This window comes from Burkholderia sp. Bp8991, from assembly GCF_003853795.1.
Lineage (GTDB): Bacteria > Pseudomonadota > Gammaproteobacteria > Burkholderiales > Burkholderiaceae > Burkholderia.
On record NZ_QTQJ01000044.1, the window covers coordinates 1 to 53,015 of the forward strand.

50 protein-coding genes and 2 pseudogenes are annotated in these 53,015 nt (G+C 65.9%); 29 read left to right on the forward strand and 23 right to left on the reverse strand.

The genetic code is table 11. The annotated features are described in order from the left end of the window. From DIE02_RS32155 to DIE02_RS32165, 3 genes and pseudogenes are all read right to left on the reverse strand, one after another. A pseudogene (locus DIE02_RS32155) lies at nucleotides 1–454 on the reverse strand (hypothetical protein); the annotation flags it as partial. A gap of 18 nt (nucleotides 455–472) precedes the next feature. Then, nucleotides 473–3,241: a type VI secretion system Vgr family protein gene (locus DIE02_RS32160; RefSeq protein ID WP_124530185.1), complete on the reverse strand. Its 2,769-nt coding sequence runs from the start codon at nucleotides 3,239–3,241 to the stop codon at nucleotides 473–475. A 21-nt stretch (nucleotides 3,242–3,262) separates the two neighbouring features. Then, entirely contained in the window at nucleotides 3,263–3,799 is a 537-nt protein-coding gene (locus DIE02_RS32165) for a hypothetical protein (protein WP_124530186.1), read from the reverse strand. 291 nt (nucleotides 3,800–4,090) lie between these two features. Between DIE02_RS32165 and DIE02_RS32170 the strand changes: the two genes are divergently transcribed. From DIE02_RS32170 to DIE02_RS32215, 10 genes are all read left to right on the forward strand, one after another. Then, on the forward strand, nucleotides 4,091–5,341 hold the full coding sequence (locus tag DIE02_RS32170; protein WP_124489249.1) for an MFS transporter: 1,251 nt from the start codon (nucleotides 4,091–4,093) through the stop codon (nucleotides 5,339–5,341). A 131-nt stretch (nucleotides 5,342–5,472) separates the two neighbouring features. Beyond that, nucleotides 5,473–6,402 carry a LysR family transcriptional regulator gene (locus tag DIE02_RS32175; RefSeq protein WP_044848336.1) on the forward strand — a complete coding sequence of 310 codons (930 nt, stop codon included), beginning with the start codon at nucleotides 5,473–5,475 and terminating at the stop codon, nucleotides 6,400–6,402. A gap of 114 nt (nucleotides 6,403–6,516) precedes the next feature. Then, nucleotides 6,517–7,011, forward strand: coding sequence for a hydroxyquinol 1,2-dioxygenase (locus DIE02_RS32180; RefSeq protein ID WP_124489250.1), 495 nt, complete (start codon nucleotides 6,517–6,519; stop codon nucleotides 7,009–7,011). Between the two features lie 42 nt (nucleotides 7,012–7,053). Then, nucleotides 7,054–8,073, forward strand: coding sequence for a hydroxyquinol 1,2-dioxygenase (locus DIE02_RS32185; RefSeq protein ID WP_124489251.1), 1,020 nt, complete (start codon nucleotides 7,054–7,056; stop codon nucleotides 8,071–8,073). Nucleotides 8,074–8,113: 40 nt separating this feature from the next. Beyond that, on the forward strand, nucleotides 8,114–9,580 hold the full coding sequence (locus DIE02_RS32190; RefSeq protein ID WP_124489252.1) for an aldehyde dehydrogenase family protein: 1,467 nt from the start codon (nucleotides 8,114–8,116) through the stop codon (nucleotides 9,578–9,580). Nucleotides 9,581–9,587: 7 nt separating this feature from the next. Next, nucleotides 9,588–10,655, forward strand: coding sequence for a maleylacetate reductase (locus tag DIE02_RS32195; protein WP_124530187.1), 1,068 nt, complete (start codon nucleotides 9,588–9,590; stop codon nucleotides 10,653–10,655). A 29-nt stretch (nucleotides 10,656–10,684) separates the two neighbouring features. Beyond that, complete coding sequence (locus DIE02_RS32200; protein ID WP_124489254.1) at nucleotides 10,685–11,560, forward strand: intradiol ring-cleavage dioxygenase; 876 nt, start codon at nucleotides 10,685–10,687, stop codon at nucleotides 11,558–11,560. Between the two features lie 5 nt (nucleotides 11,561–11,565). Beyond that, entirely contained in the window at nucleotides 11,566–11,877 is a 312-nt protein-coding gene (locus DIE02_RS32205; protein ID WP_044848341.1) for a YciI family protein, read from the forward strand. Between the two features lie 3 nt (nucleotides 11,878–11,880). Next, nucleotides 11,881–12,216: a Rieske 2Fe-2S domain-containing protein gene (locus tag DIE02_RS32210; RefSeq protein WP_124489255.1), complete on the forward strand. Its 336-nt coding sequence runs from the start codon at nucleotides 11,881–11,883 to the stop codon at nucleotides 12,214–12,216. A 213-nt stretch (nucleotides 12,217–12,429) separates the two neighbouring features. Next, nucleotides 12,430–13,518, forward strand: a complete 1,089-nt coding sequence (locus DIE02_RS32215) for a porin (RefSeq protein ID WP_124489256.1) — start codon at nucleotides 12,430–12,432, stop codon at nucleotides 13,516–13,518. A gap of 45 nt (nucleotides 13,519–13,563) precedes the next feature. Here the strand turns inward: DIE02_RS32215 and DIE02_RS32220 are convergent, their stop codons facing one another. Next, nucleotides 13,564–14,223 (reverse strand): glutathione S-transferase family protein, encoded by a 660-nt coding sequence (locus tag DIE02_RS32220; protein WP_124489257.1) that lies wholly within the window; start codon nucleotides 14,221–14,223, stop codon nucleotides 13,564–13,566. A gap of 120 nt (nucleotides 14,224–14,343) precedes the next feature. Between DIE02_RS32220 and DIE02_RS32225 the strand changes: the two genes are divergently transcribed. Both DIE02_RS32225 and DIE02_RS32230 read left to right on the forward strand, forming a co-directional pair. Next, nucleotides 14,344–15,159, forward strand: a complete 816-nt coding sequence (locus tag DIE02_RS32225; RefSeq protein WP_124489258.1) for a helix-turn-helix domain-containing protein — start codon at nucleotides 14,344–14,346, stop codon at nucleotides 15,157–15,159. Between the two features lie 158 nt (nucleotides 15,160–15,317). Next, nucleotides 15,318–16,130: a hypothetical protein gene (locus tag DIE02_RS32230; RefSeq protein ID WP_124489259.1), complete on the forward strand. Its 813-nt coding sequence runs from the start codon at nucleotides 15,318–15,320 to the stop codon at nucleotides 16,128–16,130. A gap of 147 nt (nucleotides 16,131–16,277) precedes the next feature. On the opposite strand, the gene glmS is transcribed toward DIE02_RS32230, so the two are convergent. Beyond that, nucleotides 16,278–18,107: a glutamine--fructose-6-phosphate transaminase (isomerizing) gene (gene glmS, locus DIE02_RS32235; RefSeq protein WP_124489260.1), complete on the reverse strand. Its 1,830-nt coding sequence runs from the start codon at nucleotides 18,105–18,107 to the stop codon at nucleotides 16,278–16,280. Nucleotides 18,108–18,263: 156 nt separating this feature from the next. Here glmS and DIE02_RS32240 point away from each other — a divergent pair, with 156 nt between their 5' ends. Continuing rightward, entirely contained in the window at nucleotides 18,264–18,755 is a 492-nt protein-coding gene (locus DIE02_RS32240) for an Lrp/AsnC family transcriptional regulator (RefSeq protein ID WP_124489261.1), read from the forward strand. A 19-nt stretch (nucleotides 18,756–18,774) separates the two neighbouring features. On the opposite strand, the gene panB is transcribed toward DIE02_RS32240, so the two are convergent. Continuing rightward, nucleotides 18,775–19,626: a 3-methyl-2-oxobutanoate hydroxymethyltransferase gene (gene panB, locus DIE02_RS32245; RefSeq protein WP_124489262.1), complete on the reverse strand. Its 852-nt coding sequence runs from the start codon at nucleotides 19,624–19,626 to the stop codon at nucleotides 18,775–18,777. A 77-nt stretch (nucleotides 19,627–19,703) separates the two neighbouring features. On the opposite strand from panB, the gene DIE02_RS32250 reads away from it, so the two are divergent. Beyond that, a complete protein-coding gene (locus DIE02_RS32250) occupies nucleotides 19,704–20,522 on the forward strand; it encodes a helix-turn-helix domain-containing protein (RefSeq protein ID WP_124489263.1) in 819 nt (272 codons plus the stop codon). A gap of 28 nt (nucleotides 20,523–20,550) precedes the next feature. Here DIE02_RS32250 and DIE02_RS32255 read toward each other — a convergent pair whose 3' ends face one another. Together DIE02_RS32255 and DIE02_RS32260 are read right to left on the reverse strand one after the other, a co-directional pair. After that, on the reverse strand, nucleotides 20,551–21,084 hold the full coding sequence (locus DIE02_RS32255; protein WP_124489264.1) for a methylated-DNA--[protein]-cysteine S-methyltransferase: 534 nt from the start codon (nucleotides 21,082–21,084) through the stop codon (nucleotides 20,551–20,553). After that, on the reverse strand, nucleotides 21,081–22,553 hold the full coding sequence (locus tag DIE02_RS32260) for a DNA-3-methyladenine glycosylase 2 family protein (protein WP_124489265.1): 1,473 nt from the start codon (nucleotides 22,551–22,553) through the stop codon (nucleotides 21,081–21,083). The genes DIE02_RS32255 and DIE02_RS32260 overlap by 4 nt, the downstream gene beginning before the upstream one ends. A 341-nt stretch (nucleotides 22,554–22,894) precedes the next feature. Here DIE02_RS32260 and DIE02_RS32265 point away from each other — a divergent pair, with 341 nt between their 5' ends. Continuing rightward, nucleotides 22,895–24,187, forward strand: a complete 1,293-nt coding sequence (locus tag DIE02_RS32265) for an MFS transporter (RefSeq protein WP_124489266.1) — start codon at nucleotides 22,895–22,897, stop codon at nucleotides 24,185–24,187. A gap of 203 nt (nucleotides 24,188–24,390) precedes the next feature. Here the strand turns inward: DIE02_RS32265 and DIE02_RS32270 are convergent, their stop codons facing one another. Continuing rightward, nucleotides 24,391–25,494 carry a LacI family DNA-binding transcriptional regulator gene (locus DIE02_RS32270; RefSeq protein WP_124489267.1) on the reverse strand — a complete coding sequence of 368 codons (1,104 nt, stop codon included), beginning with the start codon at nucleotides 25,492–25,494 and terminating at the stop codon, nucleotides 24,391–24,393. 113 nt (nucleotides 25,495–25,607) lie between these two features. Here DIE02_RS32270 and DIE02_RS32275 point away from each other — a divergent pair, with 113 nt between their 5' ends. Next, the gene (locus tag DIE02_RS32275; RefSeq protein ID WP_044848354.1) at nucleotides 25,608–26,444 is read left to right on the forward strand and encodes an NAD(P)-dependent oxidoreductase; all 837 of its coding nucleotides are present in this window, start codon (nucleotides 25,608–25,610) and stop codon (nucleotides 26,442–26,444) included. A 19-nt stretch (nucleotides 26,445–26,463) separates the two neighbouring features. Here the strand turns inward: DIE02_RS32275 and DIE02_RS32280 are convergent, their stop codons facing one another. Together DIE02_RS32280 and DIE02_RS32285 are read right to left on the reverse strand one after the other, a co-directional pair. Then, complete coding sequence (locus DIE02_RS32280; protein ID WP_124489268.1) at nucleotides 26,464–26,784, reverse strand: DUF1330 domain-containing protein; 321 nt, start codon at nucleotides 26,782–26,784, stop codon at nucleotides 26,464–26,466. Nucleotides 26,785–26,974: 190 nt separating this feature from the next. After that, nucleotides 26,975–27,442 carry a MerR family transcriptional regulator gene (locus tag DIE02_RS32285; RefSeq protein WP_124489269.1) on the reverse strand — a complete coding sequence of 156 codons (468 nt, stop codon included), beginning with the start codon at nucleotides 27,440–27,442 and terminating at the stop codon, nucleotides 26,975–26,977. A 78-nt stretch (nucleotides 27,443–27,520) separates the two neighbouring features. Between DIE02_RS32285 and DIE02_RS32290 the strand changes: the two genes are divergently transcribed. Then, nucleotides 27,521–28,756 carry an NADH:flavin oxidoreductase/NADH oxidase family protein gene (locus DIE02_RS32290; RefSeq protein WP_124530188.1) on the forward strand — a complete coding sequence of 412 codons (1,236 nt, stop codon included), beginning with the start codon at nucleotides 27,521–27,523 and terminating at the stop codon, nucleotides 28,754–28,756. Between the two features lie 36 nt (nucleotides 28,757–28,792). On the opposite strand, the gene DIE02_RS32295 is transcribed toward DIE02_RS32290, so the two are convergent. From DIE02_RS32295 to DIE02_RS32305, 3 genes are all read right to left on the reverse strand, one after another. Then, the gene (locus DIE02_RS32295) at nucleotides 28,793–29,116 is read right to left on the reverse strand and encodes a DNA-binding protein (RefSeq protein ID WP_124489271.1); all 324 of its coding nucleotides are present in this window, start codon (nucleotides 29,114–29,116) and stop codon (nucleotides 28,793–28,795) included. Nucleotides 29,117–29,640: 524 nt separating this feature from the next. Further along, nucleotides 29,641–31,269, reverse strand: a complete 1,629-nt coding sequence (locus tag DIE02_RS32300; protein WP_124489272.1) for an NADP-dependent glyceraldehyde-3-phosphate dehydrogenase — start codon at nucleotides 31,267–31,269, stop codon at nucleotides 29,641–29,643. A gap of 463 nt (nucleotides 31,270–31,732) precedes the next feature. Beyond that, nucleotides 31,733–32,686 (reverse strand): LysR family transcriptional regulator, encoded by a 954-nt coding sequence (locus DIE02_RS32305; protein WP_044848360.1) that lies wholly within the window; start codon nucleotides 32,684–32,686, stop codon nucleotides 31,733–31,735. Nucleotides 32,687–32,913: 227 nt separating this feature from the next. Between DIE02_RS32305 and DIE02_RS32310 the strand changes: the two genes are divergently transcribed. Continuing rightward, on the forward strand, nucleotides 32,914–33,942 hold the full coding sequence (locus tag DIE02_RS32310) for a DUF1338 domain-containing protein (RefSeq protein WP_124489273.1): 1,029 nt from the start codon (nucleotides 32,914–32,916) through the stop codon (nucleotides 33,940–33,942). A 227-nt stretch (nucleotides 33,943–34,169) separates the two neighbouring features. On the opposite strand, the gene DIE02_RS32315 is transcribed toward DIE02_RS32310, so the two are convergent. The 3 genes from DIE02_RS32315 to DIE02_RS35725 are packed head-to-tail and all read right to left on the reverse strand — an operon-like array spanning nucleotide 34,170 to nucleotide 34,991. Next, complete coding sequence (locus DIE02_RS32315) at nucleotides 34,170–34,367, reverse strand: CsbD family protein (RefSeq protein ID WP_124489274.1); 198 nt, start codon at nucleotides 34,365–34,367, stop codon at nucleotides 34,170–34,172. Between the two features lie 55 nt (nucleotides 34,368–34,422). Beyond that, nucleotides 34,423–34,767: a BON domain-containing protein gene (locus DIE02_RS32320; RefSeq protein ID WP_124530189.1), complete on the reverse strand. Its 345-nt coding sequence runs from the start codon at nucleotides 34,765–34,767 to the stop codon at nucleotides 34,423–34,425. A gap of 59 nt (nucleotides 34,768–34,826) precedes the next feature. Next, nucleotides 34,827–34,991, reverse strand: a complete 165-nt coding sequence (locus DIE02_RS35725; protein WP_167357956.1) for a hypothetical protein — start codon at nucleotides 34,989–34,991, stop codon at nucleotides 34,827–34,829. Between the two features lie 394 nt (nucleotides 34,992–35,385). On the opposite strand from DIE02_RS35725, the gene DIE02_RS32325 reads away from it, so the two are divergent. The 4 genes from DIE02_RS32325 (at nucleotide 35,386) to DIE02_RS32345 (ending at nucleotide 40,230) form a co-directional block, all read left to right on the forward strand. Continuing rightward, nucleotides 35,386–36,921, forward strand: coding sequence for a helix-turn-helix transcriptional regulator (locus tag DIE02_RS32325; RefSeq protein ID WP_124524189.1), 1,536 nt, complete (start codon nucleotides 35,386–35,388; stop codon nucleotides 36,919–36,921). 156 nt (nucleotides 36,922–37,077) lie between these two features. Beyond that, nucleotides 37,078–37,269, forward strand: coding sequence for a CsbD family protein (locus DIE02_RS32330; RefSeq protein ID WP_124530190.1), 192 nt, complete (start codon nucleotides 37,078–37,080; stop codon nucleotides 37,267–37,269). 428 nt (nucleotides 37,270–37,697) lie between these two features. After that, a complete protein-coding gene (locus DIE02_RS32340; protein WP_124489278.1) occupies nucleotides 37,698–38,849 on the forward strand; it encodes a branched-chain amino acid ABC transporter substrate-binding protein in 1,152 nt (383 codons plus the stop codon). 208 nt (nucleotides 38,850–39,057) lie between these two features. Beyond that, entirely contained in the window at nucleotides 39,058–40,230 is a 1,173-nt protein-coding gene (locus DIE02_RS32345) for an FAD-binding oxidoreductase (protein WP_124489279.1), read from the forward strand. A 125-nt stretch (nucleotides 40,231–40,355) separates the two neighbouring features. Here the strand turns inward: DIE02_RS32345 and DIE02_RS32350 are convergent, their stop codons facing one another. The 4 genes and pseudogenes from DIE02_RS32350 to DIE02_RS32365 all read right to left on the reverse strand — a co-directional run bounded on the left by DIE02_RS32350 (nucleotide 40,356) and on the right by DIE02_RS32365 (nucleotide 43,948). Further along, nucleotides 40,356–40,928 (reverse strand): PAS and helix-turn-helix domain-containing protein, encoded by a 573-nt coding sequence (locus tag DIE02_RS32350; RefSeq protein WP_124489280.1) that lies wholly within the window; start codon nucleotides 40,926–40,928, stop codon nucleotides 40,356–40,358. Between the two features lie 388 nt (nucleotides 40,929–41,316). After that, nucleotides 41,317–41,541 (reverse strand): annotated as a pseudogene (locus DIE02_RS36510) (DUF5943 domain-containing protein); the annotation flags it as partial. A 32-nt stretch (nucleotides 41,542–41,573) separates the two neighbouring features. Further along, complete coding sequence (locus tag DIE02_RS32360; protein WP_124489282.1) at nucleotides 41,574–42,545, reverse strand: dipeptidase; 972 nt, start codon at nucleotides 42,543–42,545, stop codon at nucleotides 41,574–41,576. A gap of 56 nt (nucleotides 42,546–42,601) precedes the next feature. Further along, entirely contained in the window at nucleotides 42,602–43,948 is a 1,347-nt protein-coding gene (locus DIE02_RS32365; protein ID WP_124489283.1) for an MFS transporter, read from the reverse strand. A gap of 199 nt (nucleotides 43,949–44,147) precedes the next feature. Between DIE02_RS32365 and DIE02_RS32370 the strand changes: the two genes are divergently transcribed. The 7 genes from DIE02_RS32370 (at nucleotide 44,148) to DIE02_RS32405 (ending at nucleotide 50,445) form a co-directional block, all read left to right on the forward strand. Then, nucleotides 44,148–44,336 (forward strand): hypothetical protein, encoded by a 189-nt coding sequence (locus DIE02_RS32370; RefSeq protein ID WP_124489284.1) that lies wholly within the window; start codon nucleotides 44,148–44,150, stop codon nucleotides 44,334–44,336. A 691-nt stretch (nucleotides 44,337–45,027) separates the two neighbouring features. Further along, the gene (locus DIE02_RS32375; protein WP_124489285.1) at nucleotides 45,028–46,227 is read left to right on the forward strand and encodes a PLP-dependent aminotransferase family protein; all 1,200 of its coding nucleotides are present in this window, start codon (nucleotides 45,028–45,030) and stop codon (nucleotides 46,225–46,227) included. A 10-nt stretch (nucleotides 46,228–46,237) separates the two neighbouring features. Further along, nucleotides 46,238–46,426, forward strand: coding sequence for a hypothetical protein (locus DIE02_RS32380; RefSeq protein ID WP_124489286.1), 189 nt, complete (start codon nucleotides 46,238–46,240; stop codon nucleotides 46,424–46,426). A gap of 87 nt (nucleotides 46,427–46,513) precedes the next feature. Continuing rightward, nucleotides 46,514–47,122, forward strand: coding sequence for a pyridoxamine 5'-phosphate oxidase family protein (locus DIE02_RS32385; RefSeq protein WP_124489287.1), 609 nt, complete (start codon nucleotides 46,514–46,516; stop codon nucleotides 47,120–47,122). A 172-nt stretch (nucleotides 47,123–47,294) separates the two neighbouring features. Next, on the forward strand, nucleotides 47,295–48,575 hold the full coding sequence (locus DIE02_RS32390) for an epoxide hydrolase family protein (protein ID WP_124489288.1): 1,281 nt from the start codon (nucleotides 47,295–47,297) through the stop codon (nucleotides 48,573–48,575). 287 nt (nucleotides 48,576–48,862) lie between these two features. Further along, nucleotides 48,863–49,906, forward strand: coding sequence for an alpha/beta fold hydrolase (locus tag DIE02_RS32400; RefSeq protein WP_124489290.1), 1,044 nt, complete (start codon nucleotides 48,863–48,865; stop codon nucleotides 49,904–49,906). Then, nucleotides 49,906–50,445 (forward strand): cytochrome P460 family protein, encoded by a 540-nt coding sequence (locus DIE02_RS32405; RefSeq protein ID WP_124489291.1) that lies wholly within the window; start codon nucleotides 49,906–49,908, stop codon nucleotides 50,443–50,445. The genes DIE02_RS32400 and DIE02_RS32405 overlap by 1 nt, the downstream gene beginning before the upstream one ends. A 156-nt stretch (nucleotides 50,446–50,601) precedes the next feature. Here DIE02_RS32405 and DIE02_RS32410 read toward each other — a convergent pair whose 3' ends face one another. Together DIE02_RS32410 and DIE02_RS32415 are read right to left on the reverse strand one after the other, a co-directional pair. Then, the gene (locus DIE02_RS32410) at nucleotides 50,602–52,083 is read right to left on the reverse strand and encodes a virulence factor (RefSeq protein ID WP_260427353.1); all 1,482 of its coding nucleotides are present in this window, start codon (nucleotides 52,081–52,083) and stop codon (nucleotides 50,602–50,604) included. Beyond that, nucleotides 52,080–53,015 (reverse strand): hypothetical protein (locus tag DIE02_RS32415; protein WP_124530192.1); only part of this gene is annotated, 936 nt, incomplete at its 5' end. The genes DIE02_RS32415 and DIE02_RS32410, both read right to left, overlap by 4 nt.

Below are 53,015 nucleotides of genomic sequence, written 5' to 3' on the forward strand. Positions count from 1 at the left end.
CCCAGCGGAAATGAATGACGGGCGAGAACGACGGCTCGGGCTTGACGTAGTTATTGGGAAGCAGCTTCGGATTGAGAAACCCATCCGGCGTCACGCTTTCCGTGTACTTCGCGGGCGTCAATTGCCCCGCATCGATGCCGTGATACATCATCTGATCGTCCAGACGTCCGAGCCTGCGATTCAGGCCTTTGCACAGCCCGTCCTCCGACGCCTCGAACCATTCGCCTTCGGAATTCACCCCATGCACGAAGATCACGATACCGGGCAAGGGCAATTGCTTGATGCAGATGAGCGGCGTGTTCTTCGCGAACATCGTCACGCCTTCGCCCCGGCCGACGACAATCGGCGGCGGTGCCGGCCGCGACACAGCTACGTCGTCAGCATCGACTTTCGCCGCAGGTTGGTCGCGATGAGCAGTCGCCATCAGCGGTGGTTCAAGAAATGAATCAGTCATGCGGATTCCTTCGCGATCCTATGTATTGTTTTTGATGAACTGCACCGCCAGTCTCTCGAACTGGTCAGCATCGACAGCCGGAAGTTGGCCGGCCGCATCGCTCGACAAGTTCGACAGCGGTCCGGACGGCCTTTTGACCTCGCCCTCGAATCCCGCCGCCGCATTGCCGTCGGTGGATCGGACCAGCTTCGGTACTCGACCAAGCGTGTCCTGACCAAACTTCGGCATGTCCGCACTCATGCTCGCAGGCCCGTCCCACACATGCCCTGCCGACTTCACCGTGAATGTCCCCGGACATCCCAGTTCGATATCCCCGCCGCGCAGCTTGAGATACGCGCCACCGGACGTGACGAACACGACTTCATCGCTCGCCGTGCCGACGAGGTTTCCGCCACTGGCCGTCAACTGAAGGTTCTTCGCCGAATCGACTTGCGTATCGTCGTGCTGCGATTGAATCGTGACCTTCCCTCGATTCGCGATCGCCGACACGCCGTCGCCGTGCGCGAACATCGCGACGCCACGACCGGCATGCAGCTTGATGCGCTCGCCGCTGCTGACCTGAACGTGTTGCTGCGCGATCTGATCGATGTTCTCGCCCGCATACATGACGTGCGTTCTGGGCGTGACGTTGAGCGATCCCGACTGCGCGCCGAACGCGATCAACGCGGGCGCATCGCCTGTCGTACCGGGCCGCGCACCGTCAGGCGTCCAGTTGCGGAACGCATCGGCGACGTTGTCCTGACCGGCGGTATCGGCCGACTGTCCGCCATGCTCGCCGGCATAGTCGCCGAGCGATTTGAACAGCGCCGTGCATTCGTCGAGCAGTCGAATCAGTTCGTCTCGATCGAGCTGACCGCCGGTGGCCCGTGCGCGCGCATAGGTCGACAACAGGATGCCCTGTGCCGCGCGCAGAGCCGCGGCGGCGTCGGTGCGCAGCTCGGCACCTTCGCCGCGATCCTTCCCGTGTCCGTGTTCGCGCGGCTGCGTCAGATAGCCGAGATTCAGTTGGGTATGCGCATGTTCGCTCGCCAGCTGCGCCGAGATTTGCGACGGCGTATCGTCGAGACGAAGCTGGTTGTAGCGCCGGCCGTTGATTTCCTTGGTCTTGATGCCCGACAGGAAGCGGTTGCCGGGGAGCGCGCCCGTATGGGTGAACGTGACGGGCGGGTTCGCGCCGTTGCTCAGCACGCCGATGATGACGAGCCGGTCCGGGTCGCCGGACAGACATCCCAGCAGCACTTCCATGCCGACGCGCGGCAGGAAGAGCGCGCCGAAGTTGCCTCCGGCGAGGCTTGTTCCGACGCGAATCGGCGCACTGTCGCCGGCCCGGCCGTTCGTTCCGGCGCCTTGCGCGTGCGCATGATCGGCCGGATCGTGCCCGTGGATCAGCACGCGCACGCGGCCGGCCCCGTCGCAAAACACTTCCTCGCCCTGGGCGCCGACGATCGTGCCGGTCAGCAGGTGCACCGGCGGTACATCGACCTTCGGATCATAGGCGGGCTTCAGCGGCACGCCGCGTCGCACGCACGTGAAACGGTTTTCATAGCGCGTGTCGGTTTGCTCCGGCAGATCGACAGGTGCCGGCGCAGCCGTTTGCGCGAGGTTCCGGCTCGCCGCGAACAATGTGTGCGCGCGGCCCGCGAGCGGCTTCGGCAGGTTGTTCCAGATATCGTGCCGAACCGACGTGACGACGAACTGGCGACGATCGGCCGGCCGCATGTCCAGCTCCGGGTCGCCCGTCAGTGTGAACCAGTGGCCGACGGGCAGGTCGCGTACGCTGCTGATTCCGTCGTAACGCTCGGCTTCGAACTGATGCGCCAGTATCCGGTCGCGCGTGATGCGATCGTGATCGCGCCATGAGTCGCCGACGTGCGGGATGTCGATCGCGACGTCGGTCAGCAGGCGCGCAAGGTCGTTCCCGGCTTCGCCCTGGTCAAGGTCCGTGACAGCGGTGGAGTCATCTGCACGGGCTGGCTTGTAGTCCCAGGACGCGCGGCGGACCTGGCCGGGAGACACGCTCTGGCAGTGCGCAAAAAGCGTCACCGTGTCGCGTTGTTCGGTTCCGGCGTCGCGCGGGTGAAGCCGCAGCGTACCGGCCGGCGCTTCCTTCAGGCGATGCGGGTCGTCGCAGAACACGAGCGTATGAATCGGCCACGCGTCGTTCATGCCGCGCGCGCCTCCGGCCGGCTCGGCCTTCGCGAAGACCGTGATGCCTTCCCGACGCAGCAGACGCCGGATGAAACGAGCGTCCGACTCGTTGACCTGCCGCGTGAGTTCGCGCACCGGATAGCGATCGGGCTGCAAGCCGGACAGGTCGAAATCGAATGCGCGCGCGAGTGCGTGGCTGCGCAGTTTCCACTCGTTCATCAGCGTCGCGAGAATCTCCGTCACGCGGCGCGAACGGAATATGCGAGCGTTGGTGCGGCGGTCCATCAACGACAGCGCGTCACACACGTGCAATTGATAGACGGTCAGTTCGCCGTCGGATTGACCGGTTCGCACTTCGCGCACGATCGCATTGATCGCACGCGTACTGCCGCGGTCGGTCGTCAGCCGGACCGATACGGGCAGGCCGAGAAACAGCGTCGGCGACAGATGATCGTGGCTCGACACGCAGGTCAGCTCGCCGTCGATGCCGGACATCAGGCCTTCGCGGATATCGGCGTGATGGAGCGCAAGCAAGTGGCCGACCGCGCGCTGCGCCCGGCCGAAATGGAGATCGACGGGTCGCGAGTTCCCGTCGGTCAGACTGGACGCAAATTCCCGAAATGTTCTTGCTATCGACATCGCCATAATCTCATTGCTTTTTTATTGATTAGGATTTGTTTGAAATGTGGTCCTGTTTGAATTGAGGAAATCGGCTCGAAAATTCGCGTCGAGAATATCAAGCTTGTCGGTCTCGATAAATGTATTTTTGTTTTTGCCTGGCTGGATGATTGGTTTGAAACGGTATTTTTCTTTTTCGGCGATTCGGATGATTTTGAAGGTTCTCGTATTAATCGGTAAAAAGGGCGGGCGCAAGGTGGTTCTGTCAGATTGTGTGGTTGTCGTGCAGGTTTTTTTATTTAAATAAAATCGATTTACGGATTTCGAAGATAGGATCCGTCTGATATCGAAGAAAATGGCGGCGTATTGCGCTGACGAAAAACGTGTGGACGGATTGCTTCGTGCCTGCTCGGATCGCATCTGCCGGTTGCCGGTCTCGTCATTCGCCGCCACCTGATCAGCGCGCGGCCGGGCGGCGCGCCGAACCGCGTTCATCGGCCGCGCAAGCGGCGTCGCCTGCGGGCACCGCTGATGTCTATGAGGGATTCCCCCGTAACCGGGGAAGGAGCGCTGCTTCAACGCTGCCGCCGTTCGCACAGCGCTTCTCCATCGACCTTTCCCGCCTGCCGCGCCCGATTATTTGCGTTTCGCGAATGGCGCGTTCGCCGGTTGTTCCATACCCGATCCGCGTGCGCGCACCTATCGTTCGGGCGTCGGCTGATTGAATTCGACGCCTGCAACCGGAACGAAGCCGGACAGGCGGCCGCCACTTCCTCGCGACTCACGTCGCGTCGCACACCCAAGACAACGGACCTGGCCGATGCGCGGACGCCCCGGCGCGCGCAAGCGGACCAATCCACGGAGACAGACATGAAAGCAAACGAGTGGGATACCTCCTATGAGTGGAAGGCGGTGACGCTGCTGGCGCTCGGCTTCGGCCTGGTCGGCCTCGACCGCTGGCTCATCGCGCCGCTGTTCCCTTCGATCATGAAGGACCTGCACCTGAGCGCGCAGGACGTCGGCAACTGCATCGGCGTGCTCGGCCTGTCGTGGGGCATCTTCGCGGCGCTGATGGGCGGCATCTCCGACAAGGTCGGCCGCCGCAAGGTCCTGATACCCGCCATCATCGCGTTCTCGCTGCTGTCCGGCTTCTCGGGCCTCGCGGGCGGCTTGCTCGGCCTGATCGCGATCCGCGGGCTGATGGGCGTCGCCGAAGGCTCGTTCTGCCCGACCAGCTTCGCGGCCACCGCCGACGCGTCGCACCCGCGGCGGCGCGGCCTGAACCTCGGGCTGCAGCAAAGCGGCTTCGCGCTGTTCGGGCTGGCGCTGTCGCCGATCATCGCGACCCAACTGCTCAACGTCGTGTCGTGGCGCTGGGTGTTCGCGCTCGTGGCCATCCCCGGGCTGATCCTCGGCGCGATCATGTTCTTCGTGATCCGCGAACCGAAGCGCGCGAAGGAGGTCGTGTCGGAGCACGCGCCGGCATCGCTCGGCCATGTGCTCAAGAGCCGCAACATCCTCGTCGCGATGGCCGCGCTGTGTTGCGCGATGACCGGCGTGTTCGTGCTCGGCGCGCTGCTGCCGCTGTACCTGACGGATTACCTTGCGCTCGGCACGCAGAAGATGGGCCTCGTGGTGTCGGCGATCGGCTTCGGCGGCTTTCTCGGGCAGTTCGGGCTGCCGGGGCTGTCCGACGTGGTGGGCCGCCGCCTCGCGAGCATCGCGGGCTTCGCCGGCACGGCGGTGATGCTCTACATCTTCCGCGGCCTCGGCCCGCAACCGGTCGTGCTGTTCGTTGTCCTGTTCGTCGCGTCGTTCTTCACGCTCGGGCTGGTGTCGCTGCTGTCGGGCCCCGTCGCGACCGAAGCCGCGCCCGTCGGCCTCGTGTCGACGTCGATCGGCGTGGTGGTCGGTTGCGGCGAGATCTTCGGCGGCGGCATCGCGCCGGCGATGGGCGGCTACGTCGCCGCGCACTTCGGGATCCAGAACATTCTGTGGCTGCCGATGGGGGCGGTGCTGCTCGGCATCGTGGTCAGCATGCTGCTGCGGGAGACGGCCCCGGCCGTGTTGCAGCGCCGCGTGGGCGTGCAGCCGGAGCTGTCGGCGGGCAAGCAGCCGTAACGTGCGGCGCGGTCATGCGCGCAGCCGGCGGGATTGACACCCGTCAGGTGACAGTGTGACGCGTTCGGCGTGACCCACCCGGCCGGCAGGTGCGGTTAGACTGCCGGTTTGGCTTTCGGGAAAGGTGCGGCATGGACCGGTTTCTGAGCATCGAGGCGTTCGTCAGGGTCGCGGAGGCGAGCAGCTTCGCGGAAGCGGCGCGGCAGCTTGGGGTCACCAGTTCGGTCGTGACGAACCGCATCCAGCAGCTGGAAAAGTTCGTCAACGCGCCGCTGTTCCATCGCAGCACGCGCCACGTGCGGCTGTCCGAAGTGGGCGAGACCTTCTACCGCGAATGCGCGGAAGTCGTGGGGCGCGTCAACGAGCTGACCGACCAGATGCGCGAGCTGCGCGCGACGCCGACCGGGCGGCTGCGCATCCAGATGCTGCCCGGCTTCGCGCTCGATCACTTCGGCGTGCCGCTCGCCGAATTCAATCGCCGCTATCCGGGCATCCAGCTCGACATCATCGTCAATGACCGTGTCGTGGACCCTGTCGAAGAAGGGTTCGACATCGCGTTCCAGATCTTTCCGCCGATATCCGAGTCGCTGATCGAGCGGCGCCTGTTCGTGGTCCGACGCCTGTTCTGCGCGTCGCCGGCCTACCTCGATGCGCATGGTGCGCCACAACATCCGCGCGAATTGCTGCAGCACACCACGGCGCTGTATTCGGGTTATCCGTCACGTAACCGCTGGACGCTGACACGCGGCGACGAGGTCGTCGAAATGGAGCTGCCGGGCATGATCCGCTCGAACTCCGTGCACCTGCTGCGCGAGTACGCGCTGACGGGCGGCGGCGTCGTGTGCCTGCCCACGCTGGTCGCGAGCGACGCGCTTGTCGCGGGCCGGCTGGTGCCCATCCTCACCGACTTCCAGATCGCGCCGCTGAGCTTCGCCGCCGTTTATCCCGCAACGCAGCGACAGGCGTTGAAGGTGAAGGCGCTGGTCGAATTCCTCGTCGAATACATCGGCGACGAGTCGCCGTGGGATCGCCCGCTGCTGGAGCGCGGCTGGGTTCGTTGAGCGAAGCGATTATTCGCGAAACGCAAATGCCGTAGTCGCGCTCCGTTGCCTTGTTGACGGGCGTCGTCGCCCCTAAAGTTGAATCCAACAAGCGGTTCAACTCAGGAGACAGCAATGACCGACACGGCATTCCACACCGTCTTTGGCTCGCTCGACGGCTACCCGAAGGGCGAGATCGAAATCACCAGCGGCAGCGCAAAACACTACGCGTTCTCGAACGTCTTCGAGATCGCATCGAAGTCGGCGCCCTACGAAAAGGTCGTCGCCGGCAAGAACCTCGAATACGTGATCGAAGTGCTGCGCACCGAAGGCCAGTCGCCGTGGTTCGCGTGCGCGCACGACGAGTTCGCGATCCAGATGGACGGCGAAGTCCGCATCGACTTCATCAAGCTCGACAACCCGCCCGCCACCGGCCGCGGCACCGTGAACGCCGGCACGCAGCCGGCGGGCCGCGAGATGGGCTACGTCGTGCTGCGCAAGGGCCACCAGGCACTGCTGCCGGCCGGCTGCGCGTATCGCTTCACCGCCAGCAAGCCGGGCGTCGCGCTCGTGCAGACCGTGCTCGGCGAGCTGTCCGTCGAGAAGTGGGCCGACATCTGCCTGCACTGATCGATTCGATCGCGAAGATTCAACTATTCCAGGAGACACGTTATGGCCACCCTCGAGACCCTCGATCTTTCCGCAGGCTTCGGCGCCGATCTGGTGCAGGCCACGCAAGCCGATGCCGTCACCGGTTACCGCCGCTTCCACCTCGGTGAATTCGCGTTCCAGCGCGACGAGTATTTCGTGAAAATCAGCTGGCCGGCGAAAGGCCAGACCCGCACGCACGCGATCCCCGCGGACGCATTCCTGCGCGCGATGATGCGCGACGTCGCGTGGGGCTTCTTCTACGGCTGGGTGAATTTCGATCACGTGTTCGGCACGCGCAATCACTACGGCAAGGTCGACGTCTATGCGGGCACGTTCAACGGAATCCTGAAGGAAGCCGGCGTCGACTACACCGAGACGTTCGAAACGCCGACGATCATGGCGACCTTCAAGGCGATGCTGCACGACTGGACCAACGAAGGCTTCGATCCATTCGCGGCGCCGGAGGAAACCGGCACGGCGTTCGGGCGCAAGCACGGCGAGAACGGCTCCGCGATCGAACGCACGCGCATCGCGACGCGCCGCATGCCGGGCCTCGAAGGCGACTCGCCGCTGCGCGACGATCTGCCGGTCAACCGCGCGTTTCTCGACGTCGCTCAGGACGAGCCGGAAGTGCACGTGAAACCGGGCTTCGAAGGCGAGCTGCACGCGTTCAACCTGTTCAAGTATCTGTCGCGTTCGGACGTGACGTGGAATCCGTCGGTGACCTCCGTGTGCGGGCGCAGCCTGTTCTGCCCGACCACCGAGGAATTCATCCTGCCGGTATTCCACGGCAACGACCGCGTCGAATGGTTCCTGCAACTGTCCGACGAAATCGTGTGGGACATCGGCGACAAGAACACCGGCGCACCGCGCGCGCGCGTCACGATGCGGGCCGGCGACATCTGCGCGATGCCCGCCGACATCCGGCACCAGGGCTACTCGACGAAGCGTTCGATGCTGCTGGTCTGGGAAAACGCGACGCCGAACCTTCCGCAGCGATACGAGAGCGGCGAGCTGGCGCCGTATCCGATCGAGTTCTGAGCCGCGCCGGCTCGCACAAGCACACCATCGAGGACGATTCATGCAAACCCAACTCTTCATCGACGGCCGTTTCGTCGACGCCGTCGAGCGCGGCACGATCGACGTGCTCAATCCGCACGACGGCTCGCTGATCGCGAAGATCGCCGCCGCCACCGCGGCGGACGTAGACCTCGCGGTCGAAGCCGCGACCCGCGCATTCCCGAAGTGGTCGGCGATGCCGGCGGCCGAGCGCGGCCGGCTGCTGCTGCGCCTCGCCGACGCGATCGAAGCCAACGCGGAGGAACTCGCGCAGCTCGAATCGCTGGACACCGGCCACCCGATCCGCGATTCGCGCGCGCTCGACGTGCCGCGCACGGCCGGCTGCTTCCGCTACTTCGGCGGCATGGCCGACAAGCTGCAGGGCTCGGTGATTCCGGTCGAAACCGGTTTCCTGAACTACGTGCAGCGCGCGCCGATCGGCGTCGTCGGCCAGATCGTGCCGTGGAATTTCCCGCTGATGTTCACGAGCTGGAAGATGGGCCCGGCGCTGGCGGCAGGCAACACCGTCGTGCTCAAGCCGTCGGAGATCACACCGCTGTCGACGCTGCGCATCGTCGAACTGATGGCCGAAGTCGGGTTTCCCGAAGGCGTCGTCAATATCGTTCCCGGCTACGGTCATACGGCCGGCCAGCGTCTCGCCGAACACCCCGGTGTCGGGAAGATCGCGTTCACCGGTTCGACGGCGACGGGCCGCCGGATCGTCGAGGCCTCGCAGGGCAACCTGAAGCGCGTGCAGCTGGAACTCGGCGGCAAGGGCGCGAACATCGTGTTCGACGACGCGAACCTCGACGCCGCCATCAACGGCGCCGCGTGGGCGATCTTCCACAACCAGGGGCAGGCGTGCATCGCCGGTTCGCGGCTCGTGCTGCATGAGCGCATCGCCGACGAATTCCTCGAGCGCTTCGTGTCGCTGGCGTCGTCGATCCGCGTCGGCAACCCGCTGGACCCCGACACCGAGATGGGCCCGCTGACGTCGAAGCAGCACCTCGACCGCGTGCTGTCGTTCGTCGACGTCGCGCGCGAGCAAGGCGGCCGCGTGCTCGCGGGCGGCAGCGTGCCGCAGGACGCGGCACTTGCGAACGGCTACTACGTGCGCCCGACCGTCATCGAGGCGAAGAGCGCCGCCGACCGCGTCGCGCAGGAGGAAGTGTTCGGCCCGTTCGTCACCGTGCTGCGCTTCGGCAGCGACGAGGAAGCGCTGGCGATCGCCAACGCGACCGAATACGGGCTCGGCAGCGGCCTCTGGACCAACGATCTCTCCCGCGCGCACAGGATGGCGTCGCGGATCGACGCGGGCATGTGCTGGATCAACTGCTACAAGCGCGTCAATCCGGGCAGCCCGTTCGGCGGCATCGGCAAGTCGGGCTACGGCCGCGAGATGGGTTTCGAGGCGATGCACGACTACACGGAAGCGCGCTCGGTGTGGGTCAACGTCGACGGCAAGGTGCCGCCGCACTTCAAGCGCTGAGGCCGAGATGGAGCGCTTCGTCTATCAGGGAACGCCGTCCCGCGTCGTGTTCGAATGGGGCGCGCTCGAACGGCTGCCGGACGAGTTGTCCGCGCTCGGCGCGCAGCGCGCGCTGATTCTGTCGACGCCCGAGCAGCAGCCGCTCGCCGAACGCGTCCGGGACGTGCTCGGCGAGCGTGCGGCCGGCGTGTGCGCGCAGGCCGTGATGCACGTGCCGGTCGAGGTGGCGCGGGCCGCGCGCGAGATGGCCGCCGAGCTGGGCGCGGACTGCTGCATCGCGATCGGCGGCGGCTCGACGATCGGGCTCGGCAAGGCGATTGCGCTCGAGTCGTCGCTGCCGATCCTCGCCGTGCCGACGACTTACGCGGGCTCGGAGATGACGCCGATTTTCGGGCTCACGGAAGGCCGGCTCAAGCGCACCGGACGCGACGCGCGCGTGCTGCCGCGTACGGTGCTGTATGACCCGTCCCTGACGCTGTCGCTGCCGCGGGGGATTTCCGCGGCGTCGGGCGTCAATGCGATGGCGCATGCGGTCGAGGCGCTCTATGCGGAAGATGCGAACCCGGTGATCAGCCTGATGGCCGAGGAGTCGATTCGTGCGCTCGGCGAAGCGCTGCCCGCGATCGTGCGCGCGCCCGACGACCGCGAGATGCGCAGCCGCGCGTTGTATGGCGCATGGCTCGCCGGCACGTGCCTGGGTGCGGTCGGTATGGCGCTGCATCACAAGCTCTGTCATACGCTCGGCGGCACCTTCAACCTGCCGCACGCACAGACGCACGCCGCGATGCTGCCGCATACCGCGCACTACAACCATGCGGCGGCGCCCGACGCGCTGCGCCGCGTCGCGCGGGCGCTGGGCGGCACCGACGCGGCCGACGCCGGCCCGCTGCTGTTCCGGTTGAACCGGCAACTGGGCTTGTCGGCGGCGCTGGCCGACATCGGAATGCCGGAAGCGGGCCTCGACGAAGCCGCCGACCTCGCGTGCCGGAACCCGTACGCGAATCCGCGGCCGATCGAGCGCGCGCCGATCCGCGAGTTGCTTCAGCATGCGTGGGAAGGGCGCGAGCCGCAGTGAGCGGCCGGCTGCATACAAAGGAGACGAACGTGACGAATGATCATCATGATGACGGCGACACGCGGTTGACCGAGCAGGTCGTCGCCAGCTTCGACGGTACGCCGAACCCGCGCTTGCGCGTGCTGATGCAGAGCCTCGTGCGGCACCTGCATGCGTTCGTCCGCGAAACGGAGCTGACCGAGGCCGAGTGGATGGCCGCGATTCGCTTCCTGACCGAAACCGGGCAGATGTGCGACGACGTGGTGCGCCAGGAATTCATCCTGCTGTCGGACACGCTCGGCGTGTCGATGCTGGTCGATGCGATCAACCATCGCTTCGCCACCGGTGCGACGGAAACGACCGTGTTCGGCCCGTTCTACATCGAGGGCATGCCCGAGCGCGCGTATGGCGAGAACATGGCGTTCACGCCCGGCACGCCGGTCGTCGTGCATGGCCGCGTGCTCACTACTGACGGCGCACCGGTTCAGGGCGCCGTGCTCGACGTCTGGCAGACCGCCGAGAACGGCATGTATTCCGGGCAGGATACGGCGCAGCCGCACGGCAACCTGCGCGGCCGCTACCGGACCGATGCCGAAGGTCGTTACGCGATCACGACGATCCTGCCGGTCAGCTATCCGATTCCGACCGACGGCCCGGTCGGGAAGATGCTCGACGCCACCGGGCGCCATCCGTGGCGGCCGGCGCACCTGCATTTCATGATCGATGCACCGGGCTACCGAAAGCTCGTCACGCATCTGTTCGACGAGAACGACGCGTATCTGCAGTCGGATGCCGTCTTCGGCGTGAAGCCGTCGCTGATGGTCGCCTATCGGCCGCGTGCGGCGGGTGACGAGCTCGCGCGCCGGGTCGGCTTGAGCGGCCCGTATCGCGAGGCGACGTACGACTTCGTGCTCGACCGGAGCTGACCGACATGGCGCGATTCTTTGCGGTGTTTGCGACGGACCAGCCCGGGATGCGCGAGGTGCGCGACCGCGTGCGGGCGACGCATCGGACCTACCTGCGTTCCGCCGCGCAGCACGGCGTGTATGTGCGGCTCGGCGGGCCGACGCTCGATCCGCAGGGCGATGCGATGAACGGCACGCTGCTCGTCGTCGAGGCGGACGACATCGATGCGGTGATGCAGTTCGTCGGCAACGATCCGTATGTGAAGGAAGGGCTGTTCTCGCGGGTCGAGGTGCGACCGTGGGACTGGAGCCTCGGCAATCCCGAGCGGAGAGCGTGAGTCATGGGTGCCACGCAACTCTGTCGCTTCGCCGATGTGCCGGATGGTGGCGCGCGGGTCGTCGATGAGACGCGCATCGGACGTCCCGTCATCGTCGTGCGGCGCGGGGAGCAGGTGTGGGCTTACGTGAATCGTTGCCCGCATTTCTCGGTTCCGCTCGATTTCGTGCCGGGCAGCGTTTCCTGTTATCGATCCCAGGTGCTGATGTGCGCGCATCACAGTGCGCTGTTCCGGTTCGACGACGGTGTGTGTATCGACGGGCCGTGTTCGGGTGCCGGGCTGGAGGCCGTGGCCGTCGAGGTGGATGCGGCGGCGTGGGTGATTTGCCGGAGCGCCTGAATCGGCGGACGGGTCGATTGCACCAGGCTGGATGAAATCGGAAATGCACGGGATTTCATTCGTTCCAGTCAATAAGTAAAGCTAAGTAAATTTCATTATACCGGGCCGGATGCAAGCCTGATCCGGCGGGAAGGTGTTGTTTCACGAAGCATGGGCGGATCGTTCGCGACTGGCGGGCGACAGGCTCGAATTTCAAAAAAAGACGGAGACGCAATGAAGCTCAGGTTTGGAGTATTCGCGATGCTGGCCATCGCGCAGGGTGCGTATGCACAGAGCAGCGTGACCATGTTCGGTCTGATCGACAGCGGCATCTCGTACGTCAGCAACGAGGGCGGCGGGAAGAACGTCAAGTTCGACGACGGCATCTTCACGCCGAACCTGTTCGGCTTTCGCGGCACGGAAGATCTCGGCGGCGGATATCACGCGACGTTCGCGCTCGTGAACCAGTTCTCGATGGCGAACGGCAGCATCATCGGGACCGGGATCTTCGGACGTAATGCATACGTGGGCATCGAGAGCGACCGGTTCGGCAGCGTCAGGCTCGGGAATCAGTACGACTTCATGGTCGATTCGCTGTTTGCGAAGGGGAATGCGATCTCGATGGACATCTCGGGGCTGTACGGATTCAGGAATGGCCCGTTCCAGCGTCTCGCGCTGCCTGGTAACCCGACCGGCGCGTTCGACTGGGATCGCACGGCAGGCAGCAAGCCGGTCGCGAACTCGGTCAAATACAGTTCGCCGACGATTGCAGGGTTGTCGGGCGGCGTGATGTACGCGTTCGGCGGCGTGGCCGGTTCCATCGGCGCGGACAATGCCGTGAGCGCGGGCTTGAACTACGAAGTCGGCGCGCTCGGCATCGGTGCCGCATATACGAACGAGAAGTACGGCCCGGCGCCCGGCACGCCGTCGACCAGCGTGCGCAACTGGGGTGTCGGGATGCACTACGACTTCGGTGCGGTGAGCGCGAAGGCACTCCTGACCACCGTGCACAATTCGTTCAACGATGCCGGCGTGTGGATGGCCGAGGCCGGCGGCGTGTGGCGCGTCAGGCCGGACGTGTTTCTCGGCGCGAAGTACATGTACATGAAGGGCAACGAAGCCGTGAACGACAACCATGCGCATCAGGTCAGCGTCGCGCTTCAATACCTGTTCACGAAGCGGACGATGGTCTACGTGTCCGCCGATTATCAACGCGCGAACAGCGGCGCGAACGCGCAGATCAACGGCGTGCTCGATCCGAACGGGGCGTCGAGTTCGGCGAGTCAGGCGGTGGCGCGGGTCGGCCTGCATACGATGTTCTGATGGCGCGGCGGGCGGGACCGGCGTCGCGGTTCGCCCGCCAACCGGCTAGCGCGCCGCTGCGGCCGCCTCCTTGGCCTTGTCCTGTTCCGCCGCCAGCGCCGCATCCGCCGCCTGCGCGCGCTGGATCGCCGGGCGCGCCAGTACGCGATCGATGTACGCGCGAATGCGCGGCGTTTCGGGTACCAGCTTGAACATCGTCGTCCAGTTCAGTGCCGAGCCCCACAGCACGTCGACCGCCGTAAAGCGCTCGCCCAGCAGGTAGGGCCCTTTCGCCAGTTGCGCATCGATCCGCATCATCACGGTATCGAAGTCGCCGTACGGCGACGTCGAGTAGGCCGCGGGCGGGCGATTCATCGAGCGGTCGACGATGGCCGGCTCGAGGCACGAACCATAGAACGTCATCCAGGTCAGATACGGCCCGCGCAGCGAATCGCCCGGCGCCGGCGACAGGCCGGCTTCCGGATACAACTCGGCCGCGTACATGTAGACGGCGGCCTGCTCGCTGACGATCACGTCGCCATGACGCAGCGCGGGAACCTTGCCCAGCGGGTTGATGCCGAGGTAGTCGGCTTCGTGATGTTTTCCGGTGGAGAGGTCGAACGCGTGCAGTTCATAGTCGGCGCTCAGTTCTTCCAGCAGCATCCGCGCGCCGGCCGAGCGGCTGCGCGGGGAGTGGAACAGGGTCAGGTGACGGTCTTGCGGCATCGCGGGCTCCGGTGTGCATTCGGGACAGGTCGACCAATATAGGACGGCCGCGCGGCTTCGTCTTGGAAAAATCCGCTGCGGCGGTGCATCATCACGCAGTCACCTCAACGGTTCGTCACCATGGCCGACTTGCGTAACGTGACCGACACGCCCAAAGGCGTCGTCGGCCCGAAAGCCTTCAATCAGCGCTTCCGCCTGAATCGCTATTACCCGTGTGCCGACCTGGCCGGGGTGCTGGATCACCACTGGATCGTCGAATGGGATCTGCGCGACCAGCCGCCGTATGTGCAGCGCACGCTGCCGTATCCGTGCGTGAATCTGGTGTTCGACCGGCGGCGGACGGGGATCTTCGGCGTGGTGTCGGGGGCGTTCGAGACGACGTTGGCCGGGGCCGGGCGGGTGATTGGCTTGCGGTTCCGGCCGGGCGCGTTTCGGGCGTTCTTCGGCAAGCCGGTGCATTTGTCGACCGACAAGGTGCTGCCGGTGTCGACGCTGCTCGATTGCGGCGACGCGCAAGCCGAAGACGCCGTGCTCGGTGCCGAGGATGATGCCGGGATGGTGGCGGCCGCGGAGGCGCTGCTGTTGCGGGTGCTGCCGCCGGCCGATCCGCAGGTCGAACGTATTCATGGCATTTTGCAGATGCTGCAGCAGGATATCGGGCTCACGCAGGTGCGCGATCTGGCCGAGCGCGCGGGGTTGAGCGAGCGCACGCTGCAGCAACTCTTTTCCGACTATGTGGGCGTGACGCCGAAGTGGGTGATCTGTCGTTATCGCCTGCATGAGGCGGCCGACAAGCTCGCCGGCGGCGAGCCGGTCGATCTCGCGGAACTGGCGCAGGCGTTGGGGTATTTCGACCAGGCGCATTTCACGCGCGATTTTCGCAAGCTGGTCGGGAAGGCGCCGGCGGAGTATCGGCGGGAGGATCGGCAGGGTTGAGGTTGCGGAGGAGGGGGCGTTGGCCTGCTTTCGGCTGGCAATGAACCGGCGAAGGGGCGCTCAGGGCATCGGTGAATTTCAAACAATGGATGCGTTGCCTATCATTCCACCCTATAGTGCTCGTCGTTGACCGACCTGCAAGAAAATCAGGAGCCTTCGTGTTTCATCGGAAATCCAAGTTGGGGCATTCGAGCTTCGTGTGCGTCGTCGCTTTGACGATGATCCTGGCGCCCGTCGCGGCGCATGCAGAGGCGGAGGCCGTCGACGGCACGACGCACGTCGCGCCTGCTGCCGATCACGACGCGTCGCCCGCACGATCGATCGTCGGCGACGACCCGGTTGCCATTCGGGATGCCCTGAAGAAGCTGCACGTCAGCCCCTCGCCGCCTTCCTTGAGCGACCGGGTTCGCGGCCTGGTCTCCGACGCAACCGACCGGTATGCCCCGAATCCCGATCTGGCGGCCGTCGGCCTGGATCGCGACGTGACGTTCGTGGTGCCGGTGCAGTACGGGCTGAGGTACCGGTCGCAGCGGCACCTGTTGACGCTGGACGTCGACCTGTTCGACGCGGAGCACGGCGACCGGACGGGCATCCTGCTCCGGAAGGTCACGAAGGGGCCACGAGGGCGAGGGCTCGTGATCGCCCCCGAAGCGAAAGCGAAAGGGTACATCCAGCAGATCGACATCATCGAACTCGATTCCGGGCATGGCAAAAAGACCACGGTTCGCAGCCGGATGCGGATTTCGCCTGCCGTGTACGCTCAAGCGCATGGCGACTTCGCGCTCGTCTTTTCCGGGCGGCTGGTTCGGCCTTATCTGACCGAGCAAGTCGAGCATGCCGATCCGAGTATCGACGAGCCGACGGACATTACGACCCGGATCTCCAGGGTGCATATGGATATCAATGCGATCTCGCTGGTGAGTCCGTCGAGCGGGGTTGTGTTGGCGAAAAAGCTGAAGTTGTCGAAGTAGGTTTTTTTCCTGTGCAGAGCGGTGATGCCGACCGGCTTGCGGGGGCACGCATGTCGCGTGCTTCGGCGCCGGTCGTCTGCGCGATTGCGTGCGATTGTGGTGCGGTCGGTTTCCGGTCGGCAAAGCCCGGCCCTCCGCGATATCCCCTCACTCCACCGTCACCGACTTGGCCAGATTCCTCGGCTTATCAATATCCGTCCCCCGTGCCAACGCCGCGTGATAGGCGAGCAACTGCATCGGCACCGTATGCAGGATCGGCGACAGCGGCCCGTAGTACTCATTGAGTCGAATCACCTCGATCCCCTCACTCGGCACCAACCCGCAGTCCACATCCGCGAACACGAAAAGCCTGCCGTTCCGCGCGCTGACTTCATGCATGTTCGACCTGAGCTTTTCGAGCAGCACGTCATTCGGCGCCACCGCAATCACGGGCATTTCGTTACTGACCAACGCCAGCGGCCCATGCTTCAACTCCCCGGCGGGATAAGCCTCCGCGTGGATATACGAAATCTCCTTCATCTTCAGCGCGCCTTCGAGCGCGATCGGATAATGCATTCCGCGTCCGAGAAACAGCATGTTGTCGCGTCGCGCGAGCAGCTCCGACCAGCCCATGATCTGCGGCTCCAGCGCGAGCACCTTCGACATCGCATCGGGCAGATGCCGCAGCGCGCGCAGATGCGCCTTCTCCTCGTCGTCGCTCAACCGCCCGCGCACCTGCGCCAGTGACAACGTCAGCAAGAACAACGCCACGAGCTGCGTCGTAAAAGCCTTCGTCGACGCCACCCCGATCTCGATCCCCGCACGCGTGACGAACTGCAGCGCGCATTCGCGCATCAGCGCGCTCGTCGCGACGTTGCAGATCGCGAGCGTGTGCAGCATCCCGCGCCGCTTCGCGACGTGCACGGCCCCGAGCACGTCAGCCGTCTCGCCGCTCTGCGACACCGCGACGACCAGCGTGCGCGGATTCGGCACGCTGTCGCGATACCGGAACTCGCTCGCGATCTCGACACTCGCCGGCAGCTTCGCGATGCTCTCGATCCAGTACTTCGCGGTCAGCGCTGCGTGATAGCTGCCGCCGCACGCGAGCAGCAACACCGAATCGACGTCGTTGAACGCGCGCCACGCGCCGTCGCCGAACAGCTCCGGCATGATCGACCCGACATCGAGCAGCGTATCGGCCACCGCCTGCGGCTGCTCGAAGATCTCCTTCTGCATGTAATAGCGATACGATCCGAGGTCGGCCGCGCCGCTATGCGCGGCCACCCGCTGCACCGCACGCTCGACGCGCTGGCCGGCCGCATCGACGATCCAGTAGCGATGCAGCTGGATATCGGCAACGTCACCGTTCTCGAGGTAAGCGATCCGATCGGTGATGCCCGATAACGCGATCGCATCCGACGCCAGGAAATTCTCGCCATCCCCGACACCGACGACGAGCGGCATCCCGTCGCGCGCACCGACGATCCGGTGCGGCTCGTCGCGGCACATCACCGCGATCGCGTAGCTGCCGCGTAGTCGCGCGACCGCGCGGCGCACCGCGTCGAACAGGTCGCCGTCGTACAGGTGATCGATCAGGTGCGCGATTGCCTCGCTGTCGGTCTGGCTCGCGAACACATAACCATGCGCCTGCAGTTCCGCGCGCAGTTGATCGCAGTTCTCGATGATCCCGTTGTGCGACAGCGCGATGCGCGCGTTGTCGTCGCTCGGCGAGAAGTGCGGATGTGCGTTGAGCGTGACGGGCGCGCCGTGCGTCGCCCAGCGCGTATGCGCAATGCCGGTGTAGCCCGACAGCGCATGCCCGGCGATCTCGCGTTGCAGGTTGGCGACGCGGTCGACGCTGCGCGCGCGGGCCAGCGCACGATCGCGATAGACCACGACGCCGCACGAGTCGTAGCCGCGGTATTCGAGCCGCTTCAGCCCGTCGACGAGGTTCGGCAGGATGTCCCGCTGGGCAACCGCCCCGACAATTCCACACATAGCGCGCTCCGTAAATGTCCGGTCTGGACCCGTGACAGCGATGGTAGAGGCGCACGAATGGAATTAAATTTCAAAATATATAAGAAGATGAAACAGACAGGCGGTCGTCTATCATGTTGAAATTAAATTTCACACCCTGACCGGAAGGAGCCGCCCATGGCCGGCATCACGCTCGACGATCTCGACCTGCGCATTCTCGCGATCCTGCAGGACGACGCATCGGTGTCGAACCTGCAACTCGCCGAGCGCGCGCTGTCGTCGCCGCCGACCTGCATGCGTCGCGTGCGGCGGCTGACGGAAGCGGGCGTGATCCGCCGCCAGTTCGCGGTGCTCGATCCGGTCGCGATCGGCACGGCGGTCACGGCGTTGATCGAGATCAGCCTCGACCGGCAGACGGCCGAAGACTACGACGCGTTCGAAACCTACGTGTGCGCGGAGCCGGCGGTCACGCAGTGCTACCGCGTGTCGCCGGGGCCGGATTTCGTGGTGGTGGCCGACCTGGCCGACGTCGCCGAATACGACGCGTTCGCGCGGCGGCTGTTCACCGGCGCATCGAACGTCCGCAACGTGCGGACGTTCTTCTCGACGCATCGTGCGAAGTTCGAGGCGAACGCGCGGGTCGCGCATGCGATGCGCAAGCGTGCGTAATCGCGCGTAAGCGCAGCCGTCACGCCGTGGCGGCCGCCGCGAGTTGCAGCGGCTTGCCGTACCCGAAGCAGTGCGCCGGCTCGGGAAACACGCGCTGCCGCACGTCGTGCGCGTACTGGCGGATCGCGTCGCGCATCACCGCGTTCGCATCGGCGTAGCGCTTCACGAAGCGCGGCGTGTACGCGTCGAATGCGCCGATCATGTCCTCGGTCACGAGCACCTGCCCGTCGCACGTGGGCGATGCGCCGATGCCGATGGTCGGGATCGACAGTGTTTCGGTCAGATGGCGCGCGAGCGCTTCCGCGGTGCCCTCGACGACGACGCTGAACGCGCCGGCCCGCTCGGCCGCGCACGCGGCGTCGAACACCTGCGCGGCCGAGCGCGGGTCCATCCCCTGCGCGCGGAAGCCGCCGGTCGCATTGGCCTGCTGCGGCATGAGGCCGACGTGCGCCATCACCGGAATGCCGCGCTCCGTCAGGAAGCGGATCGTGTCGGCCATCTCGCTGCCGCCTTCGAGCTTGACGCCTTGCGCGCCGGTTTCTGCGAGCAGCCGCGCGGCGGAGCGATACGCTTGCGCGGGCGATTCCTGATACGTCGAAAACGGCAGATCGACGACGACGCACGCTTGCGCGGTGCCACGCACGACTGCCGCGCCGTGCGCGCTCATCATGTCGAGCGTGACGCGCAGCGTATCGGGCATGCCGTACAGCACCATGCCGACGGAGTCGCCGACGATGATCACGTCGGCCACTTCGTCGACGAGCTTCGCCATCGGCGCGGAATAGGCGGTGAGCGAGACGAGGCTGCCGATGCCTTTCGTCGCGCGGATCGCGGTGACGGTCTTGCGGGTGGTGCGGGTATGCGCGCTCATGAACGGAAGCCGTGAGAAAGAAGAGTCGTTACGGTAGCATCGCGATCGTGCATGCAATGACCTTCGGAGGACGTCTTATGTCGCTGGCGGGACAATCGGGTGATCCGTACGCGGTGCCGCCGATGGCGCGCCTGCCGAGGCCGCTGTTCGTGCGTGCGTTCGGGATTTCCGGCAACGCGAGCGTCGACGCGCATAGTCACCCGTGGGCCCAGCTGATGTATGCGACGAGCGGCGTGCTGGAGGTATCGACGCCGTCGGGCCGGCATCTGCTGCCGCCGCACTATGCGATGTGGATTCCGCCGCACGTGCCGCACGCGGTGTCGACGCGCGATTGCGTCGCGTTCCACAGCCTGTATCTCGACGATGCGATCGCGCGCGACGATGCCGCCGACGATTGCATGATCCTCTGCATGACGCCGCTGTTGCGCGAGCTGGTGATCGCGACCGGCGAGTTGCCGGTGAACTACGACGAGTCGGGGCCGGACGGTGCGCTCGTGTGCCTGATCGCCGACCGGATCGCGCGGATGCGGCCCGCGCCGCTGACGGTGCCGCTGCCGCACGATTCGCGTCTGCTGAAAATCGCGCGTGCCTTGCATGCGCATCCGGGCGATACGCGCAGTCTGGACGAATGGAGCCGTCAGGTCGGTGCGACACGGCGCACGCTGTCGCGTCTGTTCCGGCAGGACACGGGGCTGTCGTTCACCGAGTGGCGGCAGGCCGTGCGGCTGCTCGCGGCGCTGCCGCTGCTCGATGCGGGCGAGCCAATCGGTGCGGTGGCCGCGCAACTGGGCTACGACTCGACGTCGTCGTTCATCGCGCTGTTTCAGGCGAAGTTCAACGTGACGCCCGGCGCGTATGCGAAGCGTGAAGCGCGTCGGCCGGCGCTGAGCGCGTGACGCGGCAACGCGCGCCGCGGATCTTCATTCAGAACGCCAGCGACTGCTGCATCGGATGACGTTCCCCGCGCGCGAACCCGGCGCCTTCGAGCGACAACAACGCGCGTTTGCGTTCGATGCCGCCTGCATAACCGGTCAGGCTGCCCGACGCGCCGATCACGCGATGGCACGGCACCATGATCGACACAGGATTGCGGCCAACCGCGCCGCCGACGGCACGCGCCGCGCTCATCGGCAGCCCGACGCGTTCGGTGATGTCGCCGTACGAAACCAGCTCGCCGAACGGAATCGCGAGCAGTTCCTTCCACACGCTGCGCTGAAACGCGGTGCCGCGCAGATGAATCGGCACCGAGAAGGTTTCGCGCGTACCGGTGAAGTATTCGGCGACTTCCTCGGCGACCTTGCGCGCGAGCGGCGACGCGCCGCGTACGTCCGTGTCCGGCGCGATCGCCAGCGACGGATAGTATTTCTGGCCGACGAAAAAAAGGCCTGTCAGCGCATCGTCCTCGATACGGATGGCGATGTCGCCCAGCGGGCTCGGAATCAGATGAGCGTGCGTCATCGCGAAACTTCTCCATGAAGGCGCCACACATGCAGTGCGGCATACGCGCGCCACGGCGCCCAGTGCGCCGCGTGCGGCGCGGATGATGCGATGTGCAAACGTTCGGCGGCGGCGCGCGGAGCAAGCCACGCGTCGTCGGCGGGAAACGCGTTCGGCCAGGCCATCGCACGCATCGCGACGTACTGCACCGCGCATTCGTCGAAGCCGGGCAGCGCGCGCAACGCGCGGAGCGTCGCATCGAGCGGCGCCATCGGTTCGAGTGCGAGCGTGCCGTCGGCGACCGCACGTGCCAGCGACACGATCGCCTGCGCCGCATCACGCGTCACGCCGGTTGCTTCGAGCGCCGCCGGCGGCACACTCGCCAGCGTTACTGCCGAAGGCAATGCATGCGTGAGCCCCGGCGGCGCGTGGTCCACCTGCGTGCCGAAGCGTTCGGCCACACGCGCCAGCACCTCACCAGCCTGCGTCGTCGCCAGTCGTTCGCCCGCGATTGCACGGATCGCGATCTCGAGTCCGTCGAACGCGCCGGGCACGCGCAAGCCGGGCGAGCCGCTCGCGAGTGCGCCGAGATGCGCGTCGATCACGTCGGGGCGGCTGTCGAGATCGAACAGCCGCCGCACGCGCGCGAGCACGGCCGGCACGACGGGCGTCAGCGCGGGCGATACGGTCACCGCGAGCGCAAACCGCTGCGGCACGTGCGTGACGGACAGCCAGCCCGTCAGATGCGTGTCGCCGTTGCCGTTCGGCAGCGCGACGACGCGCGCATAGCCGTGCGCGTCGATCCGCTCGACGCCGCCGATCCGCCGCTGCGCGAGAAATTGCATCAGCTCGGGCCACGCGAACGGCGGCCGGTACGGCAGCGGAAAGGTCATGTCGCCATCGGCGGATGGGCCGGCGCCCTTGCGCAAGCGCAGCGGATTGAGGCCGTAGCGTTGGCGGAACAAATCGTTGAAGCGTCGCACGCTGCCGAATCCGGCGGTCGAGGCAACGACCGCCACCGGCAGCGCGGTATCGGTCAGGAGACGCTTGGCCATCAAGAGCCGGTGCGTCTGCGCGAACTCGACCGGCGACACGCCGAACTGCGCGGCGAAGATCCGGCGCAGATGGCGCTCGGTCACGCCGACCCGCCGCGCGAGCGCGTCGACGGAATGCTCGTTCAGGAAACCGTCCTCGATCAGCGTGGCGGCCGCGTCGGCGAGATTGCCGGACAGGTCGAGCAGCCCGTGGCCGGGCGCGAGCTCGGGCCGGCAGCGCATGCACGGGCGAAAGCCGGCTTTCTCGGCGGCCGCGGCGGTCGGGTAATAACTGCAGTTCTGCGCCTTCGGCGGTTTCACCGGGCAAACGGGGCGGCAATACACGCCGGTCGTCGACACGCCGACGAAGAACCAGCCGTCGAAGCGGCGGTTCCGCGCAAGCAGGGCGTCGTAGCAGGTGTCGGGATCGAGGCGCATGCGACGACTGTAAACCATCCGCGCCGCCGATTCTGGCTGGAATCGGACATGTGTATCGACGCGCCATCCCGCGTCGTGGCCCCGTTTCGCACGCGAGAGAATCCCGGAAAAACGGTTAATGCCACTCTGCGAAACAGTCATCTCTTTTTGCGCGGCCAATTTTGAGATGACTCATCGAAATCCCCGACTGACACGGCACCGGGCCACGCCCTATCCTTTGAAAAACGTTTTCCAGAACTCGACGGACGAGCGGCCGCGCCACGCAAGGGGCGGGCCGCCGCCCGCCCCGGCGCCCGTCGCCGGTCACGGACAGCACAATCCAGCGGCGCGACGGGCGCGACCGCGTATCGGAGACATTCATGCAATCCGCCGTCGTCGGTGCCGTGCGCACCGCGGCCAGCCGCTACCGCTGGACCGTTTGTGCGCTGCTGTTCTTCGCGACCGTCATCAACTACATGGATCGACAGATCCTCGGCCTGCTCGCGCCGATGCTGCAGCACGACATCGGCTGGAGCCAGGTGCAGTACGGTCGCATCGTGATGGCGTTTTCCGCGTTCTATGCGATCGGCCTGCTCGGCTTCGGGCGCATCGTCGACTGGCTCGGCACGCGCATCTCGTATGCGGTCGCGATGCTGGTGTGGAGCATCGCGGCGATGCTGCACGCGGCGGTCGGCTCCGTGACGGGCTTCGCGGCAGTGCGCGCGCTGCTCGGGATCGGCGAGGGCGGCAACTTCCCGGCCGCGATCAAGACGACGGCCGAATGGTTTCCGCGCCGCGAACGCGCGCTCGCCACCGGCATCTTCAACTCGGGCGCGAACATCGGCGCGGTGTTCGCGCCGGCGATCATCCCCGCGATCGCGGTGGCCTACGGGTGGCGCGCGGCGTTCGTGATCATCGGCGCGATCGGCATCGTGTGGCTCGCGGTGTGGCTGGTGATGTATCGCACGGCCGACACGCGCGCGCGCGCCGCGGAATACGACGAGCCGCGCGACGAAGCCGAAGCGCTCGACGCGGCGAACGCGGATGCCGGCGCGCCGCGCTGGGGCGAACTGATCCGCAAGCGCGAGACGTGGGCGTTCCTGATCGGCAAGTTCCTGACCGACCCGGTGTGGTGGTTCTATCTGTTCTGGCTGCCGAAGTGGCTCAACGAGTCGCGCGGGATGGACATGCAGCATATCGGCCTGCCGCTCGTGTGCATCTATGCGCTGACGACGGTCGGCAGCATCGGCGGCGGCTGGCTGTCGTCGGCGCTGCTGCGCGCGGGCTGGAGCGTGAACGGCGCGCGCAAGACGGCGATGCTGTTCTGCGCGTGCTGCGTGCTGCCGATCGCGTTCGTGTCGCAGGTGCAGAGCCTGTGGATCGCGGTGCTGATCGTCGGTCTCGCGGCCGCCGCGCACCAGGGCTGGTCGGCGAACCTGTTCACGACGGCGTCCGACCTGTTCCCGCGCCGCGCGGTCGCGTCGGTGGTCGGCATCGGCGGGATGGCCGGCTCGATCGGCGGCGTGCTGTTCTCGGAAGTGATCGGCCAGGTGCTGCAACGCACGGGCCACTACTGGGTGCTGTTCGCGATCGGCGCGCTGGCCTACCTGCTCGCGCTGGCGATCATGCACATGCTCACGCCGAAGATGAAGCCCGCGAAGCTCGACGCGTGATCGCGTGACGGCAAACGAACGCGCCGCCCGGAGGCGGCGCGTTTTTGTTTGCGAAGCGACGAAGCGACGAAGCGACGAAGCAACGAATCAACGAATCAACGAATCAACGAATCAACGAATCAACGAATCAACGAATCAACGAATCAACGAATCAACGATACGCCGAAGCAGCGATACAGCGGATATCGAACGCGATGCGCGCTTCAACCCACCGCGGCCGTCGACGCGCGCATGATCAGCCGCGGCTCGAACGTCGAATAGCTCGCCTCGGTACGCCCGGCGAGCGCGTCGATCAGCTTCTGCATCGCGAGCTCGCCCATGTTTTCGCTCTGGATGTCGATGGTGGTCAGCGCGGGCGCCGCGTATGCGCCGTACGGCACGTTGTCGACGCCGGCAACCGACACGTCCTGCGGCAGCCGGAACCCGAGCGACGCCGCTTCCTTCATGAAGCCGAGCGCGATCAGGTCGTTGTAGCAGATCACGGCCTGCGGACGCTGCGGCCCGAGCATCACGCGCGAGCATGCGCGCTCGCCGGCTTCGGCGGTCGGCGCGTGTGCGTCGTGCACGTCGAGCGTGAGCCCCGCTTCCGCGAGACAGTCGCGCGCGCCCTGGATCCGTTCGTCGTTCACGCGCGCGGGCCCGAAGCCGAGGTACGCGATGCGCGTATGGCCGAGATTGAGCAGGTGACGCGCGAGCATGTAGGTGGCGAGCCGGTTGTCGATGCCGACGCTCGGAATCGGCAGGCCGGGGCTGCGCCGCAGCAGCACGAGCGGCTTGTGCAGGTCGAGCATCCAGCCGGCCTGGTCGTCGGGCATCCGCGTGCTGACGATCAGCCCGTCGACGCGCTGCGCGAGCGCCTCGATCAGCGAGCGTTCGCGCGCCTGGTTCTCCTCGGTATCGACGAGCAGCAGCGTGTAGTCGTGCTGGAGCGCGACGCGGTTCGCGCCCTTGACGACGTTCGTGAAGTGCGGGTTGCTGATGTCGAGGATCACGAGGCCGATGGTGCGCGTGCGCCCGGTGATCATCGAGCGCGCGAGCGGGTTCGAACGGTAGCCGAGCCGTTCGATCGCTTCCTTGAGCCGCGCTTCGACGGTCGGCGAAAAGCGCTGCGTGCCGTTCACGTACTTGGAGACCGTCGCGACCGACACGCCGGCTTCCGCGGCCACGTCGCGGATCGTCGGGGAAACTTTTTTCATCGGAAGGGTAACGTTTTCGTTCGATTGCACCGGATTGTGGCAGAAAAAGCCGGCGTCCGGCCGCCGGACGATATCGGGAAAGTGCGGATGGGTGCGAACAGGTTCAACCATTGACGTTCGGCTTTTGCCCCGCGTATAGTTGGAAAACGTTTTCCGATTGGTTGCCGGCTCCGCCGGTTTCGGGCGACGTCCAGGACACCTCAGAACAGATTCAAGGAGATTCGATGAACGCCACATCCACCGGCGCACGCAAGCCGTTCGGGCGCCTGCTGCTGACCGGCGCGGCCGGCAATCTCGGCCGTCAGGTGCGCGGCGCGCTGGCGAACTGGGCCGACGTCGTGCGCGTGAGCGACATCGCCGCGCTGGGCGACGCCGCCCCGCACGAAGAAACCCGGGTCGTCGACCTGGCCGACCGGCCGGCTGTGATGGAGCTCGTCGACGGCGTCGACGCGATCGTCCACCTCGGCGGCATTTCGGTCGACGCGCCGTTCGACGATCTCGTCGATGCGAACATCACCGGCACGTACAACCTGTACGAAGCCGCGCGCAAGCACGGCGTGAAGCGCGTCGTGTTCGCGAGCTCGAACCATGCGATCGGGTTCCATCCGGTCACGGAAGTGCTCGATGCCGATTCGCCGCAGCGTCCGGACAGCCTGTATGGCGTGACGAAGTGCTTCGGCGAGTCGCTGTCGCGCTACTACTTCGACCGCTTCGGGATCGAGACGGTGTGCCTGCGGATCGGCTCGTCGTTCGAAGTGCCGAAGAACCCGCGCATGCTCGTGACGTTCCTCAGCTATCGCGACTTCATCGAGCTCGTGCGCTGCTCGCTGCTGACGAACCGCGTCGGGCACGCGATCGTCTACGGCGTGTCGGACAACCCGGTGAAGTGGTGGGACAACACGAAGGCCGGCTTCCTCGGCTTCCGGCCGCAGGACAGTTCCGAGCAGTTCGCCGGGCTGTTCCCGGTGACGGCGCCGAGCGCCGAGTACGACGATCCCGCGCAACGCTTCCAGGGCGGCGGGTTCGTCGTCGGCGAGCCGATGGAGCGCAACGCGAAGTAAGCGAGGCGGGCTGCGCGGGTCAGCGCAGGATGTCCGTCGCCTTGTGCCGCTCGTCCACGCCGTCGATCAGGATCAACGGGCCGCTCGCGTGCCGCGCGCGCAGCGGCTGGATCTGCCGGTACGCGTCCGATTCGTACCACGCGCGCGCCGTATCGAGATCGGGAAACGCGATCGCGATCAGGTCGCCGCGCCACTCGCCTTCGCGCACGTCGGGCCGCGCGCCGTGAATGACGAAACGGCCGTCGAACGGCGCGAGCGTGCCGTCGATGCGTTCGAGGTATTCGACGATGTCGTCGCACATGTGAACGTCGTGCAGGTGGGCGATGGCGTAGGCGGTCATGGCAGGCTCCGGGGTGTCGATGCGATGCGTCGATCGTCGATCGTTCGTCGTTGATCGGTGAAGCCATGATCCATGCGCACGCGGCGCGCGTCGATTACCTGCGACGTAAGCAAATCCGCGCAGCCGTGCGCGCGGGCCGCCGTGCGTGAATCACACCGCAAGACCCGGCGCACGCGTGCGCTCGCCGCGCCTACGCGCGCTTGCGCATCGGCCGAGGGTGCGCCACCGGCGCAGGCGCCGGCACCGACTCGGCTTCCTCCTTGCACAGCTTGTCGAGCATGCGTTGCGCGGCGCCCGCGCAATCCTCGCCGGCGGGCTTGTTCGCGATCTCGTCGATCAGCGTCTGCAGGTTGCGCCGGTTCTGCGCGAGCCGCTGCTCGAGCAGCGCGATTTCGTCGACCTTGTGCCGCAACGCCTCCAGCAGTTCGTCGCGCGGCCATGCGCCGAGATCGGGCGGCAGCACCGCGCGGATCTCGTCGAGCGCAAAGCCCGCGCGCTGCGCGCGGTCGATGATCGCGAGCCGCGTCAGCGCTTCCGGCCCGTATTCGCGATAGCCGTTCGCCTGCCGGCGCGCCGGTTCGAGCAGGCCGCTCGCTTCGTAGAACCGGATGCGCGACGCCGCGATGCCGCTGGTGCGCGCCAGCTCGCCGATTTTCATGCTCGTGCTCCAGAGGGGCTTGACCTTGAAGCTGACTTTAAAGTTATGGTTGGGCATCGTCAATCGAGGAAGTCCACCATGAACCTGTTTGCGCCCCTCACGCTGCCCAATGGCGCGGTGATCCCGAACCGGCTCGCGAAGGCCGCGATGGAAGAGAACATGGCCGATGCGGATCACGCGCCGTCCGACGCGTTGCTGCGCCTGTACCAGGCGTGGGCCGACGGCCGGGCGGGCCTGATCCTGACCGGCAACGTGATGGTGGACGGCCGCGCGATGACGGGGCCGAACGGCGTCGTGCTCGACAGCGACGCGCATCTCGACCGCTTCCGGCGATGGGCGCAGGTCGCGCGCTCCGGCGGCGCGCACGTGTGGATGCAGATCAACCATCCGGGGCGCCAGATGCAGGCGGCGCTCGGCCAGACGACGATCGCGCCGTCGGCCGTGCCGCTCGCGCTCGGCGCGCTGTCGAAGCAGTTTCCGGTGCCGAAGGAGATGACGGAAGCCGACATCGCCGACGTGCAGCAGCGCTTCGTGCGCGCCGCGCAGCTCGCCGAGCAAAGCGGCTTCACCGGCGTGCAGATCCACGCGGCGCACGGTTACCTGCTGAGCCAGTTCCTGTCGCCGCTGACGAACCGCCGGCAGGACGCGTGGGGCGGCAGCATCGAGCACCGCGCGCGGTTGCTGCTCGACATCGTGCGCGCGGTGCGTGCGACGGTATCGCCGGCGTTCGTCGTGTCGGTCAAGCTGAATTCGGCCGATTTCCAGCGCGGCGGCTTCAGTGCGGACGACGCGAAGCGCGTCGTCGAACTGCTGAATCCGCTGGGCGTCGATCTCGTCGAACTGTCGGGCGGCAGCTACGAAGTGCCGGCGATGCAGGGCGAGGCGCGCGACGGACGCACGCTGGCCCGCGAAGCGTATTTCCTCGAATTCGCACGGGACATCACGGCCGTCGCGGCGATGCCGCTGATGGTTACGGGCGGGATCCGGCGTCGCGCGGTGGCCGAGCAGGTGGTCGCGAGCGGCGTGGCGATGGTCGGCATCGCGACCGCGCTGTCGATCGAGCCGAACCTGCCGCGCGACTGGCAGGCCGGCAAGGACAGCGCGCCGGCGCTGCAGCCGATCCGATGGAAGAACAAGGCGCTGGGCGCGCTGGCGAACATGGCCGTCGTGAAGTTCCAGCTCGCCCGGTTGAGCGTCGGGCGGCGTACGCATCCGGGCGTGTCGCCGCTGCGCGCGCTGGTGTCGCAGCAACTCGCCGCGCAGTGTCAGACGCGGCGGTACCGCAAGTGGATGGCGGGGCGGGCGGCGCGCTAGCCGCGCACGCGGCGCGTCGGGCTGCCCGAGGCCCGCTCACACCGGATACGCGTCGTCGACCTTCAGGTTCGCGAGCCGGAACAGCGTGCGCAGCGTCTGCGGATGAATGTCGCGGTGCGCGGCGAGCGACGTCAGCATGAAGTCGAGGACCTTCGCGTAGCGCAGCAGTACGAGGCAGTGCGCGAGATCCGCGCTGCCGCCGCGCATGGCTTCCGCGTAGCTGACCATCCGGGTCGACAGCGTGCGCGCCATCTCGAGTTCCATCTGCTGCTTTTCCGTCCATTCGGGCTGCGGCTGTTCGAGCAGTTTCGCGAGGAAGATCTGGAACGACGTATCGGACGAATTGGGCAGCGCATCCATGATGTGCCTCGCAGCTTGCGTGGATCGTTCGGGCGTATCCGGGGGACGTCCCGATCCGGGTTCGTGTTCGCGCCGATCGTCGGCGCGGCTGTCACTGCAATGCGAATGCAGGTTCCGTACCAGCCCTCGATCCGATTGTTGAGCACTGTTGACGCGGGGCGCGGCAGCGGTCATCGCGTCCCGCCGGGACTGGCTTGCACGGAAAATCGGGCAGGGCGCCCATCCGCCGCGCGCGATCGCGGTCGGCCGCGCGACAGGGGCCGGACGGACGAAATGCTTCAGCGATGTAACGTAACGCCGGGTTGAAAACGGTCGAGTGTGTCGATCGACGAAGCGCTGCAAGGTCGCGGAGCATGGGCGTCGGCGGCGTCCCCGCGGCCTCGGGACGGTCTCGTGCGGCGAGCCGCGACGCCACCCGCCGCCACCCGCCGCGCGTTGAAGGCGCGCGCCGCATGCGCCGGATGTTTCATATCCGAGACGTTTTTTTCGCGGCCCGCCGGACGCGCCGTCCCGGCTTCAGCGCTTCAGAAGATGAAGCCGGTGTTGATGAACTTCGAGTAGTGATCCGACACGATCGAATCGAGCAGCTGCTTGCTGCCGTCGGTCTGCTTCGCCGCGACCATCGAGCGGATCGAGAACGCGCGCAGCGCGTCGCTCACCGACAGCGTGCCTTCCGCCGAATCCTTGCGCCCGGCGAACGGGAACACGTCCGGCCCGCGCTGGCACTGGCAGTTGATGTTCACGCGGCACACCTGGTTCACGAGCGGATCGACGAGCGCGCCGATCTGCGCCGGATCGGAACCGAAGATGCTGACCTGCTGGCCGTGCTCCGAGGTCGTCACGTAATCGAGCGCGGTTTCCACGTCGTCGAACGTCGCGACCGGAATGATCGGCCCGAACTGCTCCTCGCGATACAGCTTCATCCCTTCGGACACCGGATACACGACGGCCGGGTAGAACAGCGTCTTGCTGAACTCGCCGCCCGAGTGGTTGACGACCTGCGCGCCCTTGGCCTTCGCGTCGTCGATCGCGTCGGTCATGTACGCGGTGCGATGCATGCCCGGCAGCGGCGTGATGCTCACGCCTTTCTCCCACGGCATGCCGATCTTCAGCTGTTCGAGCGCGGCGGTGAAGCGTTTCAGGAATTCGTCGACGATCGAGCGGTGCACGAGCAGCATCTTCAGCGCGGTACAGCGCTGGCCGTTGAACGACAGCGCGCCGAGCAGGCACTCCTTCACGGTGAGGTCGAGATCGGCGTCGGGCAGCACGATCGCCGCGTTCTTCGCGTCGAGGCCGAGGATCGCGCGCAGCCGGTGCGACTTCGGATGCTGCTTCTTCAGGTGATCGGCGACCTTGCTCGAACCGATCAGCGCGAGCACGTTGATCTTGCCCGACGCGAGCATGTGCGGCACGACCACCGCGCCCGGCGCGTAGATCGTGTTGATCACGCCTTTCGGGAACGCGTCGCGGAACGCCTCGAGCAGCGGCTCGAACAGCAGCGTGCCGTACTGCGGCGGCTTGAACACCACGGTGTTGCCCATCAGCAGCGCGGGGATCAGCGTCGCGAAGGTCTCGTTCAGCGGATAGTTGTACGGGCCCATGCACAGCACGACGCCGAGCGGCGTGCGGCGGATCTGGCCGATCGTGCCTTCCGCGATCACGAAGCGCGAGTTCGCGTTGTCGAGCTCCTTCAGCGCGTCGATCGTCTGCGTCATGTACGTGACGGTGCGGTCGAACTCCTTCTGCGAATCGGCGAGGCTCTTGCCGATTTCCCACATGATCAGGTTCACGACCAGCTCGCGCTGCGCGACCATCCGCTTGATGAAGTCCTGCATGCAGGCGATGCGCTGCTCGACCTTCATCGTCGGCCACTCGCCGCGGCCCGAGTCGTACGCGCGCACCGCGGCGTCGAGCGCCGCGTCGCTTTCCGTCTCGCCCATCACCGGATAGCTGCCGATCTCCATCTGCGCGACGCTGCCGTCCGGCTGGCGCACGCACACGGGCGACAGCACGGTCTTGGTCGTGCCGTCCCACGGACGCAGCTCGCCGTCGACCAGCGACACGCGCTGGTGGATCGGTGCTGCGAGCCGGAACTCGGCGGGGATGTCCTGATAGGCGGGAAACAGCTGCTGCAGGGAAGCGGAATCGGGCATGACGGTCTCGTTTGACGGGGGTGTCCGGTAAGGACGGGCGATGCGGAATCCTGAGCTGAACGATCCTCGATCCTGAATCGGCATGATGACGCGCGGACGACGGGACGTCACGCGTCGGCATGGCCGAAACGCGGAATGGAACCAGTTCCATTAAAAAGGAACGCCGAGCCGATTGCAAGATTTGCCGAATGCTGTCGCACCACGCGTAAACAATTTGAAGGATTGTGTCCGAATGGCGGGTATAAGCCGCTCGGTGCATACGCAAACGTTTCACTTCGGCCGCATTGAGCGGATAATGACCCGGCGCGGCGAAGAAAAAATTGCCCGGAACCTGAGAGAAAACAGACGCAGTGAAGAAAAGAGAGAAGGTCCGCCGCGCTGCCGAAGCGAGGTCGGCTGCCCGGAGCGCCGGGTCGGGGTTGCCCGGCTCGGCGCGCACCGGACCTCCGGTGACGCGACGCGATCACTCGACGTCTTCGTCGTCCTCCGCATCCATGTCATCGTCCTCCCTGTCCCGCCCCGGCGCCGCATACGCGCTCGCCTGTTCCAGCAGCCACGCCCGAAACGATTCCAGCGGCTTGCTGTGGCTGAACTCCGTCGGATACACGAGGTAGTACGCCGAATCGCCGACCGTCGCCGCGTCGCAGGGCACGACGAGGCCGAGCTGCTGCAACTGTTCCTCGACGAAGAACTTCGGCACCAGCGCGACGCCGAGCCCGGCCGCGGCCGCGCTGATCAGCATCGTGTGCAGCTCATAGCGCACGCCCTGCATCGTGCGGATGTCCTCGACGCCGTGCGTCTCGAACCACTGCGCCCACGCGCCGGGACGCGTGGTGGAGTGCAGCAGCGGATACGCGAGCAGGTCCTCGACGCGTTCGACCGGCCCGTCGAGCAGCGCCGGCGAGCAGATCGGCACGACTTCCTCGCCGAACAGGTAGTCGGACGACGTGCCGGGCCAGGTCGGCTTGCCGTAGTGGATCGCGGCTTCGAAGTGGGTGTCCTCGAACGAGAACAGGTCGGTGCGGCTGCCCATGTTCACGCGCACGTCCGGCGTGCGGTCGTAGAAGCTCTTGATGCGCGGAATCAGCCAGTGCGACGCGAAGGTCGGCAGCACCGCGAGTTCCAGGTAGCCGCCGCCGCTGCCGTGCGCGATGATCGACAGCGTGTCGCGGTCGAGCGCCTCCAGTGCGCGCCGCACCTGCGTGCCGTACAGCTTGCCGGCGCGCGTCAGGACGACGCGCTGCTTCACGCGCGCGAACAGTCGCACGCCGAGGCTCGCCTCGAGCGTCGCGATCTGCCGCGATACCGCGCTTTCGGTCAGGAACAGCTCCTTGGCCGCGTGCGTGAAGCTCTCGTGGCGCGCCGCGGCTTCGAAAGCCACGAGCGCACCCATGTTGGGGATCTTGAATTTGCGCATGATGCTCGTTTTGTCTGACGAACGGACCGGCCCGCGGCGGGCCGTCGGACGCGTGTGGGGACCGCGAATAATTCCAAAAACTCATCACGTGTCAATTTAATCTCGCTTTACGCCCCGCTGCAACCCTTTGAATAATGCATCCCACGCAAGGCCAGGCGCCCGCTGGGCGGCCGGCCAATCGAGTTGCCGGCACGTTTGCCGGCGGTCCCCCGAACACGAGAATCCTGATGCGCAATCCGAATATCGAGAGCTTGCTGACGAAGCTGCTGGGACAGGCGAAGACCGACGCCCTGTTCGCGACCCTGAACATGCCGGCCATCCTCGACGAATGGGAAACCGACGTCGTCACGCGCGCGGAAATCGCGCAGGCGATGAACATGGCGCTGTTCGAAGGGCTGCTCGAACGTTCGGCGAACGGCCGCGCATATACGGCCGATGCCATCGAAAACGGCGGCTCGGTCTACTTCGACCACGGCGCGCTGCGCACGGTGCGCTGGCCGCACACGGGCGCGCTGCCGCCGGGCGAAGCCGCGTTCACGCGCATCCTGCGTCCGCTCGGCTTCCGCCTGAACGGCCGCTATCCGCTCGACAAGCTCGGCATGACCGGCCGCGCGTATGCGCACGAAGACGCGCCGGACGAGATCGCGCAGTTCTTCGTCAGCGAACTGCATCCGGAGCGCTTCTCGAAGGAATTCCAGCAGGCCGTGACGAACGTCGTGAGTTCGTCGCGCGATCCGCTGTCGCCGGCGGCCGTCGCGCTCCTGTGGGAGATCGAGCGCGAAGGCTGGCTGTCGCTCGACGCTGCGCATGCGCTGCTGCCCGAGATCGTCGGTGCGTTCGCGCGCCAGCACGACCTGCCGAACGAACTCGACTACGAAACGCTGCTGCTCGAATCGGCCGAGATGGCGTGGATCGCGACCGAAGGCAACGCGTTCAACCATGCGACCGATCGCGTGGCCGACGTGTTCAAGCTGTCCGACGACGAGAAGGCGAAGGGGCGGCCGATGAAGCCGGAAGTCGAGCGCTCGCGTTCGGGCCGTGTGTTCCAGACCGCGTATCGCGCGGACATCGTCGAGCGCGAGTTCCGCACGCGCGACGGCGGCACGGTGAAGCGCAACGTGCCGGGCTCGTTCTACGAGTTCATCACGCGCCGTCGCACGTTCGACCAGGCGGCGCGCCGCTGGGTGACGGACCTGCGTTTCGATGCGGGCAACGCCCAGGGCATCTTCAAGATGACGGCGAACGCGGCGAAGTAAGCGCGACGCCGCACGAAAAAAACGGGCCGGTGGCTGAGCATAGCCACCGGCCCGTTTGCGTTGAATGGGCGCCGCGATCGTCAGAACAGGTGCGTCACCAGATAGAACAGCAGCAGCACGCCGATCGGTACGCCGAGCAGCCAGGCGATCAGATACTTGCCCATGTCGTTGTCCTCTTCATGGCCGCGACGCGGGATGCGCCGCGGCGGGGTGAGACGACCGGCGCGTTACAGCTCGCGATCGAATTCCTTCAACTGCTTCTCGGCTTCGTCGCGCGCAATCCCGTAACGCTCCTGGATCCTGCCGGCCAGATAGTCGCGGTTGCCTTCGGCGACCTGCAGGTCATCGTCGGTCAGCTTGCCCCACTTCGCCTTCATCTTGCCGGTCAGCTGCTTCCATTGACCCTTGATCTTGTCCTCGTTCATGATGCGCTCCTGTCATAAGGGGAGAAAAAAGTGCGGCACGCGGCCGCGTGATAGCTCAGGCCTTCGCCTTCAGGCCGGCTGCGTCGACGTGCTTCACGCCCTTGATCGAGCGCGTCGCGGCGACGGCCTTCTTCACCGCGACCCGCGACGGCAGCACGCCCGTCAGCGTGACGACGCCGTCGACCGTCTTCACGCTGATGTGCGTACTCTTCACGCCCTCGGTGGTCGCGAGTTCGCTCTTCACCTTGGTCGTGATCCACGTGTCGGTCACGGGCTGGTTCGATTCCGTCTTCACGCCGTCGTCGGACGACGACGCCTGTGCGTTCGTGAGCGGGGCGGCGCAAAGCAGGAACGCCGCGCTGACAGCGAGCAACGCCGACAGGTTCGAGGTCTTGTTCATGGGATGTGCTCCTTCGATTGACGTGATGGATGGGCGAGTCGGTGCAGGCGCGCCGCGCGTCATCGCGCGATCGGCGTGTCGTAGCCGGGCTCGCGCGGCGGCATGTCCGGACGCGGCACGTCGGGCGGCAGCGGCACCGGCGGATCGGTGCCGGGCGACGGTTCGGGCGGATTGTCCGGAGCCGGCTCGGGCCGCGTCGGATCGGGTGTCTGATGCAGCTTCATCAGTTGGTCCTCCTCTGCGGTATGGAAGGGCAGCGCGTGAGCGCCGATGCAGTACCAGCGTACCGGCGCGAACGCACGCGGGCATCGCGCAAATTCACCGGATCGGCTAGTGCGTTTGCACGGGGACGGAACGGGGAAGCGGGAACGGGAAATGCGTCGTGACACGCGCGATGCGGGACGACAGACGCGGGAGGCGCGCCGCGCGCCGCTTGGCGGGACGGCGCACGCAGGCGGCGCGGCATGCGAATGTACTATTGCGCAGGGTGCATCCGTGCGTCTCGACCGCGTCGACCGCACGCGATCATCGCGGCGCGCGCCGGCCGCACATGTCGGGGCTTATCGGCGCGGCGGCGACCCGCCCGGCAACAATATCGACCACGTGGACCACCGATCAATGGACGAACGAGTCAACGAACAGGTGCTCAAGTCGCATACCGACCGGCGCCAGCTGCATCAGATCATCGCGGGGCTCACCGAGGGCGTGATCCTCATCGAACCCGACCAGCGCATCGTATGGGCGAACGAGGCCGCGCTCGCGATGCACGGCGTGACCGAGCTCGACGCGCTCGGCGCGGACGTCACCGAGTATCGCGAGCGCTTCCGGCTGCGCTACCGGAACAACCGTCCGGTGCGCGACGGCCACTATCCGATGGACCGCGTGATCGCGGGCGAGGAGTTCAGCGACGTGACGGTCGAAGTCGAATCGGCGGCCGACGAGAACGTGAGCTGGGTTCACCGGATCCGCAGCCTCGTGCTGACGAACGCGGCCGGCGAGCCCGACTGTCTCGCGCTCGTGCTGCACGATGCGACCGAATGGGCGAGCGCCGAGGACCGCTTCGAGCGCACGTTCAACGCGAACCCGGCGCCGGCCGTGATCTGCCGGCTCGACGACCTGCGCTACGTGAAGGTCAATCAAGGCTTCCTAGAGATGACGGGCCATGCGCGCGACGACGTGCTCGGCCGCTCCGTCTACGAACTCGACGTGCTCGAACAGGCCGAGCGGCGCGAACTCGCGATCGAGCGGCTGGGCGAGGGCGCGACGATCCCGCAGATGGAGGCCGTGCTCAAGCGCGCGGACGGCGGCACGAAGGCGGTGGTGGTCGCCGGGCAGCCGATCGACATGAACGGCGAGCCGTGCATGCTGTTCACGTTCATGGATCTCGAGCCGCGCAAGCAGGCCGAGCTCGCGCTGCGGCAGAGCGAGGAGCGCTTCGCGAAGGCGTTCCGGATGGCGCCGGTCGCGACCGCGATCGTCACGGCCGACGGTTTCGTGCTGCTCGACGTGAACGATGCGTTCGTCGGGATGGCCGGCCATGCGCGCGACGACCTGCTCGGCAAGTCCGCGGACGAGATCGGCCTGTGGGCCGAACGCGGCGCACGGCAGTGCATCGACACGCAGCTCGCGCGCGACGGCAACGTGCGCAACGCAGATGTGCAGATCCGGACGCGCGACGGCGACGTGCGCGATTGCGTCGTGTCGGCCGAGCCGGTCGCGATTCACGGGCAGGATTGCCTGCTGATCGCGCTGCTCGACATCAGCGATCGCAAGCGCACCGAGATGGAACTCGTCTATGCGATCGAGACCGCGATGCAGGATGCGTCGTGGTTCAGCCGCACGCTGATCGAAAAACTGGCGAACGTGCGGCGCGCGAATGCGCCGGACGCGGGCGCGCAGCTGTCGGATCTCACCGCGCGCGAGCGCGACGTGTTCGACCTGCTGTGTCACGGCCTCGCCGACAAGGAGATCGCCGGCCGTCTCGGGCTCGCGCCGAACACGGTCCGCAATCACGTCGCGACGATCTACGCGAAGCTCGACGTGCATAGCCGCGGCGAGGCGATCGTGTGGGCGCGCGAGCGCGGGATTGTCGGCACGTCCGACGCGAACGGTGCGCGAGGCGAGAAAGCTGCCGACAAGGACGGCAAGAACTGACGCCGGCCGTCGGGCCATCGGTGCGAATGCACCATGCAGGCTGGTGCATCCGCATCTGCCGCGCGCGGCGCGCGGCTGCGATCCTGTCCACTCGGCGGTGCGGCGCGGGCTGCCGTGCCGTCGTCTCTCTCCCCCAACTCATCGCAGGAGACGACCATGGACAGGAATCGCATCGAAGGCAAGCTCAAACAGGTGAAGGGTTCGGTCAAGGAAGCGCTCGGCAAGGTGACGGGCGACCGCGAGACGGAAGCGGAAGGCGTGGCGGAGCAGCAGGCCGGCAAGCGTCAGGAACAGGCCGGCGAGGCGGCCGATGCGGTGCGCAAGCAGACGGGCACCGACCGGCATTGAGCGGCACCGGGCGCCATTGATCGAATCGCGCGAGGTGCGCTGCGTTGCCGCCGTGTGGCACGGCGATGATTCTCCATCGGCATGACCCGGCGCGGCCTTGGGGCAACGGTACGTGCGCGCATCCCGCTTGATGCGTTTGCTTCCAGGCCGCCGTCGCGCGGGCCGCGGATCGGTGGCACGGGCACTTGATGACAATTCCTCACAACATAGTTCCGATATTTCGTTTGCTGCACGCGTATTGGCTACCCACAATCGGTTCACCTCTTTCGCGCTGACAGGTTCTCCGGAGACGGAACCGCGGTGATCGACCGGCAGGCGATGCGCCATGAGCGATGCCCCGGCGACAGAAAAAATCACCGGCACGCGGGAGGTCGCCGGCGCGCGATGGTCGCGCGTCGCATCCCGACCCACAGAAGAAGGATTGGCCGATGACGTTCCGCATTCGTTCGCTTTCCGGCATTGCATTGACCGCTGCGATTCTCGCGTTCCAGACGGGCGCGGCCCATGCGCAGGAAACCGTCGTCAAGGTCGGCGTCGCCGTGCCGCTGACCGGCGGCGGCGCCGCGTATGGCAAGGACATCGAGAACGGCGTGCGCATGGCCGTCGACGAGGCGAACGCCGCGCACCCGACGATCGGCGGCAAGCCGGTGAAATTCGTCGTCGCGTCGCAGGACGACCAGAGCGATCCTCGCATCGGCGTGCAGGCCGCGCAGCAGCTGACCGACGCGCAGGTGGCCGTCGTCATCGGCCACTTCAACTCGGGCACGACGCTGCCCGCGTCGAAGATCTACGCGAAGGCCGGCATTCCGATGATCACGCCGTCGGCGACCAATCCCGACATCACGCGCGCCGGGCTCGGCACCGTGTACCGCGTGATCGCGACCGACGCGCAGAACGCCGGCAATGCCGGTGCGTATGCGGCGAGCGTGACCAAGGCGAAGCGCATCGCGATCATCGACGACCGCACCGCGTTCGGCCAGGGCGAAGCCGACGAATTCGAGAAGGCCGCGAAGGCGAACGGCGGCACGATCGTCGCGCGCGAATTCACGAACGACAAGGCCGTCGACTTCAGCGCGCAGCTCACGAAGATCAAGAGCACGAATGCCGACCTGGTGTTCTTCGGCGGCCTCGACGCGCAGTCCGCGATGCTGGTCAAGCGCATGCGCCAGCTCGGCATCCGCGCGCAGTTCCTGGCCGGCGGCGGCGTGATGAACGCGAACTTCATCAGGCTCGCGGGCAATGCGGCCGAAGGCGCGTCGGTGTGGGAATACGGACAACCGCTGTCGCGTCTCGCGAAGGGCAAGCAGTTCGAAACGAAATTCAAGCAGAAGTACGGCGTCGACATGCTCGCGTATGCGCCGTTCGCGTACGACGCGACGTGGATCGCGATCAACGCGATGCAGAAGGCGAACTCGACGAAGCCGGCCGATTTCAACGGCGCGCTGAAGGGCACGCGGTACGACGGCATCACCGGCACGATCGCGTTCACGAACACGGGCGACCTGAAGAACCCGAGCTCGACGCTGTATGAAGTGAAGAACGCCGCGTGGCAGCCCGTCACCACGCAAACGGCGGACTGAGTACCTGAATTACCCGAACGCGCGCGGACTTTCGCGGCGAGCCCGGACGTGCTGAAATAGCCCCAGCGATCGGATCCGATCGCGGCGCATGTCGGGGCGATGCGCCGGGGGCACGGTCTGCCGCGCACGGCGCCGCGCGCGACGCGGCACGAACAACCTTCGGGCGCGGCCGGCCGGCCGCGCCTTTCACGTGCAACTGGAGTCAGTCGTGAGTTCTCAAGTCGTCATCGTCGGCGGTGGTGTGATCGGCAGCTCGATCGCCTATTTCCTGCGCGCTACCGATCCGACGGTGTCCGTCACCGTCATCGAACGCGATCCCACCTATGCGAAATCGTCGTCGGCGCTGTCGGCCGCGTCGATTCGCCAGCAGTTCTCGACGCCGCTGTCGATCGAGATGTCGCTGTTCGGGATCGACTTCCTGCGCACGATCGGCGAGCGGCTCGAAGTCGACGGCACGCGCCCGTCGATCGATCTGCATGAAGGCGGCTACCTGTTTCTCGCGACGCCGGCAGGCGATGCGACGCTGCGCGAGAACCATGCGCTGCAGACGAAGCTCGGCGCCGATATCCGGTTGATGGATCGCGACGCGCTGCGCGCGAAGTTTCCCTGGCTGAACGTCGACGATCTCGTGTCGGGCGCCTATGGCGCGAGCGGCGAAGGGTGGTTCGACGGTTACGGGCTCGTGCAGGCGCTGCGCAAGAAGGCGCAGGCGCTCGGCGCGCGGTATGTGCCGGCCGATGTGACCGGCGTCGTGCGCGATGGTCGCAAGATCACGCACGTGGTGACGAACGACGGCGAGCGCTACGCATGCGACACGCTCGTCAACGCGGCCGGTGCGTGGACGCGCACGCTGTCGTCGATGATGGGCATCGACATTCCCGTGTACGCGCGGCGTCGCAGCATCTTCAATGTGTCGTCGCCGGCGAAGCTCACCGATTGCCCGCTGCTGATCGATCCGACCGGTGTGTATTTCCGGCCGGAAGGACGCACGTACATCTGCGGGACGTCGCCGAGCCCCGATCGCGACCCCGACGACCTGCCGCTCGACGAGGTCGATCACGACCTGTTCGACGAGGTGATCTGGCCGACGCTCGCGAATCGCGTGCCGGAGTTCGAAGCGCTGCGCGTGGAGAACTGCTGGTCCGGGTACTACGAGTACAACGTGTTCGATCACAACGCGATCATCGGGTATCACCCCGAGCTCGACAACGTCGTGTTCGCGAACGGGTATAGCGGGCACGGGCTGCAGCAAGGGCCCGCGACCGGGCGTGGGGTGAGCGAACTGATCCTGGGCGGGCGATATGAATCGCTCGACCTGTCGTCGCTCGGCTGGGAGCGTGTGCTCGAAAACCGGCCGATCGTCGAAAAGAACGTCGTGTAGCGCGGCGTGACCGCCCGGTGTGTGGTGGGCGGGATTCTCCTTGTGTCTCAATCTGATTGGCCCGGCTTTGCCGGGCTTTTTTTATCGGAGCGGGAGGCCGGAGGCGTGGTTCCGGCGCGAGCGGCTCAGGCCAGCAAGCAGGCGATCAGATCGTGCGTCGTGCGCACCTCGTACTTCCTCAACAAGCTCGCGCGATGAATATCGACCGTGCGCGGGCTGATGTTCAGCTCCTTGCCGATTTCCTTGCTGGTGAGCCCGTGAACCAGGAATGCCGCGACGTCGCGCTCGCGATCGGTCAACGTGCTGGCGACGTCGGGATGCTTCGCGTCGCCCGACAGGTCGGTGAAGGTCCAGATGGCCAGCTCGAAAGGCCGCTTCGGGTTGTAGCCGAAGCCGCACACGGTGACCCAGAAATGGCTGCCGTCGATGCGGCGCATGATGCGATCGTCGCTGAACCCCGCACGCTTCGCGAGCAGCGGCGCGAGGCGACGGCCGGTCGTCGCGAAGTCCTTCTGCTGCGGATACAGCTTCGCGAACGATTGGTCGATGATGTCGTCGCGGGTCGCCCTGAACAGTTGCAGCGCCTTCTCGTTGCAGTCGATCATGATGCGCTCTTTCGCCACGATCGCGGCGACGGGCAGATGCCTGAAGAGATCTTCGTAGTCGAGGCTTGGCATCGTGTCGGTCATGTTCGGCATCGGGTCGGCGGGTCCGAACCGTGGTCGGACCCAGGCTATCGGGCAGGTTCGCTCCTGTCGGATTGTAGCCGTAGCGCTTGCAGCACATTCAACCGACGTGAAAGACGCAGCAGTCGTGCCCTTCGCCCGCGCACCGGAGTTCGGCCGAATGCGCACGCGGGCCCTTGCTCGCCGTGTCGGGCGCGGTGTCGTTGACCCAGTCCATTGCGCCGGCGAACCAGCCCGCGAACATGTAGCAGAGCTTGCCGTGCTTGTCGGGCTGGGCCAGCACGAAGGACGAGTGATGCAGATGGATGCGCGCGTGCGACGTCGCCGGATCGGCTTCGGCAATGCTGAACACGCCCCAGCCGCGCTGCGACAGCCGCTTCAGATAATGTTCGAACACGGCCATGCCGGCGATGCCGTGCTGCTTCGCCTCCTTGTCGCACCAGTGATAGGCTGACTTGTAGCCGGCCTTGTAGAGAATCGACGCGTAGGCTTCGCGGCCGAGCGCCTCTTCCACGGCGACATGATTGTTCGTGAAGAAATGGCGCGGCACGTACAGCATCGGCAGCGCGTCGGTGGTCCAGACACCGGTGTCCGGATCGACGTCGATCGGCAATTGTGGCTGCATGGCGGGTGCGTGGTGCGTTCGTGTCGTGTGATTCAACCGTTCCAGACTTCGCCGAACACCCGCAGCCAGTTCTCGCCCATCACCTTCCTGATGCGCGACTCGCTCCAGCCGGCGCGTTGCATCGCGGCCGTCAGGTTCGGGAATTCGCCGATCGTGCGGATGCCTTCCGGATTGACGACCTTGCCGAAGTCCGTCAGGCGGCGATAGCGGCCCTTGTCGTGCGTGATCCAGTCGAAGAACTCGGTGCTGTAGCCCTGCGTGAAGTCCGTGCCGATTCCGACCTTGTCCTCGCCGATCACGTCGATCACGTATTCGATCGCTTCGAGATAATCGTCGATGGTCGCGTCGGCGCCGCGTCGCAGGAACGGCATGAACATCGTGACGCCCACGAAGCCGTTCGCCTCCGCGATCTCGCGCAGTTGCTCGTCCGTCTTGTTGCGCGGATGTTCCTTCAGCGCGGACGGGCAGCAGTGCGAGTAGGTGACCGGTTTCTTCGAACAGGCGATCGCGTCGGACGAGGTTTTCGCGCCGACGTGCGAGAGATCCACCATGATGCCGACGCGGTTCATCTCCTGGATCACTTCGCGGCCGTAGCCGGACAACCCGCCGTCCGGTTCGTAGGAACCCGTGCCGACGAGGTTCTGCGTGTTGTAGCAGAGCTGCACCACATTCACGCCGAGTTCCTTGAACACTTCGATATAGCCGAGGTTGTCCTCGAACGCATATGAGTTCTGGAAGCCGAGGATGATGCCGGTCTTGTTCTCCTTCTTCGCGCGCAGGATGTCGTCCGTCGTGCGCACCAGCGTGAGGATTTCACTGTATTCGCGGATCTGCTGCTTCATCTCCGCGATGTTGTCGATCGTCTTCTGGAAGTCTTCCCACACGGAGACCGTGCAGTTGACGGCCGTGACGCCGCCCTTGCGCATGTCTTCGAACACCGATCGCTCGAAGCGGGAGATGTTCAGGCCGTCAATGATGATGCTGGCATCGTGAAGGCTCGTCATGGTGTTTCTCCATGCGTTGGTTTAGTCAGCCCCGTTTGCATGAGCGGGGCGTGTACTCAAACCGCGCCTTCGACGCCGCGCTTGGCGGGCCGGCCGGTTCTCGCGATTGCCGGACCTGCGTCTTCGAGCGCCGTCTTCGACGTTTCCGGCAGGGACAGGCCGCCGATCATCGCCAGGATCGACACGGCGATCAGGTAATAAGCGGGCGACAGGTTGGTCCCCGTCGCCGAGATCAGCCACGTGGCGACGAGCGGCGCCGTGCCGCCGAAGATCGTGTACGCGAGGTTGTACGTGATCGCCGATGCGGTATAGCGCGTTTTCGTCGCGAACACTTCCGACATCAGCGGTGCCGTCACGACGCCCGAGAACACCGCGCCGATCGCAAGCAGCGCGACGCCGGCCAGCGATTGCGACAGCACGCCCGAGCCGCCCAGCGAGAACGCCGGATACACCGACACGATGATGAAGAGGCCGGTCGTGGCGATCGTCGCGCGGCGGCCGACGAGGTCGGAGAAGAAGCCGGCGACCGGGCACAGGGCCGCGGCGAAGAAGAGGGCGAGCACCGTCACCAGGAGCGACGTGCCGCGAGACAGGTGCCCGGCCACTTGGAGGTAGGTCGCGAAATACGTGGTGAACGTGTAGAACGACAGCGCCGTCACGGACACGAACGCGCCGAGCTTCAGGATATTCAGCGACTGCGAACGCAGCGTTTCCATCAGCGGCGCATGCGCGATGTCGTGCTTGCCTTCGAGTGCCTGGAACGCGGGCGTTTCATTCAGGTTGACGCGCAGGTACACGCCGATGAGGCCGACCGGTGCCGCGATCAGGAACGGCACGCGCCAGCCCCATTCGACCATTGCCTGCGACGACAGCGACGATTCGAGCAGATAGGCGACCACGGCCGCGCAGGCGAACGACGAGAAGGTCGACACCGGCACGAAGCTGCCGAAGAACGCGCGGCGGCGGCGCGGTGCGTGTTCCATCACGTACGCGCATGCGCCGGCGTATTCGCCGCCTGCCGAAAACCCCTGGACGCAGCGGATGATCGTGAGCAGCAACGGCGCCCAATAACCGATGCTCGCGTAGGTCGGGAGCAGGCCGATCAATGTGGTCGAGCCGGCCATCATAAGGATCGTCAGCGCAAGCGTGCGCTTGCGGCCGATCCGGTCGCCGATGACGCCGAAGACCAGGCCGCCCAGCGGGCGGAATGCGAAGGCCACCGCGAAGACGGCGAACGTCTTCAGGAGACCGACCGTGGGATCGCCGCTCGGAAAGAATTCGCGCGTCAGGATGGTGGCGAGAAAGCCGTATGCGGCGAAATCGAACCACTCGACGAAATTGCCGATCGAGGCTGCGGCGATCACGCGTCGTAGCGTGCTGGTATCGACGTCCTGGGTGGTCATGGTCGTGTCCTCTTCGTAGGTGTGGTTCGGTTCGCGTCGAAAACATCGTAGGGACGCCAATTACCTAGGTCCATACGTGTCAATTACCTAGGTAATCGGGGGCGGGGCGGGGGGCGGCTGCCGGCCGGCGTTGCCGGAGTTGAATAAGGGAGCGTGGAGGCTAGACTGGAAGTTCCCCATGCACACCATGGAGGGAGACATGACGACCATCTATGTCGTGAAGACCGGGCTTCAGTTCCTCTGTACCGGCGAGGACGGCGACATCGGCATGGCACCGGAGATCGAGGAAGCGATGTCCTTTCTTTCGTATGAAGAAGCGAAAAAGGTGGCGAGCGAGAACGCCGATCCGGGGTACGAGATTCTGGCGGTCGATATTGAGTGCCGCTGATGGGGAGTTTCGCGGCGAGGGCTCGATGACGGAAGATGCCTCGGGGGCGCGCGCATCTTGGGGCTAGATGCGGCGTCGCTTCCGTGCGGCCATCAACGCATGTAGCGGCACACCACCTGTGACAACTGCCACGGCCGCGAACCGCCGTGAAGCGCCAGCACGTACCGGTCGAAAACCGTCGAACGTACTCTATTTATCCGCGGAGCACGGCCGCATCACGTCCCTCAATCGATGATCAAACCGCAAGACATGATGCATATGGGTATCGGTTGCCGATATCGATCGCTTTGAGCAATCTTGTAGCCCTTGGGCTACATCGGTGCCTGTTTCATCAATTTTTGTATCCCTGGGGATACAAAATCGCGGATGGCAATTTGTGCCTCGGGGATCGGTGATTGAAGCCGCCGGCTTCTCGGATACGGGCACGGCCGACAATGGAAGAGAAGTGATCGGGCGCTCGGAATTGCCTGGAGAGCGCGGGAAAGGGAGTTGATGCGGGCCACCGAGCAACACGGCGAGCGCCGCCCATTTGATGACCAAACCGCAAGACCTAGTGCATAGATATCGTTTGCCGCAGCGTTAATGACTATCGACAATCGTGGCTCGAATTCCCGCCGTTGGCGCCAGAAGCGCCTGGCGGGCGGCACCTGTCGGCTATCCCGGCCGTCGCTGCCATCCAGCTCACGACGACATGTACGCGTTCACGCCTTCATTCCAGAATCCTGCCGGTTCGCCGATCCGCGAGCTGTTCAAATACCTCTCCGAGCCGGGGATGATTTCGTTCGCCGGCGGTTACCCGGCCAGCGACCTGTTCGACGTCGACGGCCTGAACGCCGCCGCCGAACGCGCATACGCCCAGCCGGTCCGCTGCCTGCAATACGGCCCGACCGACGGCCTCGCCGAACTGAAGCAGCAACTGATTGCGTTGATGGCGCGCCGCAACGTGACGTGCACGCCCGCCGAACTGCTCGTCACGACCGGCTCGCAGCAGGGCCTCGATCTGCTATTGCGCGTGATGGTCGGCCCCGGCGACGTCGTGCTGACCGAACAGCCGGCGTACCCGGCGACGCTGTCGGCGATGCGTCTGCAACAGGCGCGCATCGTCACGATCCCCGTCGACGGCGAAGGGCTCGACGTCGACCGCCTCGCGTCGCAACTCGCATCCGGCGCGATCGCGCAGCCGAAGCTGCTCTACACGGTCCCGACCTTCGCGAACCCGACCGGCGCGACGCTCACGCGCGAACGCCGGCTGAAGTTGCTGCGCCTCGCGGTGCAATACCGTTTCCTGATCGTCGAGGACGATCCCTACGGCGACCTGCGTTTCGCGGGCGAACCGGTGCCGTCGATGCTTGCACTCGCGAACGACGTCGAAGGCGCGCGCGACTGGATCGTGCATTTCGCGAGCCTGTCGAAAATCGTCGCGCCGGGGCTGCGCGTGGGCTGGACGATCGCGCCGGCCGAAATCGCGCGGCGCTGCGTGATCGCGAAGCAGACGGTCGACCTGTGCAGCACGCCGTGGACGCAAGCCACCGCCGCCGAGTATCTCGCCGACGGCGCACTCGAACGCCATCTGCCGCGCATCACGGCGGCCTACCAGCGCAAGTGCGACGCGATGTGCGACGCGCTGCGCGACGGTCTCGGCGACGCGATCACGTTCCATCGTCCCGAAGGCGGGATGTTCGTGTGGGCGCGCATCGGCGCGGTGTCGTCGGACGTGCTGCTGCAACAGGCGATCGCGAACAAGGTCGTCTTCGTGCCGGGCAAGGCGTTCTTCGCGGACAACGTCGACGCGGCATCGCTGCGGCTGTCGTTCGCCGCGCCCGATGTCGACGCGATCCGGGAAGGCGTGGCGCGCCTCGTGCGCGCGTATGGTGCGGCGCTGGCCGCGTGAGGAGACACACATGAACATCGTCATCAACCACACCGCATGGATGGACGAAGCGCCGGGCATGGCCGATATCCGTCCCGTCGCGCACAAGTCGTCGCAGATCGGCGCGGGGCCGCAGTACGTGGCCGACGTACTCGGCCGCTTCGGCGCGGAGTCGACCGACACGCGCGACGCCGCACCGGCCGTCCTCGGCTACAACTGAACCGCGCGGCGGCGGGCTCGCAAGGAAAGCTCGTCGCCGAAACGGTTAAGCTGTCGCGATCGAATCGCGCAGGATCGCCACGCCATCATGTCGGACACCGACTCCCCTTCCGAATCGCTGACGGAGACGTACGACCGCCTTTGGTCCTGCCTCGAGTCCGGCGTCGGCACGCAGCGCTCGCCGTTCACGATGCTGCAGGCCGCGACGCTCGGCCTCGATGGTGCGCCGAAGGTGCGCACGATCGTGTTGCGGCAAGTGAGCCGCGCCGATCGCCTACTGTCGTTCCATACCGATGCGCGTTCGGAGAAGGTCGCGGAATTGCGCCGTGACGCGCGTATCGCCATCGTCGCGAACGATCTCGATTCACTCGTGCAGATTCGCGCGGAAGGCGTGGCATCGATCTGCGACGACGAAGCGCAACCTCGCGCGGTCTGGCAATCGAGCCGTCCGCATACGCTGCTGCTGTATCGCGCACCGCTGCGCCCCGGCACGCCGATCGGGTCGCCCGAAGAGGCGCACGTCGCGGCAGGCGCAACCACAGGCACAGCGGCCATCGACGACGGTTACCGGAACTTCTGCCTGCTCCACGTCACGGTGACGCGCGTCGACTGGCTCGAACTCGCGCGCAGCGGCCATCGCCGCGCGGTGTTCGACGTGAACGACGACGGCTACGAGGGCCGTTGGGTCGCGCCCTGACGGCGACGTCCGCGTTTCCGCTACAAACCCGTACAAGTCAGACAAATCCCGGATACATCAGACCTTTCAAATGGGCAACGCCGCGTGACCGGCGCGCGCCCGAATGAAAGCGAAGGCGCGCTCCGACGCGCGGCATGTTCACTTTCCACTTCACGAAAGGAGATGCCGAACGATGTCTTCCACACCGTTTTCCCCGACGCGTCGCCACCTGCTGGCCACTTCCGTGGCCGCCGGGGTCTCCGCGATGCTGCCCACCGCCGCGCTGCGTGCGGCCACTGGCGGCAACGGCATACGCCCGTTCACCGCCCATATCCCCGACGACGCACTGGCCGACCTGCGCCGCCGCCTTGCCGCGACGCGCTGGCCGGGCCGCGAGACCGTCGCCGACGAATCGCAGGGCGTGCGGCTCGCGCGCATGCAGGCGCTGCTGCGTTACTGGGGTACCGAATACGACTGGCGCAAGGGCGAGGCGCGCCTGAACGGCTTTCCGATGTTCATCACCGAGATCGACGGGCTCGACATTCACTTCATCCACGTGCGCTCGCGGCACGCGAACGCGATCCCGATGATCATGACGCACGGCTGGCCCGGTTCGATCTTCGAGCTGCTGAAGGCGATCGGCCCGCTGACCGACCCGACCGCGCACGGTGCGAGTGCCGACGATGCGTTCCACGTCGTCGTGCCGTCGCTGCCGGGCTTCGGTTTCTCGGGGCGTCCGGCGAAGACGGGCTGGGGCTCCGACCACATTGCGCGTGCCTGGGGCGAGCTGATGGCGCGGCTTGGCTATACGCGCTTCGTGTCGCAGGGCGGCGACTGCGGCTCGGTGATCTCGCACCGGATGGCGATGCAGCGCGTGCAGGGCCTGGCCGGGATTCACGTGAACATGCCGGCGACGGTGCCGCCGGACATCGCGACGCTGCTCCAGACCGACGCGCCGGCACCGGCGTCGCTGGCGCCGAAGGAGAAGGCCGCGTACGAGAAGCTCGCGACGTTCTATCGCGACAACTGCGGCTACTCGGCGATGATGGTCACGCGTCCGCAGACGGTCGGCTACGCGCTGGCCGATTCGCCGTCGGGTCAGGCCGCGTGGATGTACGACAAGATCTCGCAGTGGACCTACAGCGGCGGCGTGCCGGAACGGTCGATCCCGCGCGACGAGATTCTCGACGACATTTCGTTGTACTGGCTGACCAACACGGCGACGTCGGCCGCGCAGATCTACTGGGAGGATCACTCGAACAACTTCAACGCAGTGGACATCTCGCTGCCGGCGGCGATCACGGTGTTCCCGGGCGAGATCTACCAGGCGCCGCGCAGCTGGGCCGAGCGCAGCTATCACAACCTGATCTACTTCAACGAAGTCGACAAGGGCGGGCATTTCGCGGCTTGGGAGGAGCCGGAACTGTTTGCCCGCGAAGTGCGTGCCGGGTTCCGGCCGTTGCGTCGCGCGTAAGCGTGGCTTGACGGGAAAACGCGGGCCGGTGGCGATGCCGGCTCGTGTCGCGCGTCGCGCGCGGCCGACCGCGAACACCCGTTTCCGCCACGATTTTGAATCGCTGTATGTCGTACCCGGACACAGATACGTTGGGATACAAAGCGTCCGGGCGGTTCGGATATAAAACCGGTGAAGCGATTCACACGGCGGCGCGGTGCGATGCGCCGCCGCCGTGAATGGCGATACCGCATAGCCCGCACGTGCCGCGGGCCCCTTTCTTACCGATCGACAATGGAGAACGCGTCATGCCTGATACCGTCAACACCCGCCGCCGCCTGATTCTGGGCACGACACTCGCCAGCCTGAGCCTGGCCGACCTCGGGTTCGGCTCGCTGGCGCGCGCGCAGTCGGCGCCCGATGCGTCGACGCCGAAGCGCGCGGCCGGCGCGGCGTCGCTCGGCAAGATCCACCAGATCGACGCGGGCGTGCTGAACGTCGGGTATGCGGATCTCGGGCCGAAGAACGGTCCGGTCGTGTTCCTGCTGCACGGCTGGCCGTACGACATCTACAGCTACGCGGAAGTCGCGCCGTTGCTCACGGCGGCCGGCTATCGCGTGATCGTGCCGTACCTGCGCGGCTACGGATCGACGACGTTCCGCTCGGCCGACACGGTGCGCAACGGCCAGCAGGCGGTGACGGCCGTCGACATCGTCGCGCTGATGGATGCGCTCAAGATCGACCGCGCGGTATTCGGCGGCTACGACTGGGGTGCGCGCACGGCCGACATCATCGCGGCACTGTGGCCGCAGCGCGTGAAGGCGCTGGTGTCGGTGAGCGGCTACCTGATCGGCAGCCAGGAGGCGAACCGCAAGCCGCTGCCGCCGCAAGCGGAACTCCAGTGGTGGTATCAGTTCTACTTCACGACCGAGCGCGGCGCGCTCGGCTACGCGGAGAATCGTGATGCGTTCAACAAGCTGATCTGGCAGCTCGCGTCGCCGAAGTGGCAGTTCTCCGACGAGACCTTCGCGCGCAGCGCCGCGTCGTTCCAGAACCCCGACCACGTGGCCGTCGTGATCCACAACTATCGCTGGCGCCTCGGGCTCGCGCAGGGCGAAGCGCAATACGACGACATCGAGCGGAGGCTCGCGGCCGGCCCGGCGATCACCGTGCCGACGATCACGATGGAAGGTGATGCGAACGGCGCGCCGCATCCGCAGCCGGCCGCGTATGCGAAGAAGTTCACCGGCAAGTACCAGCACCGGACGATCACCGGTGGCATCGGCCACAACCTGCCGCAGGAAGCGCCGCAGGCGTTCGCGGATGCGATCCTGCAAGTGGAGAATCTGTGATGCAGGCAGGTACCTCTGGTGTCGTGCATCGCGGCGCGCGCCGTGCGCTCGTCGCGGGTGGGCTGCTGGCCGGTGCGTTGTCCGCGAGCGGCCCGGCCGCTTTCGCGGAGCAGCCGAAGCCGGCCGCGTCGCCGATCTACGGCGTGACGATTCCGCCCGGCTACCGGAAGTGGGAAATGGTCGCGCCGGCCGAGGAAGCGGCACCGCTCGACGAATTGCGCGTGGTGCTCGGCAACCCGGTCGCGATCCGCGCGCTCGAACAGGCGACGCTGCCGTTTCCGGACGGCGCGATCCTCGTGAAGCTCGCGTACAAGCGCAAGCAGTCCGACGAGTTCGCGTCGGCGACGGTGCCCGGCCAGGCGACGACCGTGCAGGTGATGGTGAAGGATTCGCGTCGCTATGCATCGACGGGCGGCTGGGGCTTCGGGCGCTTCATCAACGGCGTGCCGGCCGATATCGGTCAGCACCAGACCTGCTTCGCGTGTCATCAGGCGCGCGTGAAGAATCACGACTATGTGTTCACGCGGTTTGCGCCTTGAGGGGGCGAGCGTGGCGGAACCGGCGAATGCGTGTCGTGTGGGGTACGCCGTTCGCCGTTCACCATCGTTCTGATCGCCGGTGCCGAATTGCGGGTGGCGCGGCGGAGCGGCCGAGCGAACCCGGTCGCCAACGATTGCGCCGCCGCGTAGTTTGCGTCACCACGAATAGCCTTGCATGCCGTAGTCGGTGTCGTGTCGACGACCCCACCAGGGGAGGTAGGCGTTGTTGCCGCCGCGTGCGCGGAACCAGTCTTGGTCCGGATCGATCGGCGTGAGCTTTGACGGTGGTCTGACGACGACGGCGACGGGGTGCTCAGGATCGGTCGTGCCTGCGACCAAGGCGTTACCGCCGAAGTGGTTGATCCGGCCGATCGCGAGTGCGACGTCGGTCAATGCGCTGCCGGTTCCCATGTCGCCGAGCAGGGCGGCCGTGTTGAACGTCTGATTCGTGTGGTCGTATTCCGGAAGGGTTTCCGTCAACGTCCGCGCGAGCGAGACAACGCGTAACGACGCTGCGTCGCTGGGTACACCTGCGTCGTGGACGATGTAATTCAGGTCCGTGACCGCGACACCGGCGTTGCGTGCTGCTTCGTCGATCGTGGCTTTCCATGCCTGCACCGTTCGCGTCGTGCCGACCTTCGGCGAAAAATCGTGCGTGTTGCCGGTTGCGGCCTTGCCGATCCAGGCGAGCGGTTCGCGCTCGGTGTTGAAGTTCGGGCCCGCGAGGAACAGCACGACGAGGTTCTCGTTGATCTGCGCATCCGTGGGCGGGAAGTTCGGGGCGTCCCAGTTCATCGCCCAGACGGTCTTGTCGGGGTTCGCCTGCAAGTAGTCCAGCGCGTTGTTCAGCGACGTGAAGCCGGCGTTTGCGCCGCCTTGGGTGATTTGCACGTCGGGAGGCGTGTCGCGGCTCCAAAGCGTCTTGGGTGACGGCGGGCCAATTTCGAAGAAGTTCATCATCCGGTCGACCATGCGCGACTTGGCAAAGGCCGGATCGAGTCGGGGCGGAACGGCAGCTTCGACGCGTATGCCGGCGAGTTCGCGCCAATGGCCTTGGTTTTCTGGCTTTACCGTGTAGAAGTAACCTGAGTTGCTAAAGTAGCGCGAGCGCAGGAGGAGAATGAACTTATCAATGTACTTCGCGTAGAAGCCCTTGAACGTTTCCTCGCCCTCGTTGCCGTAAACCAATGCTCCGATGGAGCGAAGTGACGAAAATTTTTCGGGCTTCGTGCGCACCATGTCGTCATTCTTGTTCGGTTTGGTAAGCCCTTGCGCCCACAACAATTGCCATTCGGTGGGGTAGTCCATCCGTTGCAACGGATTCAACCACATCAGCCCGACAACCTGAGCGGTGAATGGCATCGCCGGATCTTCGGCTGCTGGTGTTGAATTCGCCGCAGGCTCTCTAACAGGGGCGGCGTGTGCGGAGCGCATCGTGGCCGTAGTGAAGAGAAACACCGTGAGCGCAGCCAGTCCAGGTACAACAAAGTATCGTTTCATCCAATCCCCTACTTCCAAATGTGCCGGGTCGGGTTGTTCTACATGAGCCATCAGCGAGGCCATGAGAACAGTGGTGATTAACCAAACCGAAATGGCAACGGCGATACGTCGTGGTCGCGTAGTAATCAGTGCCCTCATACGGCACCTCCGACCTTCAAATAAAGCTGACCTTCCCGCTCATCCACGATCGCGAGCGGCATCTTGCCTTCGCTTTTCTCGGTGTGTACCCATTCGGGGAGATGTGTTCTATCGAGAGTTCCAGACGCAAAATAGTCGGCGTACTTCTTGTTCGGATTTTCCAAGGGGATTCCATCCCCCATCCTCCAATCCGCCTCTATACGCAACGCTTTGAGTTGCTTCTCCGTTACGTAGCACAAGCCCACCGCGACGTCATACGCAAGCGCCTTTTCGGCATGCTCGGGATTGGTCATCGTCGTGGAGTGATTCGTCGGGCTGTTGGTCGCACCGCGATCGAGCCAATCGACTATCTGTTTGTCGCGCCAATCCTTGTAGCCTTCGGGCATCGCGCTCTTGCCGTCCTCGCCGATCACGTGGCCGTCGCCGTCGAGCCATTCGGTGTTCAATGTCCGGCGCGCTTCCATGCGCATCAGCGCGCGGTCCTCGTAACGTTGTCCGGCTTCCGTTGCGGCCGTACCTCGGGCGACGCTGTCCTCGTTCTTTGCCTTGTACTGGTCGTACGGATCGTCAGCGCGCTTGTCTGCATCGCTCTTGTTCGCGTCGCGCCAAGCAGCCGGCGGATCGTTGCCTTCGTTGAAGTCGCTGATCGCGTCGCCGTCCTTGGTCTCGACTGACTTGCCGAATCGCAAGGCCTTCGGCGGGAATGGCTCGTCAAGCGCCGGAGCATCCGCCACCACTGTCCAGCCCTTCGGCGGATCGGCGTTCACGCGGAGCATGTTCAATGCCGAACTGATGCCGGTCACGACGAACATGAGTGGCGCAGTCACAAGCGTTGCCGCCACGCCCAGAACCGATTCATTTCCTTTGACCGCGCCGACGAGATTGAATTTGGCCGGCGGCGACGGCGGATACCAGAACCCCGGCTTCGTTCC

What these genes read in the sequence shown, in the direction of transcription:
- DIE02_RS32320 (WP_124530189.1), bottom strand. Translation starts at nt 34,767, where the DNA reads ATGAACAAGACCTCGAACCTGTCGGCGTTGCTCGCTGTCAGCGCGGCG.
- DIE02_RS32315 (WP_124489274.1), bottom strand. Translation starts at nt 34,367, where the DNA reads ATGAACGAGGACAAGATCAAGGGTCAATGGAAGCAGCTGACCGGCAAG.
- DIE02_RS32410 (WP_260427353.1), bottom strand. Translation starts at nt 52,083, where the DNA reads ATGAGGGCACTGATTACTACGCGACCACGACGTATCGCCGTTGCCATT.
- DIE02_RS32300 (WP_124489272.1), bottom strand. Translation starts at nt 31,269, where the DNA reads ATGCCCGATTCCGCTTCCCTGCAGCAGCTGTTTCCCGCCTATCAGGAC.
- DIE02_RS32285 (WP_124489269.1), bottom strand. Translation starts at nt 27,442, where the DNA reads ATGAAAATCGGCGAGCTGGCGCGCACCAGCGGCATCGCGGCGTCGCGC.
- DIE02_RS32225 (WP_124489258.1), top strand. Translation starts at nt 14,344, where the DNA reads ATGGCCGACTTGCGTAACGTGACCGACACGCCCAAAGGCGTCGTCGGC.
- DIE02_RS32220 (WP_124489257.1), bottom strand. Translation starts at nt 14,223, where the DNA reads ATGCCGCAAGACCGTCACCTGACCCTGTTCCACTCCCCGCGCAGCCGC.
- DIE02_RS32265 (WP_124489266.1), top strand. Translation starts at nt 22,895, where the DNA reads ATGCAATCCGCCGTCGTCGGTGCCGTGCGCACCGCGGCCAGCCGCTAC.
- DIE02_RS32205 (WP_044848341.1), top strand. Translation starts at nt 11,566, where the DNA reads ATGGCGCGATTCTTTGCGGTGTTTGCGACGGACCAGCCCGGGATGCGC.
- DIE02_RS32365 (WP_124489283.1), bottom strand. Translation starts at nt 43,948, where the DNA reads ATGACCACCCAGGACGTCGATACCAGCACGCTACGACGCGTGATCGCC.
- DIE02_RS32195 (WP_124530187.1), top strand. Translation starts at nt 9,588, where the DNA reads ATGGAGCGCTTCGTCTATCAGGGAACGCCGTCCCGCGTCGTGTTCGAA.
- DIE02_RS32210 (WP_124489255.1), top strand. Translation starts at nt 11,881, where the DNA reads ATGGGTGCCACGCAACTCTGTCGCTTCGCCGATGTGCCGGATGGTGGC.
- DIE02_RS32175 (WP_044848336.1), top strand. Translation starts at nt 5,473, where the DNA reads ATGGACCGGTTTCTGAGCATCGAGGCGTTCGTCAGGGTCGCGGAGGCG.
- DIE02_RS32390 (WP_124489288.1), top strand. Translation starts at nt 47,295, where the DNA reads ATGTCTTCCACACCGTTTTCCCCGACGCGTCGCCACCTGCTGGCCACT.
- DIE02_RS32275 (WP_044848354.1), top strand. Translation starts at nt 25,608, where the DNA reads ATGAACGCCACATCCACCGGCGCACGCAAGCCGTTCGGGCGCCTGCTG.
- DIE02_RS32385 (WP_124489287.1), top strand. Translation starts at nt 46,514, where the DNA reads ATGTCGGACACCGACTCCCCTTCCGAATCGCTGACGGAGACGTACGAC.
- DIE02_RS32185 (WP_124489251.1), top strand. Translation starts at nt 7,054, where the DNA reads ATGGCCACCCTCGAGACCCTCGATCTTTCCGCAGGCTTCGGCGCCGAT.
- DIE02_RS32255 (WP_124489264.1), bottom strand. Translation starts at nt 21,084, where the DNA reads ATGACGCACGCTCATCTGATTCCGAGCCCGCTGGGCGACATCGCCATC.
- DIE02_RS32240 (WP_124489261.1), top strand. Translation starts at nt 18,264, where the DNA reads ATGGCCGGCATCACGCTCGACGATCTCGACCTGCGCATTCTCGCGATC.
- DIE02_RS32250 (WP_124489263.1), top strand. Translation starts at nt 19,704, where the DNA reads ATGTCGCTGGCGGGACAATCGGGTGATCCGTACGCGGTGCCGCCGATG.
- DIE02_RS32180 (WP_124489250.1), top strand. Translation starts at nt 6,517, where the DNA reads ATGACCGACACGGCATTCCACACCGTCTTTGGCTCGCTCGACGGCTAC.
- DIE02_RS32380 (WP_124489286.1), top strand. Translation starts at nt 46,238, where the DNA reads ATGAACATCGTCATCAACCACACCGCATGGATGGACGAAGCGCCGGGC.
- DIE02_RS32360 (WP_124489282.1), bottom strand. Translation starts at nt 42,545, where the DNA reads ATGACGAGCCTTCACGATGCCAGCATCATCATTGACGGCCTGAACATC.
- DIE02_RS32290 (WP_124530188.1), top strand. Translation starts at nt 27,521, where the DNA reads ATGAACCTGTTTGCGCCCCTCACGCTGCCCAATGGCGCGGTGATCCCG.
- panB (WP_124489262.1), bottom strand. Translation starts at nt 19,626, where the DNA reads ATGAGCGCGCATACCCGCACCACCCGCAAGACCGTCACCGCGATCCGC.
- DIE02_RS32370 (WP_124489284.1), top strand. Translation starts at nt 44,148, where the DNA reads ATGACGACCATCTATGTCGTGAAGACCGGGCTTCAGTTCCTCTGTACC.
- DIE02_RS32270 (WP_124489267.1), bottom strand. Translation starts at nt 25,494, where the DNA reads ATGGTTGAACCTGTTCGCACCCATCCGCACTTTCCCGATATCGTCCGG.
- DIE02_RS32190 (WP_124489252.1), top strand. Translation starts at nt 8,114, where the DNA reads ATGCAAACCCAACTCTTCATCGACGGCCGTTTCGTCGACGCCGTCGAG.
- DIE02_RS32325 (WP_124524189.1), top strand. Translation starts at nt 35,386, where the DNA reads ATGGACGAACGAGTCAACGAACAGGTGCTCAAGTCGCATACCGACCGG.
- DIE02_RS32340 (WP_124489278.1), top strand. Translation starts at nt 37,698, where the DNA reads ATGACGTTCCGCATTCGTTCGCTTTCCGGCATTGCATTGACCGCTGCG.
- DIE02_RS32160 (WP_124530185.1), bottom strand. Translation starts at nt 3,241, where the DNA reads ATGTCGATAGCAAGAACATTTCGGGAATTTGCGTCCAGTCTGACCGAC.
- DIE02_RS32305 (WP_044848360.1), bottom strand. Translation starts at nt 32,686, where the DNA reads ATGCGCAAATTCAAGATCCCCAACATGGGTGCGCTCGTGGCTTTCGAA.
- DIE02_RS32260 (WP_124489265.1), bottom strand. Translation starts at nt 22,553, where the DNA reads ATGGTTTACAGTCGTCGCATGCGCCTCGATCCCGACACCTGCTACGAC.
- DIE02_RS32350 (WP_124489280.1), bottom strand. Translation starts at nt 40,928, where the DNA reads ATGCCGAACATGACCGACACGATGCCAAGCCTCGACTACGAAGATCTC.
- DIE02_RS35725 (WP_167357956.1), bottom strand. Translation starts at nt 34,991, where the DNA reads ATGAAGCTGCATCAGACACCCGATCCGACGCGGCCCGAGCCGGCTCCG.
- DIE02_RS32330 (WP_124530190.1), top strand. Translation starts at nt 37,078, where the DNA reads ATGGACAGGAATCGCATCGAAGGCAAGCTCAAACAGGTGAAGGGTTCG.
- DIE02_RS32280 (WP_124489268.1), bottom strand. Translation starts at nt 26,784, where the DNA reads ATGACCGCCTACGCCATCGCCCACCTGCACGACGTTCACATGTGCGAC.
- DIE02_RS32405 (WP_124489291.1), top strand. Translation starts at nt 49,906, where the DNA reads ATGCAGGCAGGTACCTCTGGTGTCGTGCATCGCGGCGCGCGCCGTGCG.
- DIE02_RS32400 (WP_124489290.1), top strand. Translation starts at nt 48,863, where the DNA reads ATGCCTGATACCGTCAACACCCGCCGCCGCCTGATTCTGGGCACGACA.
- DIE02_RS32215 (WP_124489256.1), top strand. Translation starts at nt 12,430, where the DNA reads ATGAAGCTCAGGTTTGGAGTATTCGCGATGCTGGCCATCGCGCAGGGT.
- DIE02_RS32375 (WP_124489285.1), top strand. Translation starts at nt 45,028, where the DNA reads ATGTACGCGTTCACGCCTTCATTCCAGAATCCTGCCGGTTCGCCGATC.
- glmS (WP_124489260.1), bottom strand. Translation starts at nt 18,107, where the DNA reads ATGTGTGGAATTGTCGGGGCGGTTGCCCAGCGGGACATCCTGCCGAAC.
- DIE02_RS32310 (WP_124489273.1), top strand. Translation starts at nt 32,914, where the DNA reads ATGCGCAATCCGAATATCGAGAGCTTGCTGACGAAGCTGCTGGGACAG.
- DIE02_RS32295 (WP_124489271.1), bottom strand. Translation starts at nt 29,116, where the DNA reads ATGGATGCGCTGCCCAATTCGTCCGATACGTCGTTCCAGATCTTCCTC.
- DIE02_RS32170 (WP_124489249.1), top strand. Translation starts at nt 4,091, where the DNA reads ATGAAAGCAAACGAGTGGGATACCTCCTATGAGTGGAAGGCGGTGACG.